Genomic DNA, 55192 nt, shown 5'->3' on the forward strand with positions numbered 1-55192 from the left:
TCCCCGCATTCTCAACTATCTCGGCTATTCGCACCGCCATTCCGGCCGTGTCACCGTCGGCCTCGGTTATTACGAGGAAGCGCTGCGCATCGACCCGAACTACACGCTGGTGCGCGAATATCTCGGCGAAGCGCATCTGCAGATCGGCGATTTGGCCGGCGCCCAGCAGCAGCTGATGGAAATCGAGAAGCGCACCGGCAAGGGATCGCGCGAATACGGCATGCTGTCCGAGCAGATCGACCATTTCATGCGGAGCTGATCAGGCTCCCAAGGCTTCCCGAAGCGGCCGCGAGCAATCGCGGCCGTTTTTATTGTTGCCTCTGTCTCATTAGCCGCCTCGGTTGATGAATCGGGGATGATTTTTGCAAAACCGATTTTTTGGACGTGAAAAACCCGAGAAGATTGCTATATCTTAGCAAATTGCGGTGAAACGGTTCCGTTAGCCCGAGGCTGCCGGACCGTTTTCTTTTTGTACCCATCGACAAGGCTTTCCCCGAAACGCGGGGGTGGCGGCAGGAAAGGTCAGGCATCATGAACAAGGTCCCGATGACAGGCGAGGGGTTCGCGTCATTGAAGGAAGAACTGCGTTGGCGCCAGCAGGAAGAGCGCCCGCGCATCATCGAGGCGATCTCCGAAGCGCGCTCGCATGGCGACCTGTCCGAAAATGCTGAGTATCATGCCGCCAAGGAGGCGCAGAGCCTCAATGAGGGCCGTGTCAACGAGCTCGAGGATCTGATCGCGCGCGCCGAGGTGATCGACGTCACCAAGCTCAGCGGTGACAAGGTCAAGTTCGGCGCCACCGTCGTGCTGGTCGACGAGGACACCGAGGAAAAGAAGACCTACCAGATCGTCGGCGACCAGGAAGCCGACGTGAAGTCCGGCCGCATCTCGATCTCCTCACCGATCGCACGCGCGCTCATCGGCAAGGAAGTCGGCGACGCCATCGAGGTCAATGCGCCCGGTGGTGCCAGGGGGTATGAGATCGTCCAGGTGCAGTTTATCTAGGACCTTTGATGATTCTACTCTGGCGGCCGACTGCAGCGCCGCGCGTCCTCTCGGACGCGCAAAGGACGCTGTAGGTTTTTCAGTTGGCGCATGATCCTTTCCGAAAATCGATACGATTTTCGGGGTCATGCGCGAGCGGTTTTCTGCGCTTCCGGTGCTCACGTACTTTAAGTACGTCCGCTCGTCGCGGGGCGACCCCGAAGAACCACGCTATTCGACTCGCCAGAGCGAATTCTGAAAGGTCCTAGGCCGGCGCTTGTAATCTAAGAATCAGCAGCCTCTCCACTTCCGCCATCACCTCAGCCGGCGTCACACGCCCCTCTGCTGCAGCTAGCAGCGTCGACGCATAAGGCCCGCGCGGGCCGGTCAAACCCGGCTCGGTCGCCAAAAACACCGCGACCGTCGGCAGGCCGAAGGCGCTGGCGAGATGGGTCAATCCCGTATCGGCGCCGATCACCAGCGTTGAGCGGCCGAGGATGGCGGCGATGTCGGCCAGTGGGGACTCTGGCACCACGACCGTGGACGGCACGGCCTTGGCTATGGCTTGAGCCACGGCTTTCTCACGCTCGTTCGACCAGGTGGTGACCGGCGTCATGCCGCGCTCGACCAGCAGGCGGGCGGTTCCGATCCAGTTTTCGACAGGCCATTTCTTGTCTTCGCGGCTGGTGCCGTGCAGCAGGAAGGCGGTTTTTCCGGTGATGGCGGCCAGGCCACCGGGTGGTGGCACGATGCCGGAGTTGAGCGTCGACAGATCGGGCTGATAGCCCAGCGCCAGCCCGAACAGCCGCCGTGTCCGTTCGATGGCGTGCAGGTCGCGTGGCACGCCGTAGGTGACGTCATAAAACAGCGTCGCCGAGGGTTCGCGCGCGCTCGAGCGGTCGAAGCCGGCGATCGGCGCGCCGGCCTGCCTTGCCACCAGGGCCGATTTCAGCAAGCCCTGCGCATCGATGACCAGGTCGTAGCGGCATGCGCGCAAGGTGCGGCGCAGCGCGGCCGCTTCGCGCCAGGTGCCCCCCTTGAACAGCGCCTTGCGCCAGCGCCGGATGGCGACCGTGTGAATCCTGCCGATCGCCGGGTGCAGCGCGACGATGCCGGCGAACGCCTCCTCGACGCACCAGTCGAAGGATACATCCGGCCGGTGGAGGCTGGCATCCTCGACGGCCGGAAAGGTGTGGATGACATCGCCCATCGACGATGTCTTGACGATCAGGACCTTCATGCCTCGGCCGGAAGTTCCAGCAGCCGGTCCGCCGCCGCCGCGACCTGCCTGACTTCCAATGTCTTCAGGCAGTTGAGATGGCCGAGCGGGCAGACTTTCTGGTGGCAAGGCGAACAGGAGAGGTGCAGCCACACCAGTTCGCGCCGTTCCGCCAGCGGTGGCGTATTTTCAGGCGAGGTCGAGCCGTAGACGGCGACGATCGGCGTGCCGACGCCTGCCGCGACATGCATCAGCCCGCTGTCGTTGGACACAGCCAGCCTTGCCGCGGCGATGAGGTCGATGGCGTCCTCCAGCCGCGTCTGGCCGGCGAGGTCGACGACGCCGGGCGCAAGAGCGGCGATCTCTGCGGTGACGTCGCGGTCGTTCTTCGAACCGAACAGGGCGACCTTCAATCCCTTACCCATGAATTCGCGGGCAAGGCCGGCATAGCTTTCGCTCGGCCAGCGCTTGGCCGGGCCGAATTCGGCGCCAGGCATCAGGGCGACGAACTTTCGCGGCGCCAGCCCGAAACGGTCGAGCAAAGTGGCCTGGTTGCCGGCATCCACGGTCAGGTGAGGAGCGCGGAAACTGCCGCCCTTGGCGAGGCTGAAATAGGCCTGCGCGGTGCGCCGTTTCACGGCGTCCGGCAGCGGCACGATGTCGGTCAGCAGGCCATAGCGCATCTCGCGCAGATGGCCGAAACGGCGCGGAATGCGGGCAAAGAACGGGATCAGCGCCGATTTCCAGCTGCCGGGCAGGATGTAGGCCATGTCGTAGCGACCGCGCAGCAGGCGGCCGAAGCGGCGGCGAATGGTGAATTCCAGCGCGCCGGGCTTCAGCGGCAAGTCGATCTGCTGGCGGATTTCGGGCATGCGCTTGACCAGCGGTGCTGCCCAGGCGGGCGCCAGCACGTCGATCGCGGCGTTGGGATGGAGTTCTTTCAGCGCCGAGAACAGGCACTGCGCCATCACCATGTCGCCCACCCAGCGTGGGCCGATCACGAGGATCGTTGGGCTTTCAGCCATTCGACATAGTCTCTGACACCGGTTTCGACTGTCCGGAATTGGCCATTATAACCGGCCGCGCGCAAACGGGACATATCAGCTTGCGTGAAGCTCTGGTAGCTGCCCTTGAGGTGATCGGGGAAGGGGATGAATTCGATCTCGCCCTTGCCCAGCGTGTCGATCACCGTTTCGGCGATGGCGCGGAAGGGTTGGGCGCGGCCGGTGCCGCAGTTGAAGATGCCGCTCGAGCCCCGCTTCCACAGCCATAGATTGACGTCGGCGACATCGCCGACATGGATGAAGTCGCGGCTCTGTTCGCCGGGGCCGAAACCGTCATAAGCGCCGAATAGTTTCGGATTTTCGCCGCGCTCGACCTGGTTGAACAGATGGAAGGCGACGGAGGCCATGGCGCCCTTATGCGCCTCGCGTGGGCCATAGACGTTGAAATAGCGCAGGCCGGCGACCTGCGAATGATCGGTGTCGAAGACGGTGCGCCTGACATAGTCGTCGAACAGTTTCTTCGAATAGGCATAGACGTTGAGCGGCCGCTCGAGCGCCGGTTCTTCGCGAAATTCCGAACCGCCGCCGTAGACGGAAGCCGAGGAGGCGTAGAGGAAGGGCAGGCGCAGTGCCTGGCAGGCATGCAGCAGCCGCTTCGAATAAGCAAAATTCACCTCCATCATGAACTTGCCGTTCCACTCGGTGGTGGTCGAGCAGGCGCCCTGGTGGAACACCGCCTCGACACGACCGAGCGCCCCTGCCTCGATGCGGGCCAGAAAATCGTCCTTGTCGAGATAGTCGGCAATGCCGAGATCGGCGAGATTGGCGATCTTGTGGCCGTCGGTGAGATCGTCGACGACCAGGATGTCGTCATGGCCCTCGGCGTTGAGCGCGGCGACGATGTTGGAGCCGATCATGCCGGCGCCGCCCGTGACGATGATCATGAAGGCCTCTGGTTGCTTGCGATTCCGGTCCTTATAAGGGAGCCCAGCCGGGCTGTCGACAAAGCAAGGCGGTCGTCTCGTCTCTCTTTCAAGCTTGTCTGTTTTGTCCATTTTGTCTATTATGGGCAAAACGGAGTGTCTGATGAAACACTATCCATCGACCGATCTGAAACAGAATCTCGGTGACGTGCTTGCGGCTGCCAGCCAGCAGCCCGTCTCAATCACTCGTCACAACAAGCCGAGATATGTCCTGATGAGCATCGAGGCTTATGAGGCTCGCTTCGGCAGCGACAGCCGGACAGTCTACGCTGCGGGGGATGCACCGCTGGACCATGTGGAGATGCTTGAGGAGTACACTGCGGAATTGGACCGTGATTAAACCCGTCGCCGCGGACGTCTGGCGATATCCATATCTGTGGCATCGCCAACGTGGAGACGGCGAGACCGAAGGCCGCAAGACGAGGCCTGTCGCCTTCGTCGCCGTTCTTCCTGGGAAAGCCGGAGGCACGCCTTTTCATCCTTGCAATCACCTCTACGCAGCCGGGCCGCGATCGCGTAGCCGTTAGCATTCCGGAAATTGAACGTCACCGCGCCGGCCTTGACCCTATCCCCCTTTGGGTCATAGTCGACGAGTACAACCACGATATTCTGGAATCGTCGGCCTATTTCGAACCGGGTGCGCGCATCGGCGCTTTCAGTCCGTCATTCCACAAAAAAGTCATGTCGGCTTTCATTGCGGCTGTTCGCGCAGGCCAATCCAAAGCCATCCCGCGGGCTGACTGAACGGCCTGCAATCGGGCAGGGGTGGATCATAAGGGACAAAAAATGCCGTCGACCGAATTGCTCATTGCGTTTTTCGCCACCACGGCGATCTTCGCCTATATCCCCGGTCCGGCCATGCTCTATGCCGCGGCCCAGACCATGGCGCGCGGGCGCTGGTCGGGACTGACGGCAGCACTTGGCATCCATCTGGGCGGCTATGTCCATGTCTTTGCCGCCGCCGCCGGCCTGTCGGTGCTGTTTCATGCCGTGCCGCCGCTTTACATGGCGGTCAAGCTTGTGGGCGCGCTGTATTTGATCTGGCTCGGCGTCTCGCTGTTTCGCAAGCGCGTAGAGGGCGACGTGGCGTTGCCCGCGATCGAGCGGAAATCGGCGCGTCGCGCGTTTTTCGAGAGCATCACCGTCGAGGTGCTCAATCCCAAGACGGCGATCTTCTTCATGGCGTTCCTGCCACAGTTCATCGACGCCTCGGCGGCGTTTCCAGTCTGGCTGCAATTCGTCGTGCTCGGCACCATCGTCAATTTGATGTTCTCCTCGGCCGACATTGTCTGCGTGTTCCTTGCCGGCCTGGTGATCGGCCGGCTGCGGCGTTCGAGCCGGGCGCAGCGGCTGATGCAGCGGGCCGGCGGGGCCGTGCTGGTCGGGCTCGGCGTTCACGTTGCCCTGCAGAAAAGCTGACCGCTTGGAGTGTGCCGGTCCCGTGCTGCCGTTGCGCTGCGTGGATTTGCGGTATATCGGCAGGCATGACGATCCGGCCCGTAAATTGACAATTTTCAGCACGACACAGATCAGCCTTTCCACACATTGCCAGTAACATGATCAAGCACAATCCGCCTTCGCCCGAACCCCTGCACCGCGCCATTGCGCGCTTTGGCGGCGTCACCGTGTTGGTGGTCGGCGACCTCATCCTCGACCGCTTCGTCAACGGCGTCATCGAGCGGATTTCGCCGGAGGCGCCGATCCCGGTGCTGCACGGGCGCGGCGAAAGCTTGGCGATGGGCGGCGCCGGCAATGTCGTGGCCAACATCGTCTCGCTCGGCGCACGGGCCATTCCGGTCTCGGTGATCGGCACCGACACGGCCGGCGACGGCCTGGTGCGGATGCTTGGCGAGCTTGGCGCCGAGACAGTGGGGCTTTCGCAGCAGCGCGGCCGCATGACCTCCTCGAAGAGCCGCTTCAGCGCGCTCAACCAGCAGGTGCTGCGCTTCGACGAGGAAGAGATCAAGCCGCTGGACGAGGCTGAGCGGGCAGGGCTGCTCCACCATTTCCGTGCGGCACTGACGGGCGCCGACATCGTCATCCTGTCCGATTACGGCAAGGGCATCCTGCTCGACGGCGTCGCCGCCGAACTGATCGCCATCTGCCGCGAGGCCGGCAAGCCGGTGCTGGTCGATCCGAAGGGCCGCGACTATGCGCGCTATGCCGGCGCGACCGCCATCACCCCCAACCGCAAGGAGCTTGGCGAGGCTGTCGGCCATGCGGTGTTCGCCGATGACGAGATCGTGGCGGCGGCGCGGGAGTTGATATCGGCCCACGGTTTCGACTTCGTCGTTGCCACCCGCAGTGAAAAGGGCATGAGCGTGGTAGGCCCCGATGAGGCGCGCCACATCGCCACCCAGGCGCGTGAGGTGTTCGACGTCTCGGGCGCCGGCGATACTGTCATCGCGACCTTTGCGCTGGCGCTCGCGTCGGGTGCCGATCCGGTCGCGGCGGCCTCGATCGCCAATGCCGCCGGCGGCGTCGTGGTCGGCAAGCGCGGCACCGCGCGGCTGACGGTCGAGGAACTCACTGGCGCGCTGTTCCGCTCGCACGGACCGACCGCCCACAAGGACGCCATCCTCGATGCCGCATCGGCCGCGCGCATGGTGGCGGCCTGGAAGGAAGAGGGCCTGAGCGTCGGCTTCACCAATGGCTGCTTCGACATATTGCATGCCGGCCATGTCAGCCTGCTGCACGCGGCGCGCAGCCAGTGCGACCGGCTGGTGCTTGGCTTGAACAGCGATGCCTCGGTGCGGCGGCTGAAAGGCCCGGGCCGTCCGGTCAACGACCAGCATGACCGCGCCTGCGTGCTCGCGGCCCTGGCCTCTGTCGATGCTGTCGTTGTCTTCGAGGAGGACACGCCGCTGGCGCTGATCGAGGCGCTGCTGCCCGACATCCTGGTCAAGGGCGCGGACTATACGATCGACACGGTGGTCGGCGCCGATGTGGTGCAGAAAGCCGGCGGGCGCGTCGTGCTGGTCGATCTCGTCGCCGGCAAGAGCACCACCGGCACCATCGGCAAATTGCGCGCCGGCTCTACAAACTGAGGTTTTGATGTCTGAACTGAACGACTATCTGGTCCGCTCGGCGGCAGCGATCACAGCCATGGTCGAGCGTGACCTGACCGGCGAGATGGAGCGCGCGGCGAGCGCCGTGGTGAGCGCGCTTTCGTCAGGCAAGGCCTTGCTGATCGCCGGCAATGGCGGTTCGGCCAGCGATGCCATCCACATAGCCGGCGAACTGGTCGGCCGCTTCCTCAAGGAGCGCAAGGCCTACAATGTCATCGCGCTGCCGGCCAATGCCGCGGTGCTGACCGCCTGGGGCAATGATTACGGCTTCGACACGGTGTTCTCGCGCCAGGTCGAGGCGCATGGTTCGGCCGGCGGCGTGCTTCTGGCGATCTCGACCAGCGGCAATTCGCCAAGCATTCTCGCCGCCGCCGAACAGGCGCGGATGATGGACATGACGGTGATCGGCCTGACCGGCGACACCGGCGGCAGGCTCAAGCCGCTTTGCGACATCCTGCTCAACGTGCCCTCGACCTCGACGCCGATCATCCAGCAGGGGCATTTGTGCCTCTATCATCATCTCTGCGAAGTGGTCGAAGCGCGCCTGTCGAATGGCTGACAGGAAGGGCACGCCACATCCGCTGACCGAGCCGGGTGTGTGGATCGAGCGGATCGGCGACCGGATTTTCCCGCGGCACGTGCCGGCGCTGTTCCTCGACCGCGACGGCACCATCAACGTCGATACCGACTATCCCAGCGATCCGGTCGAGATCGAACTCAGGCCGCAGATGCTGCCAGCGATCGCGGCCGCCAACCGGGTCGGGATTCCGGTTATCGTGGTCACCAACCAGTCCGGCATTGCGCGCGGCTATTTCGGCTGGAGCGCCTTTGCGGCGGTGAACGGCCGCGTGCTCGAACTGTTGGGCGAGCAGGGCGTGTTCGTCGACATGGTGCTTGCCTGCGCCTACCACGAGGCCGGCGTCGGGCCACTCGCTGTTGCCGATCATCCGATGCGCAAGCCCAATCCGAGCATGCTGATCGAGGCGGGCAAACGCCTTGCTCTCGATCTCGAGCGGTCGCTGATCGTCGGCGACAGACTGGGCGACATGCAGGCGGGACAGCGCGCTGGCCTGGCACAGGGCTGGCTGGTCGACGGCAAGGCGGCGGTTCAACCCGGCTTCGCCATCAGGCCCCTGCGGGACAGCTGTGACCTCGGTGGCCTGCTCGCAGCCATTGAAGCGCACGGCCGGGACAACGGGTCCTGATCCAGGACTGACGGCTCATACGGGATCGTTGCGTTCCGAGGCTTCGTAGAGTTTGGCCTCGGTGGCAAAGGAATAGATCATCACCGACATCGAGTAGACGAAGCCATGCCGGCCGCACAGGAAGTAGCGCTTGGCCAGGTAGAATTTCAGGAAGTTGCCGAACGGCGACAGCACCAGCCGCACCAAGCCCGGCTTCTTGCCCTTCTCGACCAGCGTGACGGCCTTGAGGCCGGAATAGGCGTTGGCGCGGGCAAGATCCTCCTCGACCGATATTTCGCGGCGATGCAGCAGGACGCCCTCTTCGATCGTGCCGGTCTCGCCCGGCACGTGGAAGGCTTCGTGCACCCGCGCGGTGAGATCCATGGTGGCGCCTTCCCGGCGGAAAAGCCGCATCAGCCTGTTGTGCAGCACCCAGCGGTGCGCATAGCCATAGCCCTTCAACCAATCGCGGCGGCGGATGTACCAGCCGCTGATCTTGTCGTCGGCCGCCTGTGTGATCGCCACGATCGACTGCCGCAGCTGGTCGTCGACGCGCTCGTCCGGGTCGATCGAAAGACACCAGAGCTGGGTTGCATGGTTGAGCGAGAATTGCCGCTGACGCGGAAAACCCGGCCAGTCATTGTGCAGCAGCCTAATCGGGTAGCCCTTGGCGATATAGCTTTGCACGCATTCGACGGTGCCGTCGGTCGAGCCGGAATCGACGATGATGATCTCGGCGCAGAAGTCGATGCTTTCCAGGCACGGGCCGATCATATCGGCCTCGTTCACGCAGATGATAAGCGCCGAGACCGGGCTTGAAAATCGAGTCATGGTCCCCTTCCCATGGCGGGCCGCCCCCTCAACGACGCTGCTTTCGCTATCCATTTCTGCGCAATCCCGGGTGCAAAACCGTTGCACACTTTTTCAGGAATTGCTTAAGAAACCAAGCGGGCGGCGAAGTCCGGCAGAGCCGTCCAGCCTTGTACATCAGCGTCTGTCGAATACCAACGCGGCGGCGGTGTGGCGAAGGCCGGGAATTCGGCGGCGCACGGGCGTTCGCCTGGCCTCAGGGACGCTCGAAGGAGACCAGGCCTTCATCCTTGACCCGGCGGATGGTGAGCGCGGTGCGCACCGTATCGACATTCGGCGTCGAGGTCAGCTCCTCGATGACGAAGGTCTGGAAGGCGCCGAGGTCGCTTGCCACGCAGTGCAGCAGGAAATCGGATTCGCCCGAGACCATCCAGGCGTCGCGCACGATCGGCCAGCCGCGTGTGCGCTCGGCGAAGGTGCGCAGCTCCGCATCGGCCTGATGATGCAGCCCGACCAGGCAGAAGGCGACGACATCGAGGCCGAGTGCCGGCGCATTGAGCAGCGCGCGGTAGCCACGGATGATGCCGGCTTCCTCCAGCCGCTTGACCCTGCGCAGGCAGGGCGGGGCCGAAATGCCGACGCGGTTCGACAGCTCGACATTGGTCATGCGCCCATCCGCCTGCAACTCGCGCAGGATCTTCCAGTCGATGGCGTCGAGGTCGGCTTTCAGGGGCATGGCTGTCTCAGCTCGGCGCAAGAATCTTTCACGATTTTGTAATTAAACGACTTTTGTGTTGGCGCCAGCCCTCATCAACGCGATTTTTGAACGGTAACGAAAGCGGCGATCGTGCGAATAACCGCTTGGGCCGAAGCTTTCCGGGGACGACGGCCCGTTCGTCTTGCTGGCGTGATTGGCAACCCTTACATTAACCGCGACATTTCACGCTATTCCCCAAGGCACACCCGATTGTCTGCCCCGCAGAGGTTCTAGATGACCACCAAGCACGCGCCCGTTCTCATCATCGGTTCCGGTCCGGCCGGCTATACGGCGGCGGTCTATGCCGCACGCGCCATGCTGAAGCCGATGCTGGTCGCCGGCCTGCAGCAGGGCGGCCAGCTGATGATCACCACCGATGTCGAGAACTATCCCGGCTTCGCCGACCCGATCCAGGGACCGTGGCTGATGGAACAGATGCTCAAGCAGGCCGAGCATGTCGGCACCGACATCATCAACGACATTATTACCGAGGTCGATCTCAACGTGCGGCCGTTCCGCGCCAAGGGCGATTCCGGCACCACCTACACCGCCGACGCGCTGATCATCGCCACCGGCGCGCAAGCCAAGTGGCTGGGCATTCCAACCGAGCAGGATTTCATGGGTTTCGGTGTTTCGGCCTGCGCCACCTGCGACGGCTTCTTCTACCGCGGCAAGGATGTCGCGGTGGTCGGCGGCGGCAATTCGGCGGTTGAGGAGGCGCTCTATCTGTCGAACCTCGCCAAGAGCGTCACGGTCATCCACAGGCGCAGCGACTTCCGCGCCGAGCGCATCCTGCGCGAGCGGCTGCTGAAGAAGGACAATGTCCGCGTCATCTGGGACACGGTGGTCGACGAGATCACCGGCCGCCCGGGCAAGGCGCCGCTGCCGCCTTCGGTCGAAGGGCTGAAGCTGAAGCATGCGGTGACCGGCGCCGAGACGCATCTCAAGGTCGACGGCGTGTTCGTGGCGATCGGCCACGCACCGGCGGTCGAGCTGTTCGCCGGCAAGCTGAAGCAGAAGCCGAACGGCTACCTGTGGACGGCGCCGGATTCGACCCGCACCGATGTGCCCGGCGTGTTCGCTGCCGGCGACGTGACCGACGATATCTACCGCCAGGCGGTGACGGCGGCGGGGCTCGGCTGCATGGCCGCACTGGAAGCGGAAAAGTATCTGGCCGGTATCGAGGTGCATCGCGAAGCAGCGGAATAGGCCGCTTGCAAAACTGTTAAAAAAACGGCTTAGAAACGCCGTGTAAAAGCCTGATTTTTCATTCAGACGCCAAACAGAACGAGGGGAATCATGGCGTTGGACTGGGACAAGCTACGCGTGTTTCACGCTGCGGCGGAAGCGGGGTCGTTTACGCACGCGGCCGAGACATTGCATCTGTCGCAATCGGCGATATCGCGGCAGGTCAGCGCGCTCGAGCATGATGTCGGCGTGCCGCTGTTCAACCGCCATGCGCGCGGCCTGGTGCTGACCGAACAGGGCGAGATGCTGTTCCGTACGGCGCATGACGTGCTGATGAAGCTCGAGACCATCAAGTCGCGCCTGACGGAAACCAAGGACCGGCCCTCCGGCGTGCTTCGCGTGACGACGACCGTCGGCCTCGGCGCCGGCTGGCTGACCGAACGGGTGCAGGAGTTCATCGAGCTCTATCCCGAGATCAGCCTGCAGCTGATCCTCGCCAATGAGGAACTCGACCTCACCATGCGCCAGGCCGACTGCGCCATCCGGCTGCGCCAGCCGCAGCAGCCGGACCTGATCCAGCGCCGCCTGTTCACCGTGCATTTCCACCTCTACGCGGCACCCGCCTATGTCGCCAAGCACGGCAAGCCGGCCTCGGTCTCGGAGTTGAGAAACCATCGCATCGTCACCTTCGGCCTGCCGGTGCCGTCGCATCTGTCGGAGTTGAACTGGCTGGAGACGGTCGGCGATTTTGAAGGCGGTCAGCGCGTGCCGTCGCTGCAGATCAACGACATTCTGTCGATCAAGCGCGCGGTGCAGGGCGGTGCCGGCATCGCCATGCTGCCCGACTATGTGATCAACAAGGATTCCGGTCTGGTGCAGCTTTTGCCGGAAACCGAGGTGCCGTCCTTCGACACCTATTTCGCCTATCCCGACGCGATGAAGAACCAGGCCAAGCTGCACGTGTTCCGCGACTTCATCATCGCGAAAGCGCGCAGTTGGTCATTTTAGCCCTAGCGGACGATCGGTAGCACTGGTGGCTTATTCACCTCGCCAGGGCGTCAGGCGCGGCAGCCAGCCGGGGACGTTGCGGCGATAGGTTTCATAGTCTGCGCCGTAGCGGCGGGCAAGCGTCGGTTCCTCGTAGAACCTGACGAAGGAGCCCATGACGGCAGCGCCGATGACGGCATAGGCGACAAGCGTCCAGCTCGAGAACAGCAGCGCCTGGCCGAGGATGATCGACAGCACGGCGACATACATCGGGTTGCGGACATGGCGGTAGATGCCGCCGATCACGAGCTTCTCTGTCGGCGCGACGGGGGCAGGCGTGCCCAGCCCCTCGAGCGCGAAGCGGGCGAAGGCATGCAGCAGCACGGCGGCCGCGGCGACGATGAGGACGCCGCCGGCAAGGACAAAGCCCGGCACGGTGGACCACGGCAAGCCCCAGCGATCGCTGAGCAGCCAGGGAACAAGCCCGGCAACCACACCGGGCGCTGCGATCAGGAAAATGCCGCTGCCGGCAATCGCTGAAAAAGGACGCATTGGCTGTTTCCTGCCTGGTTGCCTTAGAATTGAACGGCCGCTGCCTGATTCCAGGTCATCAGGTGTTTTTCGGATTTTTGGAGCAAAATCGGCCGGGAATGACGTTTTCATGACGACAAAGGCCCGGCAGTGCGCTCCGTTTTGACGATTCTGCTGGTCCTATTGGCTTCCGGAATGGGTTAGACCACAGCCTGCGTCTTTTTGCATGCGTGTGTTGCAAAATAGATGCTTGTTTCTTGGGCATGAAGAGCAGATATGTAGATCATCTCCTGGGCGCGTTCTCCTCCCATTAGCGCCCTCGAGTGTTCCCCTCTGGAGGTTAGCCTTAACAGGCACTTCCAATCAAACTCAGCCGGATCTTCGTTGATCCGGCTTTTTTGTTGCCCGACCCCTGCTGCGATGGCCGGAGATTTCATCAGAATTGCCGCGTAACAGTGTCATGTAACCTCTGGTAACATGACAACGATGCGTTCCGCTGCTATGTAGAGCATAGGACGCGGTGTGGTTCGGACGGGAGATGGGGGCATCACTCGGACGGCCCGGGCTCAGGCGGCTACCGCGTCCGAACCTATTTCCGCCGAAAGCGCGGCCACTGCACATGCGGCGGACCAGCCGTTTCCCCTCCCAAGAAAACGGTCCGCAAACAAAACGGCGTCCGGCCCTCCGGGCGTCGTTTTTCGTTTTTGTCCCCTCGAACCGGGGTTCGAGGGGACGCTACATCAGAATGGAAATCAGGCGGCCTTGCCGTTGGCGTTCATTGCTTCGTCGGCGAGGCGGCCGGTGAGTTCGGCCATATGGTCGAAGGCGGCGCGGTAACTGGCGACACCTGCCGTCGCCGAGCGCAGCTCGATGATCAGGTCGCCGATCTCGGCTTGCGGCATCGTCGCCTCGACGACATCCCAGCCCGGCCAGTCGGGCCGCGCGTCATAGCCGAGGATCTGGCCACGCCGCTGCGGGATCAGCGCGATGATCTTCGAGGTGGCGTCCGACGGCGTCACGATCTCGACCTTCATCACCGGCTCCAGCAGCACCGGCGAGCAGGCGGCCATGCCTTCCTTCATCGCCAGCTTGGCCGCCATCTGGAAGGCCATGTCGGAGGAATCGACCGCATGGTAGGAGCCGTCCGACAGGTTGACGGCGACGTCGACGACGGGGAAGCCGAGCGGACCGGACTTCAGATAGTCGCGCACGCCGGTTTCGACCGACTGGATGTAGGTCTTCGGCACGACGCCGCCGGTAATGGTATCGGTGAACTGGAAGCCGGTGCCGCGCGGCAGCGGCTTGATCTCGATCACCACATCGCCGAACTGGCCATGGCCGCCCGACTGCTTCTTATGGCGGCCGCGCTGCTGCGCCGGTTTGCGGATCGTCTCGCGATAGGGCACGGCCGGCGCGTGACCTTCGACGGGGATCTGGTTCTTGCCCTCTAGCCGCTCGCGCACGACGCGCAGATGCATCTCGCCATGGCCGGACAGCACCGTCTCGGCCGAGTCCTGGTTGTGGCGCAGGCTGAGCGAGGGATCCTCCTCGGCCAGCCGCTGGATGGCGGCCGACATCTTGACCTCGTCCTTGCGTTCCTTCGGTCGCAGCGCGAAGGCGAAGACCGGCTGCGGCGGCTCGAACGCGAACAGCTGTTTGGTGCCGCCCTTGGCCGAGGTCAGCGTCTGGCCGGTCTTGACCTCGTCCAGCTTGCCCAGCGCCACGGTATCGCCCGCCTTGGCGGCGGTGAGCTTGAACTGGTCTTTGCCGAGCATCTTGTAGATGCCGGAAACCTTGGCGGTGTCGCCGCCAGGCAGCCAGAGTTCCGAGCCATCGGCGACCTGGCCGGACAGGATGCGCGACACCGACAGTTTGCCGCCATGCGGCGTGTGGATGGTCTTCATCACCTGGACCACGGTGGCGCCGCCGTCCGGGGCGCCGAGCCGCTTGCGGGTCGCCTCGATGTCGGGTGCGTCGTGGCGGATCGCCTTCAGGAGGCGCAGCACGCCGTTGCCCTTCTCGGCGGTGCCGATCAGCACCGGCGTCACGACGCCTTCGCGCAGATCGGCGGCGAGGTCGTCGAAGATCGCGTCCTTCGGCGGCTCGATCTCCTCGAGCAATTGTTCCATCAGCTGGTCGTCATGGTCGGCCAGGGTTTCCAGCATGGAGAAGCGCGCTTCCAGTTCGCGCGCCTTGTCGTCGCCCGGTATCTGGGCCACCTCGCTTTCGGCATATTCGCGGTAGATATAGGCGCGCTCCAGCGCCAGATCGATCGAGCCGATGACGACGCCGTCCTTGCGCAGCGGTATCTGGCGCAGCAGGAGCGGCACAGAGCTTGCCGGCTGCAGCATCTTCAGCGTGTCGCGCACGCCGGCGATTGCCTTGTCGACCTTGTTGAGGAACAGGAGGCGCGGCACGCCGAGATCGTCGAGCTTGCGCATGATGAGCTGCAGGGCAGGGATCTTCTTTTCGTCGGCCTCGGCGACGACCACCGCGAGGTCGCAGGCGGCCAGCACCGGTTCGGCCTCGAAGGAGAATTCGATCGAGCCGGGACAATCGACGAAGGTGATCTGCTCGCCCATGAAATCGGTGGTGGCGACCGTCGCCTCGACGCTCATGGCGTGGGCGCGCGCTTCCGGCGAATGATCCGAGACGGTGTTGCCTGATGAAACGGGATTTTGTCGGGGGATGGCGCCCGTACGGGCCAATATGGCTTCGAGAAGTGTCGTCTTACCGCTTGCAAAGGGACCGACTATGGCAATGCATTTCGGTCCCGTGCGTCGTCCTCCGGCGCGAGTACCCATGGCTGACCTCCACTCAGGCGTTTCCCTAGGGACCGACTGGCTTGCATGGTTCAGGCGTGGTCAATCGGTCCTGAGCGGCGGCCGGCCTGTTCGACCGTCGCGGGCGGGGTTCTTTTTCATGTCGCCACCTGCCCTGATGCATCGTCCCACTTGTTTGCCGGCAGGGCAAGGAAAATAGAAATCCGCTGCCGTGCTGCGGCCTCAGGCGCTCAGCGCCATGGGTTCGGCATTGATGGCGCGCAAGGGGACCACCTTGTCGCGCGGCGCCGGCTTGCCGAAGAAATAGCCCTGGAAACGGTTGCAGCCGGCCGCCTTGGCCAGCGCGAATTCTTCCTGCGTCTCGACGCCTTCCGCCACGATGGTGACGTCCTGGATGCGGGCGATCTGCGCCAGCGCCGAGACGAAGATCTGCGCCACCTGGTCGTGGGCAAGGCTGCGTATGTAGGAGCGGTCGATCTTGATGCTGTCGATGGGCAAGGTTTTCAGATAGTTGAAGCCGCAATGGCCGGTGCCGAAATCGTCGAGCGCGATGTGGAAGCCGAGACCGCGTAGCGCTTCGAGACGCCGCAGAATTTCCGGCGTGGCGGCGGTCGCCACCGTCTCGGTGATCTCGATGATGAATTGCGCTGCCGAGCGGCCGCTTTCCCTGAGCACGCGGTCACACATGGTGACGATCTCGTCGCGCTTCAGCTGCTCGCCGGAAACGTTGATCGAGATGCGGCGCCCGGGGAAATGGCCGATATCGACGCAAGCCCGCTTGAACACCCATTCGCCCAGCATGTCGATCAGCGTCGAGCGTTCGGCGATGGGAATGAACTCGGCCGGCGAGATCAACCCTCGCACCGGATGACGCCAGCGGATCAGGCCTTCGAACGCACAGGCGGAGCCGTCCGGGTTGACGATCGGCTGGTAGTGCAGCTCGAGTTCGCCGAGATAGACCGCGGCGCGCAATTCCCGCTCGACCAGCCGGCGATAGCGCTTGTCGGACAGCATCTCTTCGTCGAACACGGTGACGCGGCCCCGGCCAGCCGCCTTGCTTTCATAGAGCGCCAGGTCGGCAACCAGCATCAGTTCCGCCGTGTTGGAGGCATGGGCCGGCGCCAGCGCCACGCCGACCGAGATGGAGAGCGGAATGGTCTTGCCTTCATGCGATTTGCCGGCCCGCATCGTATCGAGCAATTGCCTGATATCCTTGTTGATGGCGGCGAGGTCGGCATGCGGAATGATGACGCCGAATTCGTCGCCGCCCAGCCGCCCGACCATGCCGCCGGCAAAGATGCGTTCCGATGTCTTGACCAGGTGCACCAGAGCGAGGTCGCCGAACTGATGCCCGAACGTGTCGTTGAGCTGCTTGAAGTGATCGACGTCGATCAACAGCAAGGTCGCCTCGCGCCGGTCGCGCATCGTGCCCAGGCTGTCGCCCAGCGCTTCGAGGAAATAACGCCTTGTCATCGCCCCGGTCATGGCGTCCCTGGTCAGGAAATGATGTTTTTCCGCCTCGGCCGCCGCCGCCGAGCGCAAGCGATGGACGACGCTGCTGCGCATGTACATCAGCGCCAGCAAGGCAAGGCCGGTGGCCAGCATCGAGACGGCGAAGGGGCTGCCCGAGGGCAGGTTGCGCGAGATGTCGAAAGCGCCGAGTGCGGCCGCGCCGATGCTGAGCACAAGCAGGGCCTGGATGCCGCGATAGATCCGGCCGCTATGGTCCTTGATCGTCGCCAGTATGCTCATCTCATCGCCCCCTGCAATGCAGGCACAGGGCTACTGGCGAGCCGTTAAGAAGACATTGAATTCGCCGTTGTTTCGCGCTGTGTCGCCATGCGGCAAAGGTTCATGGTTAAGGAGAAAAACCGCTTCTTCGCCAAGGCAGCGGAAACCGTCGGTTGCGCCTGACATGATATCGGCCGAGAATGCATTTTGCCTCGACGAGGGGCCTTCACCACCAGTTTCAGGGTCAGACGATGAAGATCATTGCTTGCGGCAGCGTGCCGACCATCATAGCGCCGGAAAAATACTTCACCGGCCGGGTCCTGCAGACGCCGATCATCGAGGCGGAGGCGCCGGCGCGGCTGAGAGCGACGCTGGTCAGCTTCGAACCGGGCGCGCGCACCCACTGGCACACGCATCCGCTCGGCCAGACGCTCTACGTCACCTCGGGCGCCGGGCTTGCCCAGACATGGGACGGCCCGGTCCGGGAGATCAGGGCCGGCGACGTGATCTGGTTCGCGCCCGGCGAGAAGCACTGGCATGGTGCCGGGCCGAAAACGGCGATGACGCACATCGCCATGCAGGAGGCGCTCGACGGCGTCCATGCCGACTGGCTGGAAGCGGTTTCCGGCGAGCAGTATGGCAGCTGAGCCTGGTCGCCTGCAGAAATCATCATGTCAAAGAACCGCCTGCCGCTCGTCGCCGCCGTCTATCTCGGCTCGTTCGTCGCCTTGCTCGACGTCAGTATCGTCAATGTCGCGCTGCCGACCCTCCAGCAGGCGTTGCACACCGATTTCGGCGGCCTGCAATGGGTGGTCGACGCCTATACGCTCTGCCTCTCGGCCTTCATGCTGTCGTCGGGGCTGATCGGCGACCGCTATGGCCGCAAGCGCTCGTGGCTGGCCGGCGTCGGCATCTTCGTTGCCGGCTCGCTGATCTGCGCCATCGCGCCAAATTTGCCGGCCTTGGTGGCCGGCCGGGTGGTGCAAGGCATTGCCGGCTCGCTGCTCATTCCGGGCGCGCTGTCGATCCTGACGCAGGCTTTCCCGGATCCGCGCGAGCGGGCCGGCGTCATCGGTGGCTGGGCCTCGTTCGCCGCCGTTTCTCTGGTCGTCGGCCCGGTGCTGGGCGGCATTCTAGTGCAGACGGTCGGCTGGCAGAGCATCTTCCTGATCAACCTGCCGCTCGGCCTTTTCACCATCGTGCTGGGAGCTGCCTCGATCGAGGAGACGGCGCATCCCGAACATGCCCATCTCGACCTTGTCGGCCTGGCGCTCTCGATCCTGTGGCTCGGCGCGCTGACCTTCGGCCTGATCTCGGCCGGCGAGAGCGGCTGGGGCGATGCCTGGACCATCACGGCCATCATTGCCGGTGTCGTTGGCCTGGCGGTCTTCCTTGGCTTCGAGGCGCGCACGCCACGGCCCATGCTGCCGCTCGGCCTGTTCCGCGATGTGCGCTTTGCCGTCGCCAATGTCGCCTCGTTCGCGCTCGGCTTCACCTCCTACACCAGCGTCTTCTTCTTCTCGATGTTCCTGCAGCAGGTGCAGGGCTGGTCGCCGACGCAGACCGGCCTGCGCATGGCACCGGCCTTCCTTGTCCAGATCGTGGTGTCGCCATGGATCGGCAGGCTGAGCGCACGCTACGGCCATTCGCTTTTGATGACGGCGGGCTATGTGCTGATCGGCCTCTCCATGCTCGGCATGTGCTGGGCCGGGCCGTCGACGCCATACGCGGTGCTGTGCGTATTGTTCGCCATCAACGGCCTCGGCAACTCGCTGGCGATCCCAACCGGCAGTGCTGCGGCCATGTCCTACGCGCCGCGCGAGCGTTCCGGCATGGTGTCGGCGGTCATCAACGCCACCCGCCAGGGCGGATTGGCCATCGGCATCGCGCTGCTCGGCGCGCTGATGAGCATGCGGGCGACCAGCCTGCTGACCGGATATCTCAGCGACGCCGGTGTCGCCAATGCCGAAGCAGTCGCCCGGTCCGCTATCTCACGGCATGATTTCACCACCGACGCGGCCGTGGGCACGAGTGGCGTGCACGACCTTTTCACGATTGCCTATGCCGGCGGCTTCCATGCCGCGATGCTGGCGGCCGCGATCGGCGCATTCCTCACCGCCGCATTGCTGATCACCGTGCTGGCGCCAGCCGAGGCGCGGTCCGCCAGGCAGGCCAAGCAGCAGGCGTGAGCTGATTCAAGGGCAACAAAAAAACCCGGCGGTGACGCCGGGTTCTTTGTCTTAGGCTGAGCTGATCAGGTTAGCGAGGCCGTAAAACGCTGGATGCGCGTGCAGGCTTCCTCCAGCAGCGCGTCCGAGGTGGCGTAGGAGATGCGGAAGTTGGGGCCGAGACCGAAGGCCGAGCCGAACACCACCGCCACACCTTCCGCCTCGAGCAGTTCCGAGCAGAAGGCTTCGTCGGTGTCGATGACCTTGCCGGCCTTGGTCTTCTTGCCGATCAGCTGGGCGCAGGACGGATAGACATAGAAGGCGCCTTCCGGCGACGGGCACGTGATGCCGCGCGCCTGGTTGAGCATCGAGACGACAAGGTCACGCCGGCCCTGGAAGATCGCCTTGTTCCTGGCGATGAAATCCTGCGGGCCGTTGAGCGCCTCGACCGAGGCCCATTGCGCGATGGTGCAGGCGCCCGAAGTCTGCTGGCCCTGGATCATGTCCATCGCCTTGATCAGCTGGACCGGACCGGCGGCATAGCCGATGCGCCAGCCGGTCATGGCATAGGCTTTCGAGACGCCATTCATGGTCAGCGTGCGCTCGTAGAGCTTGGGCTCGACCTCGGCGATGGTCTTGAAGACGAAATCGCCATAGGTCAGGTGCTCGTACATGTCGTCGGTCAGCGTCCAGACATGCGAATGCTTCAACAGCACGTCGGCCAGCGCGCGCAGCTCGGCTTGCGTGTAGGCCGCACCCGACGGGTTGGACGGCGAGTTCATCAACAGCCATTTGGTCTTCGGCGTGATCGCCTTCTCCAGTACTTCAGCCGTCAGCTTGAAACCATTGTCGATCGAGGTGTCGGCATAGACCGACGTGCCGCCGCAGATCGCCACCATCTCGGGATAGCTGACCCAGTAGGGGCGGGGGATGATGACCTCGTCACCGGGGTTCAGCGTCGCCATGAAGGCGTTGAACAGGATCTGCTTGCCGCCGGTGCCGACGATGGTCTGCTCCGGTTTGTAGTCGAGATTGTTCTCGCGCTTGAACTTTTTCGCGATCGCCTCGCGCAGCGGCACGATGCCGGACACCGGCGGATACTTGGTCTCGCCACGGCGGATCGCCTCGATCGCCGCATTCTTGATGTTGTCGGGCGTGTCGAAATCCGGCTCGCCGGCGCCGAGGCCGATAATGTCACGGCCGGCATTTTTCAGCTCGCGGGCTTTCTGCGTCACCGCGATGGTGGCGGAAGGCTTTACGCGGGAAAGGGTGTCGGCAAGAAAGGCCATGACCTCTGTCTCTCCTTGAGAAGATCGGCGCGGCCAGGAGCGGCCGCGGCGCTTCTCATGTCGCATGATTTCGCCCAGTGCAAGCATTGTCGGCTGATCCAGGCCTCAAGGAGCCGTGATTGCAACCTGTGAGCGGCAACAAAAAATTCATTAACGGGCGGTAAGGGCTTGAGTGGCAGGATCGCAATCCATTCCGCCAATTCGCGGAGCGAGGGACCCTTGTCGCGCAGCATCGGGCTTGCCCATATCATCCGTCATGATGACGGCACCTCGTCAGGTGTCTGGGGTATCTACACGCTGCAAAGTGCCTTCCAGCCGATCTTCGCCTTCAAGGAGGGCAAGCTGTCGGTTGCCGCCTTCGAAGGGCTGATCCGGCCATTCCGTGACGGCGAGCCGCAATCGCCGATGACCTTTTTCTCGACCTGTCCGGCCGCCGACCGCCTGCATATCGAGGCGCTGACCAGGACGCTGCATCTGCTCAATGCCGGCGCCTGCCTGCCGCAGGAGGCGTCGATCTTCGTCAATTTCGACCCGTCGGTGTTCACCGAGCGATCGATCGCCGACAATGCCTTGCGTGAAATGCGGCTGGTGCTGCACGAGGCCGGCATCGATCCGGGCCGCGTCGTGTGCGAGGTGACTGAGCAGCGATCGGCATCGCAGGAGGCCCTGCATGGCTTCGTCGCCGCGCTCAGGGCCAACGGCTTCCGCATCGCGGTGGATGACTATGGCTCCGACGATTCCGACATCAACCGCATCAAGGAGTTGAAGCCAGACATCGTCAAGTTCGACGCCACCTGGATCACGCAGCTGATGGAGTCCGGCGCCGGCTTCGCTCTTTTAACCACCATGGTGAAAAGCTTCGAGGAACAGGGCATCCGCACGGTGTTCGAGGGCATCGAGGAGGGATGGCAACTGGAGCTCGCCGAGAAATCCGGCGCTTCGATGGTCCAGGGCTTCGTGCTGGCGCGGCCGGAACTGGCGCCGACCAGCTTTCGCGTTTTCGGCAAAAGCAGTCCGGATCCGGTTGCCGCTGCAAGTGATGCGTCCACTGCCCCCGGCGTCGCGCCGCGTACAGGGCGGCCGGCAAAAGCCTTCGGGCGCAGGGTCGCGCCATGAGGTTCGAGCGGCGACGCACTGTCGGCGACGCGATCTTCGCCGACGAAATCGGTATCGAATATGGCGTCTTTGGCGACTTCCGCCTGCGCAGCGCCTACCAGCCGATCTTTGCGCCGTTTGGGCGTTCGCTGCACGCGGTGGCGGTCGAGGGGTTGATCGAACCGCACCGTGCCGGCCGGGCAGGGTCGCCGCGGGCGTTCTTCGAAAGCGTCGCCGCGCCGGACCGGCTGTTTGTCGAGACCATGTGCCGGATGCTGCATCTTCGGAATTTCCACAATATCGGCGTCGACGGGCTCGATCTGTTCTTCAACTACAATCCGATGGTCAACGACCATTCCGGGCGGGCGCTGGCCGAAATCCGGCTGATGAGCCGGCATCTCGGCGAGCTCGGCCTCGCCCCCGGCATGCTGGTCTGCGAAATCACCGAACAGGCGGCGGATGACGCGCTTCTCGCCCGGCTGGTGCGGGAAATGCGGCGGGACGGCATCCGCATCGCCATCGACGATTTCGGCACCGGCCATTCGACCGAGGAACGGGTGAGCCTGCTCAACCCCGACATCGTCAAGATCGATGGCGGCTGGTTTGGAGAGTTCTGCCGCCACGCCGCCGCCGAACGCTTCTTCCGCCCGCTGGTCTCCAGCCTGCACGACCGCGGCGCCAAGGTGCTGGTCGAAGGCATCGAGCAACCCGTCCATCTGCGCGTCGCCCTCGACGGCGGCGTCGACCTGCTGCAGGGTTTTCTTCTCGCCCGCCCGGCGCTGGCCGGCACCATCTTCAACGAAGAGCCGCTGTCAGTCGACGCGCTGCTGGGCAGGGAAAACAATGTCGTGCCGCTGTTCGGGTAGGGCATGCCGGTATTCAGGTGATGCCGGCCTGCGAACGGCGGTTTCCTGCGCTTCCGGTACTCACGTACGAAAAGTACGCTCCGTTCCGGTTCTCGAAAACCACCGTTCTCGGCTCGGCCTGACCTGAATCTCGACATGCCCTGAGCGAGCGCTTTCACATATCAGCGCCGCTGATAATCTCGCCAAAACAAATCATTGGTTGAGGGCACGGCGGCTGCGATAATCGCCTGGTCGAGGCAGCGCTCCGGGGACCGTCCATGATACTGTACAGCATGATCGACAGCGGCAATTGCTACAAGCCGCGCCTGCTGATGGCCAAGCTTGGCCTCGCCTTCACCACGATCGAGGTGAGTTCGCATACCGGCGACACGCGCAAAGCCGACTTTGTCGCCAAGAACCCGAACGCCATGGTGCCGCTGCTCGAACTCGACGACGGCCGCCGGCTGGCCGAATCCAACGCCATCCTGCTCTATCTCGCCGAAGGCACGCGCTTCCTGCCGGCGGACAGATATGAGCGCGGGCTCGCCTATCAATGGCTGTTCTTCGAGCAGTACAGCCACGAGCCCTATATCGCCGTGCGCAAGGCGCTGCTGACCTTTCCCGAACGCGCCAGGGATGCGACGCCCGAGCGGTTGGCGATGACGCTGGAGCGCGGCCACAAGGCGCTCGGCGTGATGAACAGATATCTGGAGAGCAACGCCTTCTTCGCCGGCGCTGCCTTCAGCATCGCCGACATCGCGCTCTATGCCTACACGCATACGGCCGAGCAAGGCGGCTTCCAGCTCGATGCCTATCCGGCTGTTATGGCCTGGCTTGGCCGCGTGGAGGCGGATCCAGGGCATGTGCCGATTGGGTGGGTGGGATAGCCACCTAAGGGAAAGCTATTTCAAAAGATGGTCGTAGTCGGCATGAGTGCCGATCCAGAACCAGATCACATCTTCATTGTTGCGTATGGCAACAGCACGGTAGTTTTCGTCAACTCGCGCCGACCAATAGCGACCGACCTGTTTGAAGTGCAAAGACGGATGAAAGGGATCAGTACGCAGTCTGGCAAAACGCCTGTCCGCCTTTGCTCTGATCGATGATGGCAGTTTTTCATAGGCCTCCCAGAATGATGGAGAGGCGACGTGGTTCACAGAGGCCGCGTCCGGCCAGCGCGATGGTCAGCCAGTGCCTGTTCGGCAAGCTTGTCCAAACGGCCCGCCTTCGCGTCGGCCTCCATCTGCCGATCCCACATGTCCGCTTGAAGCGCCTCGAACCAGGCTGCAAACGCCTTCAGTTCCTCGGGGCTTAGTTCGGCGACGGATTTTTCGATTTGTTCGAGTTTGGTCATGGCCGAATGGTACCACTATTGGGCTAAAAGTACCACCGGTGGGACTATAGCGTCGGTAGCGGCGCCTAACCCCAGACAAACAAAAAGGCGGGATAAATCCCGCCTTCCCATCCTCGGTAGCCTGATCGGGAGCGTCCGGTCCGGGCTGGCAGCTATCTGCTGATCCAGTCTGTCGGGTCTTTCCGCTCCGGCGCGCTTCTCGCGCGACCGTCAGTACATCCGTGACTTGCCGCGCGCCCCGGGCTCTCGCCCGGCGCGCGCCATTCGCAAAATCAGGCTGCCTTGCTCAGAGACCCAGCGGACGACTTGCCAGTGCGGCGGTCCTGCTCGATCTCGAAGTTGATCTTCTGGCCTTCGACCAGGGTCGACAGTCCAGCGCGCTCGACAGCCGAGATGTGGACGAAAACGTCCGCGCCGCCGGCGTCAGGCTGGATGAAACCGAAGCCCTTGGTGGCGTTGAACCACTTGACCGTTCCAGTTGCCATTTTAGATAGTCCTTCAACATTTGCTTTAGTTTGACCAGACCAAGTCCAGCCGGTGTGCATCGAGATTTTGGAGATAGACGTCAGCAAACGCGAAGATCGCGAGGCCCGGATCGATCGGCCGAAATATCAATGGGGCTGATATAGGCTGCTTTCGTTCCAAAAACAAGACTGCGTAAAAAAGCCGTGATCAAAGGGTTGCCCAATGATTGCCCCAATCTGGTAAAAGCCTCGCAACGGGGTCGGAGGCCGAGGCCGGTCGGTCCGCAGGGGAGGAGACCATGAAAACCATAGTGCTTGCCGCCTGCCTGACGCTGGTGGCCGCCGAGGCGCAGGCGATCTCGCGCTACGACCCGACACATATGAGCTGCGGCAAGGTGCAGTCGACGATCGCGCGGCAAGGCGCGGTCATCCTGCGCTACCAGTCGAAGCGCGTGGCAGGGCTGCCGCTCTATGACCGCTACGTGCAGAGCCAGCAATTCTGCACCATGGGCGAGGTGAGGACGCGCGCCTATGTGCCGAGCGCCGACACCAAGTCCTGCCCGGTCTACAACTGCAAGCGGCCGGACAATGACCGGCATTTCCGCCGGCGGTTCTTCCACAACAACTAACGGAGCAGGCTCATCAAGCGGAGCCGGAAGCCTTCGCTCAGTCGAACAACTGCGCCTCTGGGGACGAAATTGCTTTCAATCTTGGATGTGTTCCATGAGCATGGACACGAACCGGGTCACTTTTTGCGGGCGAAAGCGCGCCGCCGGATAGACGACGTGAATGCCGCCGGAGGGCAGCGTCCAGTTCGGGAGCATATGGACGAGACGGCCCTGGGATAGATAATCGATGACCAGGTAGTCCGGCAGAACCGCCAGTCCGCCGCCGGCTAGCGTCGCTTCCAGGACGGCCGGGGTCGAGTTGATCGAGAACGTCTCGCGCATGGTGATGGTGCGCCGCTCGAAATCGCCTCGGCTGAAGCTCCAGGTGAACGGCTTGCGAAGGACGGAATTGGCAACAAGCGGCAAGGAAGAAAGGTCTTCCGGTTCGTCTACCTTGACCCCGGCGGCGAAATCCCGCGATGCGACCAGGATTTGCCGGAAGGTGCCGATGCGTCGCGCCTGCTGGCTGGAGTCTTCCAGCCAGCCGACCCGGATGGACAGGTCTATCTTGTTGCCGATCAAATCAATTATCGCATCGGAAATGAACAGTTCGACGCCGCAGGCCGGAAATTTCTGCCGAAAGCGGGCGGCGATCGGGGCCAGCACGATCGCGCCATAGTCATTGGAGGCAGAAACGCGCAGCACGCCAGCCACTTCGGTGTTGCCCTCGCCAACCTCGGCGACGGCCTCTTCAACGTCCCGCAGGATCAGAACGCAACGTGCATGCAAAAGACGGCCTGCTTCGGTCGGCTCGAGCCTCCGCGTCGTGCGCACGAGAAGCGTGGTCTGCAGTTCGGCTTCAAGGCGGGCGACCTGTTGGCTGACGACGGCTTTCGTGATGCCAAGCCGCTCGGCTGCCCGGGTAAACGAGCCTGCGTCGATGACCGTAGCAAAATAGGCGAGGCGGTTGAGGTTGATTGGTTCCACGGGACGCTGTCAGTTTGATTGTAAGTTTACAGCATACAGTCTGTATTATTACATGAGATTTATCAATTAATCCAGGGGCGTTACCTCTGCGCTGTTCTCTCCATCGGGGGCGCAATCGTGGCTTGCGCTCTTCCCTCTCGGACAGCTGGCCACGCCACGCGGCCTGACCCTATTTCCAGTCAAAGGAGCTATTCCATGTTCACGAGGAGACAGATCATGAAGACCTCATTGGCCCTCGGCGCAACGGCCCTCGGCGCAACCGCCGTATTCGCCCCCGCCGAGCGCGGCCAGGCCGCCGGCACCACGCTTGGCTGGAAACATTTCCCGGCGGGTCCGAACGGCTTCTTCCGCGCGCCTGTGCTGGTGTCCGGGCCAAGCGAGGCCCTGCTGATCGACGGCGGCTTCACCTATCCGGACGGCAAGGCGCTCGCCGAGGCCATCAAGGCCACCGGCAAGAAGCTGACGACCATCTATGTCAGCCAGTCCGATCCCGATTACTACTTCAGCCTGAAGCCGGTGCGGGAAGCCTTCCCGGAGGCAAAAGTGATTGCTGCCTCCGCCACGCTCGAAGCCATCAAAGGCAGTGTGGAGAAAAAGCTCGCGGTCTGGGGCCCGCAATTGAAGGAAAACGGCCCCCAGGCGCTGTCCGACATCGTTCTGCCCGAAGCATTCGACGGCCCAACGCTTAGTGTCGACGGCGAGACGATCGAGATCGTCAATGCGGAAGAAGGACTCGCAAACCGCCGCTACCTGTTCGTGCCGTCGCTCAACGCCGTCTTCGGCGGGGTGATGATCTTCGCGGGCGTTCATGTCTGGACCGCCGACACGCAGACCAGGGAAAGCCGTGCCGCCTGGGTCAAGACACTGGAGGCGATTGCCGCCCGCAAGCCCGCCGTGGTGGTGCCTGGCCATATGGACCCCGATGCCGCGACCGGTCCTTCGGCCGTGGAATTCACCAAGTCCTATCTTCTCACCTTCGAGCAAGAACTGAGCAAGGCGACTGACAGCGCCGCGCTAAAGGCCGCCATGGAGGCCCGCTTCCCAGGCCTCGGTATGGGCGTCGCCCTCGATATCGGATCCAAGGCCGCCAAGGGCGAGATGAAGTGGGGCTGACATAGCGACGAACCTCGACCTGATCCGCAGGACCTAGGAGGGAGCCTCCGAGGAGAACGGCCGCAATCTTCTGGCCGTTCTTTCCCCTGACGTCGAATGGTCGGCGGTTCAGAACCCGAAGGACACCTGCGCTGGCGGCGGGGGGCCGACGCGCACGCCTTCCATGGCCAGCATCTTCTCCTTGGTGACGGAGCCGCCAGGCGCCGAGAAGCCGCCGATCTTGCCGCCGGCCGCCAGGATGCGGTGGCAGGGGATGACCAGCGGCACGGGGTTGGCGCCGAGGGCCGCACCGGTTTCACGCGGCAGGCCGGCATGGCCGGCGCGCTTGGCTAGTTCGCCATAGGTGGTGGTCTCGCCATAGCTGAGTTTTCGCGCCGCGTCGTAGATGGCGAGGCGGAAATCATCGATGCCGTCGAGATCGACCGGGACGCCGGAGAAATCGACGTCCTCGCCCGCGGCGTAAGCCTTGATCGAGGCGATGAGGTCGACCACCCATGGCGGCTGCACTGTCGAGGCGGAAACGCCGGCATGGCGCTTCAACCGCCGTTCCACCGATTCACGGCTGCGTTCGGGCAGGCAGAGCCGGATCAGGCCCTTTTCGCTCCAGGCAATGCCCATGAAACCGATCACTGTTTCTAACACTGCGTGGCCGGCTGTGATCGACGATGTCGTTTCCATGATGCGCTCCTTTCCGCAAAGCGGCGGAATCCGGGATTCCGTCTGGTACATATCAGGAACAATATGGCAGTTCGGCCCGAGTCCCGCCACCCGAAAACCACCAGATGGCCCCGATTGCTACCCTGGAATCGCTGGTGTAAGGGATTTCTTAACACCCCGATGAACCGGACCCGAACGCGGCTTGCCAGCAAAACAAACCCTTATCGCGATCGGCGTGATCGTGGCGGCGGCCGGTCTCAGCGGCTGCACCTCGACCTCGCAGATGAAGGCAGCACCTGCCCTGACCGAAACCGCGACCGTTGCCGGCAGCGATGCCGGCTTCACCATACCGCTGCCGGAGACGGTTTCGGTGCTGCCGCAATCCTCGGGCATCGCTCCCGTTCAAACCGCCGAACTGACGCCTGGCCCGGCCGCAGCGCCACCGCTTGATCCAACCGCCCAACCGGCCGCGGCAACCGCCGCCTTTGCCGGCGCGACGCCGACGGCTCCGGCCGTGCCCGCCATCATGATCGCCAGCCCCAGTGCCTGGCAGGCGCCGCCGCCCTCCAAGGCAGGCCAGCCGGTGAAGGCAGCTCAGCCCGTGATCAAGTCCGCCGAGACCTATACGACAGCCGGCCTCATCGTGCCGGCGGTCGCTGGCAGCGGCCAGAAACTGCCTGGCGTGCAGCAAGTGGCCTATGTCGTGCCGCAGAACCCGGCTGCCCTGGTGCAGTTCCCGTCCGCGCCGCTCAGCCCTGCCGCTCCGGAAGAGCACACTGGCATGCGCGGTGACGTCGACCGGCTGATCGTCAAATACGCCGCCCTCTACCAGGTGCCGGTCGATCTGGTGCGCCATGTCGTCAACCGCGAGAGCACCTTCAATCCCAAGGCCTACAACAATGGCCATTGGGGGCTGATGCAGATCAAGCACGCGACGGCGCGCGGCATGGGCTATGACGGGCCGGCCAAGGGCCTGTTCGACGCCGAGACCAATTTGAAATACGCCGTCAAATACCTGCGTGGCGCCTGGCTGGTGGCGGGCGGCAACGCCAAGAAGGCCGACTGGCTCTACCAGACCGGCTATTATTTCGACGCCAAGCGCAAGGGCCTGCTCGAGGCGACCGGGCTGGGTGTCGACCGCAAGCGGCACCGTCTGCAGCCCGACGCCTGAGCGCGATGCCTGAACCGCGCCCGCCGGCCCTGAACGACATCCGGCTGCGCAAGATCCTCGACGAGACGCTCGTTGCGCCGCACTGGCCGGAAGGCTTTGCCATGCGTTGCTTCGAGCCCGGCGACGCCCCACCCCTTCATGCGCTGCTGAGCGAGGTGTTCGACGACGGCACCGACGGCCCGTTCGACGAGTGGTGGCCGCGCATCTCAGGCGACGCAGAATTCGACCCGGCGCTGTGTTTCCTCGTCATCGACGCCAAGGGCCGGTTGGCGGCAGCGGCGCTGTGCTGGACAAGAGCTTTCGTCAAAGACCTCGCCGTTCATCCCGAGGCACGCGGCAAGGGCATCGGCGAGGCGCTGATGTGGCATGCCTTCGCCAGTTTTCGCGACCGCGGTGCCGCCCATGTCGACCTGAAGACCAACACGGTCGAAAACGCCGCCGCCGTGCGGCTCTACGAGCGGGTCGGCATGTTCGAGGTGGACTGGTACAGCTGAGCAGCGGCTAGTGCTCAGATGTCCGGCGCATTGCCGATCTTCTTTTGAGCTCCAGCGCCCAGGCGCGGCCCTCGTCGCCGCCCCACAGCAGCCAGGCGATGTGGCCGGCCGAAGGGTTGTCCTCATTGCCGTAATTCTTGCCGCGCTTGTCGACCTCGTGACGGGCAAAATAGCTGACCATGCGGCGGATGGTGGACGGTGCGAGTTTTTCGCGGTTCATCAATTCTGTGGCGCGCGCCACACCGATCTCGGTGCCGCCACGGCCGAACTTTCTGCGCAGCCGCAAGCCCTTGGCGGCGTTGTCGGCCACCACTTGCGGGCAGCGCAGGTCGACCTCGTCATCGTTCATTACTCTTCCCCGTACCCACCGGCTTTAACCCGGGGTGAGAATGCTGGGAAGCCGCGGAGGTTCCCGCAACAATCGCTGCGTGGCATCCGCAAGAATGTCGGGAACCGGTCTTCGCCAAACGTCCTTGGGTCGCAGAGCAACAGCGCCGGGACGCCGGCGACGACTTAAGGGAGCCGATCATGATCACCTTTCCCAACGAATCCGCCAAATACCGCACCGCCCGCGAAAAGCTCTTGAAGAAGGAAATCGAGCTGCGGCGCGCCATGGAAGCCGTGGCCGAGGCGCGGCGCGCTTTGCCGCCGGGCGGTCTGATCCGCCAGGACTACGTCTTCGATGCGCTCGATGCCGACGGCAAGCCGGCGAAGACAAAACTGTCGGAGCTGTTCGCGCCGGATAAGAATTCGCTCGTCCTCTACCAGATGATGTTTCCGCGCCATCCCCAGGAAACGCGCGACGTGGCGACCGGTGGCGGTACGGCCAAGCTCGCCCGGCCGGACCAGCCATGCCCGTCCTGCACGGCGCTGCTCGACCAGTTCGACGGCGCCGTCGGCCATCTCGAAGCCGCCGGCTTCAATTTTGCGGTGGTGGCCAAGACCCCTTTGGCAAACCTGGTCACGCTCGGGCGGGATCGTGGCTGGAAGAACATGCGGCTGCTGTCGTCGGCCGGCAACAGCTTCAAGCGCGACTACAATGCCGAGGACGCCGACGGCGCGCAGATCCCGCTGCTGTCGGTGTTCCATCGCGATGGTGATGGGATCAGGCATTTCTGGTCCTCCGAACTCGGCTTCGCGCCGACCGACCCCGGCCAGGACCCGCGCGCCATCGGCACCTGCGAGATCCTGTGGAACCTGATGGATTTCACGCCGGAGGGCCGGCCGGACTGGCATGAGCAGCTGCAGTATGGGGCGGGGTGTTGCCATTAGAGGGTGGTGCGGCAATCGCACCTGACAGACGCTGGTGCCGCCCCTCACTTCGTCATCCACGGGCGGAGCAAGGAGCGGAGCGACGCAGCGCAGACCCGAGGATCCATGCCGGGACTCTGGAGCGTTGCAACGGTGCAGAATTCTGCTCCGCTGTGCCTCTCATTGATGTCGCGGCATGGATCCCAGGTCTCCGCGACGCCGCTTCGCGGCTGCTACGCCCTAGGATGACGAAGTCGTGTGTACTTCGGGCAGATCTGGCAAACCCGCTGCCGCAAGGTGGCTCTGTGCCCACGCCTGCCGTGGTAGACTGCGCCAGTCAAATCGAGGGAGAACCCATGCCCAAGATCAACCTATCCACCGTGCCCGTTCGCAAGGGCTCCGGCTACCCCGCACCCTTCGACGCCCCTTGCGCCACCCGCACGCGCCAGCGCCTGGGCGATGCCGGCGGCCTCCGCGATTTCGGCGTCAATTTGATGGCGCTGCCGCCCGGCGGCTGGTCGAGCCAGCGCCACTGGCACAGCCATGAGGACGAGCTCGTCTATGTGCTGGAGGGCGAGTTGACGCTGGTCGAGGATGGCGGCGAGACGCTGCTCAAGGCCGGCGACTGCGCCACCTTCGCCAAGAACAGCGGCAATGGCCATCACATGATCAACCGGTCGTCGGTCACGGCCCGCTATCTGGAAGTCGGCTCGCGCAATCCGGACGATGTCATCACCTGCTCCGACATCGACATGATGAGCCCGAGTTCGGATGGGCGGTTTTTGCATAAGGACGGCATGCCGTATCCGGGGCAGGGGTGAAGCCAATCGCACAGGGCGGCGCCAGCCCCCTCTCCGTCCGCTTCGCGGCCACCTCTCCCCCACGTTGTGGGGGCGAGGAACCCAAGCCTTTTCGGTGCCGCGACCTCGGTGATTGGCGTTTCCTCGCCCCCATGAAATGGGGGAGAGGTGGCCGCGAAGCGGACGGAGAGGGGGAGCGCCCTATGCGATTGTCTGCGGCGGTAGCCGCTGGACCATGCCTCCCCGCTGGCGTTCACCAGCCGGCAGGATAAGCTCCCGGCCAACCCAGGGAGCACCACCATGAAAAAACAAATCATCGAAGTACCCGTCATGTCGGACAAGGTGCGCTCACTCGGTCTGCCCTGTTCGACGGCGGTGAAGGCCAACGGCTTCGTGTTCATCTCGGCGACGCCGCCGGTGGACATGGTGACCGGCGAGATGGTGCGCGGCGACATCGAGGTGCAGACCGAGGCGTCGCTGAAGGCGCTGAAACATTGCCTGGAGGCGGCCGGCACCTCGCTGGAAAACGTGGTGATGGTGCGCATCTACGCCGTCAATTCCGGCTTCTACAATGCGATTAACCGGGTCTATGCCAAGTATTTTTCGACCAACCCGCCGGCGCGCAGCTTCGTGCCGGTGGCGTCCTGGCCGATGGAATTCGATATCGAGATCGAATGCGTGGCGGTGGCGTGAGCGCGCATCGCCAAGGGGCCGACCATTCCAGCGGAGGCTTTCAATTTACAGAAGGCGCATGCTAGCTTCTTCCCGGGAGATTACTTTTTAAATACTTTATGGGGCGGGGATGAGCGAATTGCGGACTGCATTGTCGCGGCTTTTCACACTATTGGGCTTTGGACTGCTGGCCGTGATGTCGTCAGCGACCCACCAGTCCGCGGCTGCTGAATGTGCCGATATTCCCGTCGCCGTGGTCGGCCCCATGACAGGAGATTGGGCGGTTTACGGCGACGAAATGCGCCGTGGTGCCCAACTCGCAACGGACGACATCAATGCCAAGGGCGGCATAGGAGGATGCAAGCTGGCGCTCACCGTGCTTGATGATCAGGGCAAGCCCGATGCCGCCGTCGCCATGGCCAAGACATTGGCGAAAGACAGAATTCGTTTCGTCGTCGGCCACTACAATTCAGGGGCGTCGATCCCGGCGGCGCAAATCTACGCCAAGAACAACACGCTGATGGTCAGCCCGGCATCGACAAATCCCACGCTCACCGAATTCAAACTTTGGAACGTTGCCCGGACAGCAGGGCGCGACGATGTTCAGGGGACGTTTGCCGGTGAGTATATGGCGGGTCATTTTCCAGCGCGGAATCTGGCTGTTGTCAGCGACGGCACGCCCTATGGCGACGGTCTGGCGGACAAAGCCAGGAAGGCACTGCGCGCAAAGCGGCACCCTGAAAAGCTGGCCACCAAAATCCCATACGATCAAGCCGACTTTGCCGACCTCATCCGCAAAATGAGGGCCGCGAAGATCGAGACTGTCTTCTTTGCCGGGTTGGCGGGCCAGCTGGGGCCTCTCATTCGGCAAACCGACGAGGCTGGTCTGCACGTGCAGTTCATCTCGGGCGACGGAGCCATGGTCAAGGATCTGACCGTCCTGGCCGGGCCAGCCATCGAAAACACCCTGATCGTGTTTTCACCCGAGGACCGGACCAATCCCGCGGCTGCGAACGTCGTCGCACGTTTCCGCTCCCAGGGCTTCGAGCCCGAGGCCTATACGCTGAAGTCCTATGCCGCGGTCCAGGTGATCGCCGGGGGTATCGGGATGGCAGGTGTCCAGGCGCCAAGACTTGTCGCCGCCGCCATACGGTCAGGCAAGCCGATCTCGACCGTGTTGGGCGATCTGACGTTCGATGCCAAAGGCGACCGGCGTGAACCGGACGTCATGATGTATGTCTGGACGAAGCAGGCGAGCGGTGCGTTTTCGCTGGAGCCGATGAAATAGAGGCAAGCCTCGAAGTTGGAGCTGCCTTGGGCGTCGCTGAAGGCCGGCGCGCAGCTTCGTGCCGGTGGCGTCCTGGTCGATGGAGTTTAATATCGAGATCGAATGTGTGGCGGTAGCGTGAGTTTTCCTTCTCTCGTCGCAACCTCAAGGAGATCGTCATGACCAAGGAAATCGTCGAAGTGCCGGTGCTGTCGGCGGCGGTGCGTGCGCTCGGCGTGCCGTTGTCGCTGGTGACCAAGGCCGCCGGGCTGGTCTTCGTCTCCGGCACGCCACCGCTCGATCTTGCGACCGGCAGACTGGTCAAGGGCGACATCGAGGTGCAGACCGAGGCGTCGCTCAAGGCGCTGAAACACTGTCTGGAAGCGGCCGGCACCTCCTTGGACAATGTGGTGATGGTGCGCATCTACGCCGTCAATGCCGGCTTCTACGGCGCCATCAACCGGGTCTATGCGCGGTACTTCCCGGAAAACGCGCCATCGCGAACGTTTGTGCCGGTGGCGTCTTGGCCGATGGAGTTTGATATAGAGATTGAGTGCGTGGCGGTGGGGTGAGAGGCGATCGGGAATTCCCCCTGTCTTCTCGGGAAGTGCTTGCTCTATCACAAACAAAATGCACTTCGCTGTATGCTCCCAGCCAATTAAGCGGCAGGCGCCGCCTCATTGGGTGCGTCTGTCGTCTCTGGAATCGGTGGCGCTAGATCTTCCGTAGGACGCCTCGTCTTTTTCTGCCATTGGATGAGCTGCCACGTGTGGGCTCTGGCACTGTCTAGTGGGCTCCTTGCTGCTATCACCTGTAGCGCGTCGGCTGCTCGGTGCATAATTTCAATAGCGATATTGGTTGGGTTTGAGACATTCAGGTAGTCGGTGAGGCCTTCACGTATTCGCCTCAACTCCTCACCCCGATGGGTCGTAAGCACTCGAACGTATTCCTCTACCGGCAATTTCGCTAATTGTGCAGCAATATCTGAACCGAACCCAGCCTGTTCAAGCCTAGGAAAAGCTCGTCATTGGAGAGGTCAGGTTTTACGTCCTCTTTAACCTTCTTCACCTTTGCTAGGATGTCTTCAGGAAGTTCCATGCCAAAGCGGAAGAGGCGGTCAAGGTCAAACGCACTAACATCGCCGTCGTGAGCCTTCTGATAAATATCGAAAATCTTACTTGCGTCTTCATGCCTTCCAATCTGGCCAAATAGGTTTATGAGCTGGGACGTTGTACCTAATGAATAAAACTCCGCGTTGGCCTTAAAACACTCCATCAGCTCGGCGACTAGCTCCTCTCCGTTGTCATCAAAGGAGTTTCGAAATGAATCCCATGCTTTTTCTAGCTTGGCATTCGCCTCAGCCGATTGCTCAATTTTGTTAAGCTCAGCGGCATAGACGGCCACGACATCCGCATCGAAATATCCGTTAATAATTCCATCGATAAGGACTAGGTCGAAGTCATCCGTGTGGGTGTAGCCATATTGCCTTAGCCTCGGCTCCCACTTCTCTCTAAGTCGAACAACCTCCTCGTTTGGGGGCTGGGTCGCGAAAGAATACTCACCTATCGCCTTTACGAAGCTAAGGGGCGGCGCCACCTCGGGCTGGTAATAACACCATCCGAACAGCACCAGCGATTTCGTGACTGCTTTCAATACGCCCGGCTTATAATCCTTCAGCATCGGAGCGATGTCGCTCACAATGCCAAGGATCTTCCGGATGACGCGTATATTATCAATCCCTAGAAGGATGGTTTGCTCGCGAAGGTCATCCTTTAAAGTTTGAGTTCCTCCTTGGTGTTCGAGCGCGGTGGCTGCACTTTCGCTGGGCGAAGGAATGAAGCGCAAGTTCAAGTCGACCACCTTTTCGAGAAACCCCTCGAATTCAGACCGATCCTCTAGCTGCTCGTCGTTCAGCAGGAGGGCAATCTTACATTTGCGCTCCTCCTTCAGCAGTGAAATCAAGCCCAGGATATCCGCGCTACGCAGCCGCTCTCCCTTGCGTTCAAGGTCGTCGATACAGATAAGGCGATTGCGAATCAGCATCGTCATCAGCGCTGTGCCTGCGGCATAGTAACCATCGCCGAAGATGCCACCGAACTTTCCAGCCGCCTTCTTCGCGAGGCTCAAACCGTCTTCGAAGGCCGCGCTGAGGTTGCTGGGGTCGAACGGCTCCCCAATGCGATCCCGCTTGATTGTTTGTGTTCCAATCTGCCGCTGCACTTCCTCAATACTATTCAGGCCAAATAAGGACACGTAAGCATATTTTTCAAGCGCGATGCCGTCCTTCACCTTTGCGGCCTTCTTGAGCTCGTCGTCCCATGTATACGTCTTGCCGGTCCCCCAATTGCCTCTGACGCAAAGCACGCTTGGGCCGCTGCTTTTCAAAAATTCAGCGATTTTCTGCCGCACCAGTTTTGTTGACATGTCAGCGACCCTCAGACTCAAGTTATCAGCGTAACTAGAATCTTGCCTGTGTCACTTCCTTGTTGATTTAGCGCAGCGATTTAAACGTTAGTACAACTGGCGGCGGCGCGAGGACGTGTCACGATCGTAGGGGTGATGTTTCGAGAGCTGATTTCGCAATCAAAGTCGGCGAACTTCGACCCAATAGTAAATGGTTGTGCTAGCGGGACTTCTTTATGTATTTCTAGATATTGATGCGCTGGTTGTCTGATAAAATTTACGGATCTAATAATAATGCGATCAACTCAACCGATAAAGCACCATTTCTTGCCAGTTTTCTACCTGAGGCGCTGGGTGCAACCTGATGGTCGGCTGATCGAGTTCAGCAAACCTTTCGGCAATAAGGTTAAGCCTAAACGAGTTCACCCGGAGGGCACTGGTTACATATCTAGGCTTTACGCCATTCAAGGTCTGCCTGACGAAGTGGCACACGAGATGGAGCGCGAGTTTCTATCTCCGATAGACAGCAAGGCTGCTGATGCGCTCAAGACCATGCTCGACGGTGGAGAATTCTCGGTTGTACAACGCCTCGCCTGGTCGGGTTTTGTTGCCACGCTTTTGTCGCGAATGCCCTCAGATATTAGAACACTACACGAAGCCATCAGAGAGCTCGTTTCGACGATCGCTCCAGGCTTTGAAAATCTCTTTCAGACGCTTAAGCCTGAAAATGAGGCCCGATCTTTCGAACAAATGACCGAAGAGTTGCAGTCGTCCGCTGCGCAACGCGTCATCAAGCATGCAACGAACCTGATGTCGAACCGGCGCTTGATATCTGGTTTAGCTGCCATGGAATGGTCAGTGTTGACATTGGATAGGGCTAGAGCGGTTCGCGTTTTGTCTGAATCGGGATTCCCAAGACTGAGCAAATCAGATTCGATGTTCTGACCGTTGGAGGTCGGGACAGATGGCCAAGCCTTATTCGATGGATTTGCGGGAACGGGCGTTGGCTCGCCTTGAAGAAGGCGAGACGAGCCGAGAGGTGGCCGCGGCACTGAAGGTGGCAGTTTCGAGCGTGATCAAGTGGGCGGCGCGCAAGCGTCGGCTGGGCAGTGCGGCACCCGGCAAGATGGGCGGTCATCGACCCTATCTGATTGACGGGGAGCATCGTGCCTTCGTCCTGAGCGAGGTCGAGCGGGATGCCAACATAACGCTTCATGAATTGACGGCCGCACTGGCTGACCGGGGTCTCATCATCCACCCTGCCAGCGTCGGTCGCTTCCTGCATCGCGAGGGCAAGAGTTTTAAAAAAAACCGTTCTGCCGGCTGAGCAACTCAAGCCAAAGCTGATGCGTCGGCGGACGCAATGGATGCGCTATCAGACCCGCATTGACCCAACGCGCCTGGTCTTCCTGGATGAAACGTGGGTCAAGACCAACATGGCGCCGTTGCGCGGCTGGGGTGTGCGCGGCAAGCGGCTGATGGCTCACGCGCCATATGGTCATTGGAAGACGATGACCTTCATCGCCGCACTGCGGCATGATCGGGTAGAGGCGCCTTGGGTCATTGACGGACCCATCAATGCGCAGGCCTTCCGTGTCTATGTCGAAACCGAACTCATCAAGACCCTGAAGCCGGGTGACATCGTCATTCTCGACAATCTCGGATCTCACAAGGGCCAAGCCGTCCGCGACATCGTCAGGGCCGCCGGTGCGCGGCTCTTCTTCCTGCCGCCTTACAGTCCAGATCTCAATCCAATCGAGAAGCTCTTCGCCAAGCTCAAGCACTGCATGCGACGTGCCGCCAAGCGAAGCATCCAGGCCGTACACAGCGCCATCGCCAGCACCCTCGACGTCGTCACCTCAAATGAATGTAACAACTACATCGAAAGCGCCGGATACAAGTCAACCTAAATGCGAACCGCTCTAGCAACGAATTCCTCACTTCGGATCGACCAGTAATCCATACAAACGTCTTAGGCCGTACAGATTCTCATCTTGTTGTACCTATTGGGCCGCGAAGACTGTTTGTTGCGGTCAGCGATCGACCACTGATCGAAAAAATTAAGAGCGTTGGGGAAGACAAGTTGGTTAGCGCCACAAACGCTGCTGTTGTCGGCGCTGCGGACAAGTTCGTTTACGGCCGCTCCGATACCCAACTTCGTTTCGTCCAAAATCGTATGGGAGGAGCTCCGGTCCTTTCGCTCATCGAGCGGATGAGAGTGTTGCAGAAGTCGCATTCCGATGACGTTTTAAACATTTTACGTGAGCTGCCAATTTCTGCTCAAGATGGACTTGAGTAGCGCTGCCCCTCATCCGCCTGCCGGCACCTTCTCCCCGTTGAACGGGGAGAAGAGAGCTGATTGCCTTACGCAAAATACTCCTGCAGCGGCCGAACCTCCAGGCTCCCCGCCTTCAACGCCGCGATCGCTTCCGCCACCGCCGCCGCACCCGACAGCGTCGTGTAATACGGCACCTTCTGCATCAGCGTCGCCCTGCGCAGCGACTTCGAGTCCGACACCGCCTTCTGGCCGTCCGTCGTGTTGAACACAATCTGGACCTGGCGGTTGCGGATGGCGTCTTCGATGTGGGGGCGGCCTTCGAGCACCTTGTTTATTTTCTCGGCGACGACGCCGTTTTCGGCGAGGAAGCGCTGCGTGCCCGAGGTGGCCAGCACCTTGAAGCCGAGGCCGGCGAGGCGTTTCACCGCCGGCAAGATGCCTTTCTTGTCCTCGTCGCGCACCGAGACGAACAGCGTGCCGGAGCGCGGCAGGTCGACGCCGGCGCCGAGCTGGCTCTTGGCGAAGGCGAGGGCAAAATCGCGGTCGAGGCCCATGACCTCGCCGGTCGAGCGCATTTCCGGGCCGAGCAGGATGTCGACGCCGGGGAAGCGGGCGAAGGGGAAGACGGCTTCCTTGACCGCGATGTGGCCGGGGTTGCGCGGGTCGGGCATGGCGCCGTAATGGGCGAAGGCGTCTTCCAGCGTCTCGCCGGCCATGATGCGGGCGGCGATTTTCGCGATCGGCCGGCCGATGGTCTTGGCGACGAAGGGCACGGTGCGGGACGCGCGCGGGTTGACCTCCAGCACATAGACCGTGCCGTCCTTGATCGCATACTGCACGTTCATCAGGCCACCGACATTGAGCGCGCGGGCGAGCGCCGCCGTCTGGCGCTCCAGCTCGTCGACCAGTTCGGAAGGCAGCGAGTGAACGGGGAGCGAGCAGGCGCTGTCGCCCGAATGGATGCCTGCCTCTTCGATGTGCTCCAGAATGCCGGAGACGAAGGTCGCCTTGCCGTCGCAGAGGCAGTCGACATCAACCTCGATGGCGCCCGAGAGATAGGTGTCGAACAAAAGCGGGTTCTTGCCCAGAAGCGTGTTGATCTGGCCGGTCTTGTCGTTGGGGTATTTCTGCTTGATGTCCTCCGGCACCAGGCCGGGCACGGTGTCGAGCAGGTAGGATTGCAGCATGCTCTCGTCATGGATGATCTGCATGGCGCGGCCGCCGAGCACATAGGACGGGCGCACCACCAAGGGGAAACCGAGTTCGCCGGCGACGAGGCGGGCCTGCTCGACCGAATAGGCAATGCCGTTCTTCGGCTGGCTGAGGTTGAGCTTGTGCAGCAGCTTCTGGAAACGGTCGCGGTCCTCGGCGAGATCGATCATGTCGGGCGAGGTGCCGAGGATCGGGATGCCGGCCTTCTCCAGCGCATCCGCCAGCTTCAGCGGCGTCTGGCCGCCGAACTGGACGATGACGCCGACCAGTTCGCCCGAGGCCTTTTCAGCACGCAGGATCTCCAGCACGTCTTCGGCCGTCAGCGGCTCGAAATAGAGCCGGTCCGAGGTGTCGTAGTCGGTCGACACCGTCTCCGGGTTGCAGTTGATCATGATCGCTTCATAGCCGGCGTCGCGCAGGGCAAACGCGGCATGGCAGCAGCAATAGTCGAACTCGATGCCCTGGCCGATGCGGTTCGGCCCGCCGCCGAGGATGACCACCTTCTTGCGCGACGAGACCTGCGCCTCGTTGGCGAGGCTGCCTGCGAACGGCACTTCATAGGTCGAGTACATGTAGGCGGTGGGCGAGGCGAACTCGGCCGCACAGGTGTCGATGCGCTTGTAGACCGGATGAACGTCGAGTTTTTCACGGATTTTCGCGATCACCTCGGCGTCGGTCTTGGTCAGCGAGGCCAGCCGGGCGTCGGAGAAGCCCATGGCTTTCAGCATGCGCAGATTGACGGCGTCCTGCGGAATGCCGTGCTCGCGGATGCGGGCTTCCATGGCCAGGATGCCGGCGATCTGCTCGAGGAACCACGGGTCGATCTTGCACATGGCGTGCACGTCTTCCAGCGAGGTGCCCATGCGGATCGCCTGCGCCACCATGCGCAGCCGGTCGGGCGTCGGCGTGCCGAGCGCGGCGCGGATGGCATTGCGGTCGTCGGCATGATTGGCCGCGACGGCGCCGTGGCCGAGGCCGGGGATCTCGATTTCGTCGAGGCCGGTCAGGCCGGTTTCCAGACCACGCAGCGCCTTCTGCAGCGATTCCTGGAAGGTGCGGCCGATGGCCATGACTTCGCCGACCGACTTCATGGCCGTCGTCAGCACCGGCTCGGCGCCGGGGAATTTCTCGAAGGCGAAGCGCGGAATCTTTGTGACGACGTAGTCGATCGACGGCTCGAACGAGGCAGGCGTCGCGCCGCCGGTGATGTCGTTCTCCAGCTCGTCCAGCGTGTAGCCGACGGCGAGTTTGGCCGCGATCTTGGCGATCGGGAAACCCGTCGCCTTGGAGGCAAGGGCGGAGGAGCGCGAGACGCGCGGGTTCATTTCGATGACGACGAGGCGGCCATCGGCCGGGTTGACGGCGAACTGCACGTTGGAGCCGCCGGTCTCGACGCCGATCTCGCGCAGCACCGCGATCGAGGCGTTGCGCATCATCTGATACTCTTTGTCCGTCAGCGTGAGGGCAGGGGCGACGGTGATGCTATCGCCCGTATGCACGCCCATCGGGTCGATGTTCTCGATCGAACAGACGATGATGCAATTGTCCGCCTTGTCGCGGACGACCTCCATCTCATATTCCTTCCAGCCGAGCACGCTTTCCTCGATCAGCACTTCGGTGGTCGGCGAGGCGTCGAGGCCGGACTGGACGATGTCGTAGAATTCGGCCCTGTTGTAGGCGATGCCGCCGCCGGTGCCGCCCATGGTGAAGGACGGGCGGATGATGGCGGGCAGGCCGACATGGTCGAGCGCCTGCGCGGCGATCGCCATGCCATGGCTGATATAGCGCTGCTTGCGGTCGCCTTCGCCGAGGTTCCAGCGGGTTTCCAGCGCATCGAGCGCAGTATCGAGATCGTCCGGCTTCTCGGCCTTGAGCGCGGCGCGCTCCGCCTCATGCGTCTTGCGGTCGGCGTTCTTGACGTCGGTGGCGTTGGCCAGCATCGACTTCGGCGTTTCCAGGCCGATCTTGCTCATCGCCTCGCGAAACAGCGCGCGGTCCTCGGCCTTGTCGATGGCCGTGGCGTCGGCGCCGATCATCTCGACATTGTAACGCTCGAGCACACCCATGCGGCGCAGCGACAGAGCGGTGTTGAGCGCGGTCTGGCCGCCCATGGTCGGCAGCAGCGCGTCGGGCCGCTCCTTGGCAATGATCTTGGCGACGACTTCAGGGGTGATCGGCTCGATATAGGTGGCGTCGGCCAGTTCCGGGTCGGTCATGATGGTGGCCGGGTTGGAATTGACCAGGATGACGCGGAAGCCTTCCTCCTTCAACGCCTTGCAGGCCTGGGTGCCGGAATAGTCGAACTCGCAGGCCTGGCCAATGACGATGGGGCCGGCCCCGATGATCAGGATCGACTTGATGTCAGTGCGTCTTGGCATGTCATAGGTCCGTTCGGCGGGCGGCTTGCACAAAAAACCGGGACGGGAAGACCCGGCCGGTTGTGCTCGCGATTCTGGTATCAGGCTAGGTGGGCCTTATAGGGAAGAGTTTTGGCGGATGTAACCCCGAAAATGAGGGATTAGGCAGTAGGGGAGTAGGGGAGTAAGGCACAGTAGGGGGAGGCTCTGGCGCCCTTAAAACATATTGCCCTATTGCCGTACTGCCTTACTGCCCTGCCTCCTAGTGCCCAAACGCCACCGTGTCGGTGATCTCGAAGCGTTCGGAGACGCCGATGCGGATCATGCTCAGGCTGCCCTCGCGGGTGAAGCGGAAATCGCTTTTGGCGTCCGAGCCGGCCGGCACGCCGGCGTCGAAGGAGATGAGGCGCGTGCCGCCATCGGGCCAGGTCACGGTGATGTCGGCCTTGTCGGCGCCCTTGCGCACGATGGCCGCCGCGCAGCTCGTCATCGGCTGGCCGACATAGCGGGCGCAGGGGATTTCGACGGCACCGCCCGAGGCGAGGGAGGTCGGCTGCGGCGGCAGTTCGGCGACGGTCTGGGTGTCGAGGGCGGCCGCGGCGCCGTCAGGACGCGGGGTGGGAACGGGGACCGATCCCGCCGCCGAGCCGCTATCGGCGGCCGTGCCGGCATCGGGTGCCGCGGCCGCATCCTGGGCGAGGGCGGGGATTTCCCCGGTCGGCGGGGTTTCGCTCGCCGCCAGCGCCAGGCCGTAGGCATCCTGCATGGCGATGTCGGCGGCGGAATTCATCGGGGCTTCGGGCGTGACGGGATGGGCCACGCCGCCGAGCCGCGCCGTCAGGTCGGGCTGTGCCGCCGGCGGCGACATCGCCGCATCGGGCGCCGTGCCTGCGTCCGCCTGGTCGAGGGGCACCGTCGCCGGATTGACGGGAACGAGGTAGCGCGCCGGGGCCCAGCCGCTGGCTTTGGGATTGTCAGACTCGACCTTGCACCAGGGGTGCCCGTCAATGTCGTTGCAGCCGAGGTTCTTGACGCTGGCGCCGGCAGCCAGACGTGTCTCGGTCTTGCCGATCGCCGATGGCTTGGCGCGGACATTGAGCAGGTCGTCAGGCGCAAGGCCGGTGACGATGGAGATGAAGGGCGCCTCTTCGGCATGGGCAGGGACAACAGCCGTAAGCGCCGCCAGCAGGGACGGAGCGGCAATCAGCGCGTACAGGGTTGTTCGGAGCGTAACTGTGCGCCTCATCATTTGGCCGCGCTGATACTCAAGACACCATGCCGCGGCGAGATCGGGCGCCGCATGCCCGGCCGGTTTTATAAGGGACGACGCGCTGCCATGTAAGCCCGAAAATTCAAGCGGACCATGGTGGCGGACCATGGTGCTGGGCGGGCGGGAGAAACCCTGCTGCTTCTTTCGAAGCCCCAGCTGATCCCCTCGCCAGGTCAATCCTCCCGGCCTGGCTGAGGGCATTTCGTGTCTAGTCCCAGTGACTGTGCTGAGCAAGGTTACGGGTCAGGCTCGCGGATCTGGCCGGGCAGGGATGCTCACGGCATGAAACCGGTCCTGAGCGCGTGAGCCCATTCCGGCCTTCCCGCCTGTTCGGCCTGTCGTGCCGCCGCCTCGTGGTCATAGTCGACCGCGATCGCCTCAAAACGGTCGGGCCGGCCATCGCCGCCCAAGGCGACGATGCCGTAGCGCGCATGCGGCGAACCCTGTTCGGAAACATGCGCCGGCGGGGTGGAATCGTCATAGGCGGGGCAGCCGATGCTGCCAGGGTTGAAGATCACCGGACCGTCGGGGATGCGGACCAGCTCCGCACGATGGCTGTGGCCGCACAGCGCGATGCGGCAGGCCGGGTCGAGCGCCTTCAGCCGCCGCCGGATCGCCGCCAGCGGCGCGCGCACCAGCTGGCCGTCGACGATTGCGTCGAGCAGATATTTTTCATCGTGGTCGGGGCGGGCGTGAAAGGCGACGATGCCCGGCGCGATCTCCAGCGTCAGCGGCTGGGCGAAAAGCACCGCCCGCTGCGCCTCGGTCAGCCGCTCCTGCGCATAGATGTCGGAAGCCCACATGGTCTCGTCCGCCGGGTCGGCGGCGACGCGGCGGTCATGGTTGCCGCGCACCGTCGGCAGGTTCAGCGCCTCCAGACGCTCAAACGTCTCGCGCGGCCAGAGAGGCCCGGAAACGCTGTCGCCGAGATTGACCGTGAGGTCGGCACCGCCACGCCGCGCCAAGTCCTCCAGCACGGCGTCCAGCGCCAGGACATTGCCATGGATATCGGCGAGGACGGCTATGCGCATTTTTAGGGGCTCCGTGGATTGGCGAACGACTGATCGGAAGGGCAAACCTATCAGGACTTGGGTTCCTCGCCCCCGCAAAGCGGGGGAGAGGTGGCCGCGAAGCGGTCGGAGAGGGGGCTTCGTAGGGCGGATGCCTTGCAGAACTTGATCACCGTCTCGGCAGCCCCCCTCTCCGTCTCGGCTTCGCCGAGCCACCTCTCCCCCACTCCCGTGGGGGCGAGGAACCCAAGTCCTGCGAAGTCAGGCCGACACTTCGAGGTCGTGCCCACCAACCGCCGGCAGGGCGGGGTCGTCGACGGCCGCCGCTATAACGCTGTCGAGCAGGCCGGGGAAGCGGGCGTCGAGGTCGGCGCGGCGCAGCGTGATCATGCGGTTGGTGCCCACCACTTCAGCGCGGGTGACGCCGGCCTCGCGCAGCTTGGCGAGGTGGTAGCTGAGATTGGTCTTGGAGCCGAGATCGAGGAACTGGCTGCAGTTCAGCGCCACGCCTTCCTTGCTGGCGAGGTAGCGCACGATGGCGAGCCGCGTCGGATCGCCGAGCACGCCAAGCACGATCGGCAGGCTGATCTGGTCCGTATTGGGATGGGGTAACGTCATGGCTCGAACCTAAGCACAGTTCGGGCCGATTTCAACGCATCCCTCCCGCTCTGCCGGTACACACTGCCTCTCCTCATATGATCCGTGCTGACACAGGGCTGTCAGCAGGCTTCAGCTATTTTGCCCTGGCTTCATTGACATCATGCCCTGTTATGTCCAATTGTTCAATAACTTTTGAACTAAGGACATCAGCCATGGACAAGCGCCTCTTCTGGCTTGCGCTCGGATCGTTCACGATCTCGACCGAGGGCTTCGTCATCTCCAGCCTTCTTCCTGACATCGCCAGGGATGCCGGCATTTCCATTCCACTCGCCGGCACGCTGATCACCGCCTTTGCGCTCGCCTATGCGGTCGGCACGCCGATCCTGGCGACGCTGACCGGCGAATGGGACCGGCGCCGCGTCATCCTGTGGACGCTGGTGTTCTTCGTCATCGGCAACATTGCCGCCGCCTTGAGCTCCTCCTTCGAAGTGCTGTTGATCGCGCGCATCATCATGGCGCTGTCGTCGGGCCTGTTTGCCGCGACCGCCCAAGGCACGGCGGTGGCGCTGGTCGATGACCATCACCGGGCACGCGCCATCGCCGTCGTCGTCGGCGGCACCACGGTGGCCGTCGCCGTCGGTGCGCCGCTCGGCGCGCTGGTCGCGGCCGTCGCCGGCTGGCGCGGCACCTTCTATGCCATTGCCGGGCTCGGCGCGCTCGCCGGCGCCATCCTGTGGTACCGGCTGCCGCGCGGCATCGTCGGCACCAGGCTGCCGCTGAAGCGTAGGCTGGCCGCTGCCATGCGGCCCGGCGTGATGCCGATCCTGGTGACGACATTGCTGGCGCTGACCGGCGCCTTCACCGTCTTTGCCTATGTCGCGCCACTGGCGATCGAGGGAGGCGGTCTCAGCCAGATCGCGCTGCCCGGCATGCTGCTCGCCTTCGGCGTCGGCGCCGTCATCGGCAACATTGCCGGCGGCCAGGCGGCCGACCGGTTTGGCGCCACCCGCACCGTCGGCTGGTCGCTGACGCTGAGTGCGGCCATGCTGGTGATGCTGTCCGTCATCCCGGCCTTCCTGCCGCAGCACATTGCCGGGCCGGCGCTGATGGCGATGATGGTGCCGTGGGGCATCGTCGGCTGGGCTTTCCCGCCGGCGCAGGCCAGCCGCATCATCAAGCTGGCGCCCGATGCCGCCCCGATCGTGCTGTCGCTGAATGGATCGGCACTCTATCTCGGCGTGGCGCTGGGCGCGGTGGTCGGCGGTGGCGTGCTGCGCTATGGCGCGCCGGCCGATCTCGGCCTGGTCGCGGCTGCCTTCCCATTGATCGGGCTGGTAATCGTGCTGGCTGGTCGGATGCTGGCGCGGCCGGTCGCGATGCCGGCCGAATGAAAACTTCCTGCAGATCTGACTGGCGGTCGCTCTTTCAGCCTGGAAGAGCGACCGCCGGCGACTCATAGTCCAGTGCGGCGACTTCATCCAGCATGGCGCGAAGGTCGGCAGCCCGTTGCTTGCCGACCATGGCCTCGAAGCGCTGCTGGGCAGTGCTCCATAATTTCGTTGCCTCCTCGAGCTTGGCGAGGCCTTGGCGTGTCAGCCGCAGCCGCTTGACGCGGCGATCGTCCTTGTCGGCGAAGGCTTCGACATAGCCATCGCGGATCAGCGGCTTCAGCGTGTGGCCGAGAGCCGACAGATCCATGACCATCACCTCGGCTATGGTGCCCATCGCCGGCTCGTTGCTGACGTGGATCTGGTAAAGCAAGCCGTATTGCGTGCCCTTCAGGCCCGAAGGCGAGATCACATCGTCATAGAAGCGGCCGAGCTTGCGCGCAGCACGCCGCAACGTTGCATTGTTGCAAGGGCTAAATCCCGGCATCGCGGTCTTGGTCATCACGGTTCCTCGCCGGCAACGGCGTCTGCCGGCCTGCCGCAGAAATAGTTTCTGTCGCCTCCGTTGACAAGATAGTGGCATATACCTACTTCCCTGAAAGTGGCATATGCCACTAATTGGAAATCAGGCGGCGGGACCAGGGACATCGGCCCGTCTCGCCGGGCAGCAACAGAAGGAACAGGACAATGAGTGGACAGACAAACAAGGGCACGGCGGTCGTCACCGGCGCGTCATCGGGCATCGGTGCGGTCTATGCGGACCGACTGGCGGGGCAGGGCTATGATCTGGTGCTGGTGGCGCGGCGTGCAGACCGGCTCGAGGAACTGGCCGAGAAGCTGCGCTACGCCTACGATCGCAAGGTCAGCGTCATCAGCGCCGATCTCTCCGACGACAATGATGTGCGCCGCGTCGAGCAGGCGATATCGGCCGACGACAGCGTGACGCTGCTGGTCAACAATGCTGGCCTTGGCGGCCAGCAGGTGGTGGCAACGGCCGACGCCGACGCGGCCGAGCGCATGATCAAGGTCAATGTCATCGCCTTGACCCGTTTGACCCGTGCCGTGCTGCCGGGGCTTTTGGCACGCAACCGCGGCGCCATCGTCAACATCGCCTCGGTGCTTGCCTATGAGACCTCGTTTGGCGGCATCTACAGCGGCACCAAGGCCTATGTCGTCAACTTCACCGAAGCGCTCCACCGCGAGGTCGCGGGCAGCAATGTGAAGGTGCAGGTGGTGCTGCCGGGCGCGACCCGGACCGATTTCTGGGAGCTTGCCGGCAGCGATATCGACCAGCTTCCGAAGGAGATCATCATGACCGCCGACGACATGGTCGATGCGGCGCTTGTCGGCCTGGCCAGGGGCGAAGCCGTCACCGTGCCCGCACTTGCCGATGCCGGCAAGCTGGACACGTTCCTCGGCGCCCGCCAGGCCTTCTACGGCAGCCTGCACGCCGACAAGCCGGCGGCGCGCTACGCGGCTTGAGGCTATCCATGCCTGGGTTCCTCGCCCCCACGAATGTGGGGGAGAGGTGGCTCGGCGAAGCCGAGACGGGACTGGCGCAATCCTGTCCGTGAACGGGCTTCAAGATTCCTTCCAGCCGCCGGCGCCAGCCCCCCTCTCCGACCGCTTCGCGGCCACCTCTCCCCCGCTCTCGCGGGGGCGAGGAACCCAAGTCTTGCTAGGACGGCGCCTCACGCCGACCGCCACATCGGAACGATCGACGCCGCCAGCACCAGCGCCAGCACGATGTTCAGCGCGCGCCATTGCCATTCGGTCTTGAGCAGCCGGGCCAGCACCATGCCGGCCAGGCACCAGACGGACAGCGAGATGGCGGCGGTGAGGCCGAAGGTCGAGCCGAGCAGCAGAGCGAGTTGTCCCGGGCCGTCGGCCAGGGCAGCGAAGGAGGCCGCCGCGCCCAGTCCCATCGCCCAGCCCTTGGGGTTCATCCACTGGATGCCGGCGCCGCCAAGAAAACTGTTCGGCTTGGCCATCGTCACGTCGAGATTGGGCGGGCCGGCGCGGCCGATCTTGAGCGCCAGCCACAGGAGATAGAGCGAGCCGGCGATCTTCATGGCAAGCTGCAGCGACGGCACCGCAAGCAGCAGGCCGGCGAGCCCGGCGGCGGCCGCCCCCGTCACGGTGGCGAGGCCGGCGGCACTGCCGATCATCAGCGGAACCGAACGGCGGAAGCCGAATTGCGCGCCCGAGGCGGTCGACAAGGTCGTGGCGATGCCCGGCGTTGCGGTGGCCACGAAGGCAAACAGGATGAGCGGCAGGATGGGCTGGAGCATGAGGCGTCCTTTGTCGGAGGCTCCATGGTAGGCTTGGCTGGGCATCAGTAAATGCAATGTTTGCGATGCTTAGCATTAGCATCTATAATGCCAGCATGATCCGCAACCTCGACACGGCGCTCGTGCGCACTTTCGTCACCGTCGCCGACAAGGCCAGCATGACAGCGGCGGCCAATGCGCTGCATCTGACACAGGGCGCCGTCAGCCAGCAGGTCAAAAGGTTGGAGGAGGTGCTTGGCTGCAGCCTGTTCGAGCGCGACCGGCGCGGCCTGCGCCTGACGCGGTCCGGTGAGCGGCTGTTCGACAAGGCCAAGCGCCTGCTCAGCCTCAATGACGAAATCTGGGCCGAGATGGCGGGAAGTGCTGTCGCCGGCCAGGTGCGGCTCGGCGTGCCCTACGATCTGGTGGGAACCTTGCTGGCGCCGGTGCTGAAGGCCTATGCCGAGACCTATCCGCAGGTCGAGATCTCGCTGGTCTGTGCGTCGTCACCGGAACTGGCGGCAGCGCTGGCGGCCGGCACTATCGACCTTGCGGTGATCGAGGAGAGGGTCGGCCCGACATCAGGCGAATGCCTGGCCGTCGACCGGCTGGTCTGGGTCGGCGCCAGAGGCGGCACTGCCCGCGCAAAACGGCCGCTGCCGGTGTCGATCGTCGCCGACACCTGCGCCTTTCGCCCGGTCGTGCTCTCGGCGCTCAACGAGCATGGGCTGGAATGGCGCACGGTGTTCGAGAACGGCAACATCGACGCGACGACGGCGACGGTGCGGTCCGACCTCGCGGTCACCACCTGGCTGGCGTCCACGGTCCCGGCCGATCTCGACATCTTGCCCTTTGAGTCCGGCCTGCCGCCGCTGCCGAATTTTGCCATCAATCTGCATTTGCCACGGCATGGTGTTGGGCCTGCCGCGCAGGAATTCGCGCGGCATATACGCGACGGGCTGGCGCGGCGAGCGCAAGCGGCTTGAGTGGCTCCAGAGCTCGGGTTCCTCGCCCCCACGAATGTGGGGGAGAGGTGGCTCGGCGAAGCCGAGACGGAGAGGGGGATTGGCGCTGCGGTGCCAAGTTCTCATAAGCATCCGCCCTACGAAGCCCCCGCTCCGGCCGCTTCGCGGCCACTCTCCCCCGCTCTGGCGGGGGCGAGGAACCCAGGTCTTGCAAAGCTACTTCCAGTTCCTGCGCCGCTCGAGTTCGGCGTTCGACGACTTCCCCCGTGACAAACGAGCCGACCTCGATTTCGCCAGCGCGTTCGTAGGTCGCTATGATGACGCCGGTGCTCGACGTCTGCGACTTCACAAGCTTGAAGGCGGCCGGCATGGCGTCATCGCCGAACAGCGCTTGCCCTTGCCCAGCAGCAGCGGGAAGATCATCAGCCGGATCTCGTCGATCAGCCCGTTTGCAAGCAAGGTCTGGATCAGATGGCCCGATCCCTGGATGAGCAGGTCGGGTCCATCCTCCTGGCTGAGGCGGCGCAGCGCCGCGACGATATCTTCCCCAAGCCATTGCGTGTTCTGCCAGGCGAGGGTGTCAGGCCGGTGCGTCGCTACATATTTGGTCGCGGGGTTGAAGGCATCGGCGATCGGATCTTTCTGAAACGGCCAGTAGGCGGCGAAGATGTCGTAGGTTCTGCGGCCGAGCAGCAGGGCGAAGGGTTTGGAGAAGAGTTCTTCCATGGCCGCGCCACCCACCTCGTCAAAGTAATGGAAGGTCCAGCCGCCGAACATGAAGCCGCCGACCGGGTCCTCTTCCGGCCCGCCGGGTGCCTGCATGACGCCGTCGAGGCTGACGAAGGTGGCGGCGATGATCTTTCTCATTGGTCTCTCCCTTGCTCCATTCACGCTGTCGCGGCCGGACTGTGGCCCAAGGACGGCCGGCCCGCACCCATCCCGACAGGGCCCGCGAAATTCTGGACAAATTGGCGCATCGATGCGTCATCTGCCGGGTTTGGCGCGGACGTCTTTCGTCGAGAACCAGACGTCGCCGAAGATGGCCGTGGCGGTGCGGTCCGGCGCCTTGTCGCTCGTCAGCCAGATCGAGCGGCTGCGCGTGGCCTGCTCCGGTGTCGGAATCTTCGCCGCAAGATCCGCGACCGAGGCACCGAAGCACGGAATGAACCAGGAGCGCATGAAGGGATTGCAGGCCAAGCCCTTCTCGGTGCGGGTCACCAGCACAGCAAGCGGGACGCGCTCGGCCGGGCGCCAGGGGAAGATCATGCGGCCGTCGGGGCGCAACGCTTTCAGCCATCCGGCCGGCGGCGCGACGACGCCGGCGTTGACATAGATGATGTTGGATGGCGGCAGGGGTGTGGTCACGGCATCGCCGTGGACGACAGTCGCATTGCCATAGGCTTCGAGATTCTTGCGCGCCAGCTCGGCCAGTCTGTCGTCGAGTTCGAGGGCGGTGACGGTGCCGCCAGGTGAAACCAGCCTGGCCAGCACGGCGGAGTAGTAGCCGGTGCCGGCGCCGATATGCGTGACGGCCTCGCCGGGTTTCGGCGCCAGTTTTCCGATCCACATGGCGTGCAGGAACGGCTCGCCATTGTTGATGCCCTTGTCGGCGTCGAGCGCCACCAGGACGTTCTGGTAGACATGGGCCGGGTCGGCGCTCGGCGTGGTGATCTTGTCGCCGCTGGCGACGATCGTCCACGGTCCCGGGCCGAGAAAGGCTTCGCGCGGCACGCTGGCGAACACCTCTTCCAGGCGTGGATCCGATGAGGCGGCATTGGCCGCCATCAGCCGCGCGTAGAATCTCCTGATGTCTTCAATGTTGCTCATGATGCCTGGAAAGATAGCGCCATTTGGCGGTTTGTCGCGCCATCCGGCGAAACCTCAACCGACCCCGAACATCGTGTCGTAGAGCAGTTTGAAATTGAGCACGAGGATGATCGCCGCGACCACCCAGGCAAGGGCTGCGACGCCGCGCGGAATGGCGAGGTTGCCCATCTTCTTCTTGTCGGAGACGAACTGCACCAGCGGCACCACCGCGAAGGGCAGCTGCATCGACAGGATCACCTGGCTGAACACCAGCAGCTGGCCAGTGCCTTTCTCGCCATAAAGTGCAGTGACGACCACCACCGGGACGATGGCGAGGCCGCGCGTCAGAAGCCGCCGTGCCCAGTTGGGAATGCGCAGGCGCAGGAAGCCTTCCATGACGATCTGGCCGGCGAGCGTCGCGGTCACCGTCGAGTTCAGGCCCGAGGCGAGCAGCGCCACGGCGAACAGGATGGAGGCGATGCCGAGGCCCAGCAGCGGCGACAAGAGCTCGAAGGCCTGGCCGATCTCGGCGACGTCCTGGTGGCCGGTGTCGTGGAAGGCGACGGCCGAGACGATCAGGATGGCGGCGTTGACGAACAAAGCCAGCATCAGGGCGATGGTGGAGTCCGTCGTTGCCCATTTGATGGCGTCGCGCTTGCCCTTTTCGGTGCGCTCATAGGCACGGGTCTGCACGATCGAGGAGTGCAAATAGAGATTATGCGGCATGACCGTGGCGCCGATGATGCCGATGGCGATGTAAAGCATTGCCGGATTGGTGACGATCTCCGACGACGGCACGAACATCGCATGCAGGATCGTGCCGGCCGGTGGGGCGGCGACGAAGATCTGGATGGCAAAGCAGCTGAAGATGATGATCAAAAGCGCGATGACGAAGGCTTCGAGATAACGGAACCCCTTGTTCATTAACAGCAGCACGAGGAAGGCGTCGAGCGCGGTGAGCATGGCGCCGCCGACCAGCGGAATGCCGAACAGAAGCTGCAAGGCGATCGCCGTGCCGATGACTTCGGCGAGGTCACAGGCGATGATGGCGAGTTCGCAGGCGATCCACAGCACGAAATTGACCGGGCGGGGGTAGTAGGCGCGGCAGGCCTGGGCGAGGTCGCGGCCGGTGGCGATGCCAAGCCGGGCGGCCAGCGCCTGCAGGAGGATCGCCATCAGGTTGGACAGCATGATGATGAACAAAAGCGTGTAGCCGAACTGGGCGCCGCCAGCGAGGTCGGTCGCCCAGTTGCCCGGGTCCATATAACCGACCGAAACCATGTAGCCTGGCCCCATGAAGGCGAAGAGGCGACGGAACCAGGCGCCGGAGCTCGGCACGGCGATGGTGGAATTGACTTCGCGCAGGCTGGGCTGATCGTCCTCGTCCAGTCCGGCGAACCGCCATGAGGAACGGGGGGCTGTGGCTTCTGCGTCTGACATGAAAAGGCTTCCGCGACTTATGGGGGATATCGGCAAGCTATGCCATGGCTCAACATTATGCAATAGGCTATATTTCATTGTTTGTGCTTTTTGTCGGCGCTCGGCCAGGTTTGCGAAGCGGCGAAGTGGAAACGCCGGTTGCGCCTGTGGGGGAATGCAAATAAACGGCCTGAAGAATCAGAGCCCGTGCTATAAAAGCGCCGACGGCCAAACTCCCGAGGAGGAGCGCGCATTGGCGCTGAAGAACAGACCGGTCCCGCGTGAGCCACTGCCCGACGCCGATGTCCACTCGGAAGGGTTCCGGCAGCAGCGCCAAGCGCGCCGCAGCGCGCTGGTCGAGGATTATGTCGAGCTGATCGCCGATTTGATCGAGGACGGCAACGAGGCGCGCCAGGTCGACATCGCCGCGCGGCTCGGCGTTGCCCAGCCGACGGTGGCCAAGATGCTGACACGGCTGTGCGCCGACGGGCTGGTGTCGAGAAAACCCTATCGCGGTGTGTTCCTGACCGAGGCCGGCCGCAAGGTCGCGGAGGAGAGCCGCATCCGCCACCAGACGGTGGAAGCCTTCCTGCGCTCGCTCGGCGTCAGCGCCGAGACGGCGCGCATCGATGCCGAGGGCATCGAGCACCATGTCAGCGCCGAGACGCTGGAAGCGTTCCGCAAGGCGATGACGGCGCCGCGCTAGAGCATTTCACCGTTTCATTGAAACGGCGAACTGCTCTAACTCTTTGTTTTTGCAATTCCGGACGGAAAACCGCTCACACTTTTCCTGGAATTTCTCTAAGGCGCCCAGCCGTTGTCCGGAGAGGTGGAACCGCCGCACCTTACGCACGTTGCTCCTGACAGTGCGCGATTGTCGCGCCAAGGGAGGAAGCAATGGGCGTCGAACAGGCACCGACCGCGAAAGGCAAGCAGGCGGCCAAGGGATTGAAACAGGCGGCGGCGAAGGACGAGCGCAAGACCGAGGCCGAAACCGGGCGCCCGCTGGAAAAGGGCGCCGCGCGTTTCGAGGAACGTTCGAAAAGCTCCGACGGCAAGAGCGCCGGGGCCAAGCAGAAAAGCTGAGGCCGCGCCGTGGTCAGCGGCAGGCGGAAGCTGTCTGTTCAGCGGCCGGTTGTCCTCCGCTATGGCTCCGGGCGTTCGAGCCCTTTGAAAGGTCCACGGGACCTTTCAACTTGCCTGCGAACCGTTCTCTCACTCACGGACATCCTGCACCCAGCTTCTGGGGTGGCCGTCGACGCGGAACTGGAAGATGAAATAGGGTGGGATGCAGGTGCCTTCGCCGGGCTTGTCCTGGGGCAGGTCATCGTAGCCGGCGGTGCAGATATAGTCCTCGCGGCAGGGATGCGCCTTGTCGCAGGCGCGCAGGCCGGCGGTTTTGGTGAATTCCCGGGTGCAGAATTTGTGGTCCTTGCCGGACGCGATGCAGTCGTTGAAGCCGGTCTTGGCGAGACGGCCGCATGTCGCCTCGTCGGGAAGCTTGTCGCAGGTCGCCTTGCGCAGCATGCCGCCGGGAAAGCCGCCGGTCTTCTGATCGGGGTTGTCGTAGCGCTGGCGCGCGGCGCCATAGCCGGCGAGCTTGACCACCGGCTTCTTGTCGCGTGCCGGGTCGATGGCGCAGGCCTTGGCGGTGGCCGGTGACAGGCGGCAATACTGATCGTTGCCCCATGTCGACATTTTGATCTCGCCGAATTCGACCGGGTCGCCGACCGCGGTGCCCTTCTCGCTGACGCAAGTGCCGAAGCCCGGATGGATGGCGCTTTCGTGGACGCCGGCGCAGCGCAGGCCAGAGCCGCAGGTCCAGTCCTTGAAGCTTGCGTCCTCGCCGCGATAGCAGATCGAGCCCCAGCCATTGTAGAGGTCGGTGCCCTTCAGCGCTTCGGCATATTTCTGGTCCGGACGCGCGGCGAAACCTTTGGTGAAATCCGGATGGCCACCGGCAGCGAATTGCTCGACGATAGCGCGGCGGCGCGGCAGGTCGGCGAAGAACACCGCCGATCCCGGCACGAAGACGGCGTTGCGGCGCGGTTCGCTCGCCGGGTCGGCGCCAGTATAGTGGAAGCCGGCAATGCCATGCGTCTGGTGGCAGCCGGTGCAACTCATCTCGTTCAGCCGCAAATTGAAGCCGGCCACCGACTTGATGGTGGCGAGCGTGTTGCCCCTGGCGACGTAATCCTTCAGCGCCTTGTCGATATCGGCGTCGTCGACCAGCCCATAGGCGATGTTGTTCTGCGAGCGGCTCAAGCCTCCTGGTGCGACGGATACGGCGCTCTTCGCCAGGAATTTTTCGTCGATGAGCAGCCGGCCATGGTCGAGGTCGTAGATGTTGCGGTCGGTAAGCAGCCATTTGGCGAAGGACGGTCTGTCGGCCAGCACCGTCGCCCGGTCGATCTGGTTCTCCATCCTCGATTCATAGAAGCTTGAGGTCGCCGGACTCCATTTGAAGATTTTCAGCAGATATTCGGCGTGGCCGCCGAAATCGCGCCGCGTCGAGGCCGAGAGCCGCAGCACCTGCATGTTGAGCTCGAGCCGCATGATCTGCGAGGAATTGAGCATCGCGCCGGACAGCGGCCCTTCGTCGGAACGCAGCCAGGCGGCCAACTGCTCGGGCGGCAGGTCCTTTTGGCCTGCTGCAAGCCAGCGCTGGGCGACGTCGGCGCAGGATACGTCGGTGGCGCTCGGCAGATCCTTCGAGGCGCGCGCCTGTGCCCGCACGGGCTTGGCGTTGA

56 protein-coding genes and 2 pseudogenes (2 of these 58 running past the window's edge) are annotated in these 55192 nt (G+C 63.3%); 32 read left to right on the forward strand and 26 right to left on the reverse strand.

What is annotated here, in order from left to right:
- Positions 1-259 carry the final stretch of a tetratricopeptide repeat protein gene (locus tag AC0V8S_RS13000; RefSeq protein WP_027055114.1) on the forward strand. It extends 281 nt beyond the left edge of the window, so 259 of the gene's 540 nt are visible here — the last part of the coding sequence; its start codon lies beyond the left edge, outside the window; its stop codon occupies positions 257-259.
- A 272-nt stretch (positions 260-531) separates the two neighbouring features.
- Complete coding sequence (gene greA / locus AC0V8S_RS13005) at positions 532-1005, forward strand: transcription elongation factor GreA (RefSeq protein WP_008877613.1); 474 nt, start codon at positions 532-534, stop codon at positions 1003-1005.
- 244 nt (positions 1006-1249) lie between these two features.
- On the opposite strand, the gene waaC is transcribed toward greA, so the two are convergent.
- The 3 genes from waaC to rfaD are packed head-to-tail and all read right to left on the reverse strand — an operon-like array spanning position 1250 to position 4151.
- Positions 1250-2224 (reverse strand): lipopolysaccharide heptosyltransferase I, encoded by a 975-nt coding sequence (gene waaC / locus AC0V8S_RS13010; RefSeq protein WP_475437906.1) that lies wholly within the window; start codon positions 2222-2224, stop codon positions 1250-1252.
- Entirely contained in the window at positions 2221-3228 is a 1008-nt protein-coding gene (gene waaF / locus AC0V8S_RS13015) for a lipopolysaccharide heptosyltransferase II (RefSeq protein ID WP_475437907.1), read from the reverse strand. Before waaF ends, waaC begins: the two co-directional genes overlap by 4 nt.
- Entirely contained in the window at positions 3201-4151 is a 951-nt protein-coding gene (gene rfaD / locus AC0V8S_RS13020) for an ADP-glyceromanno-heptose 6-epimerase (RefSeq protein WP_475437908.1), read from the reverse strand. The genes waaF and rfaD overlap by 28 nt, the downstream gene beginning before the upstream one ends.
- 142 nt (positions 4152-4293) lie before the next feature.
- On the opposite strand from rfaD, the gene AC0V8S_RS13025 reads away from it, so the two are divergent.
- The 6 genes from AC0V8S_RS13025 (at position 4294) to gmhB (ending at position 8463) form a co-directional block, all read left to right on the forward strand.
- Positions 4294-4530, forward strand: a complete 237-nt coding sequence (locus AC0V8S_RS13025) for a type II toxin-antitoxin system Phd/YefM family antitoxin (protein WP_475437909.1) — start codon at positions 4294-4296, stop codon at positions 4528-4530.
- A 50-nt stretch (positions 4531-4580) separates the two neighbouring features.
- Positions 4581-4934, forward strand: coding sequence for a hypothetical protein (locus AC0V8S_RS13030; protein WP_475437910.1), 354 nt, complete (start codon positions 4581-4583; stop codon positions 4932-4934).
- 42 nt (positions 4935-4976) lie between these two features.
- On the forward strand, positions 4977-5609 hold the full coding sequence (locus AC0V8S_RS13035) for a LysE family translocator (protein ID WP_172349016.1): 633 nt from the start codon (positions 4977-4979) through the stop codon (positions 5607-5609).
- 137 nt (positions 5610-5746) lie between these two features.
- Positions 5747-7237, forward strand: a complete 1491-nt coding sequence (gene rfaE1 / locus AC0V8S_RS13040) for a D-glycero-beta-D-manno-heptose-7-phosphate kinase (protein ID WP_475437911.1) — start codon at positions 5747-5749, stop codon at positions 7235-7237.
- Positions 7238-7244: 7 nt separating this feature from the next.
- Complete coding sequence (locus AC0V8S_RS13045; RefSeq protein ID WP_475437912.1) at positions 7245-7817, forward strand: D-sedoheptulose-7-phosphate isomerase; 573 nt, start codon at positions 7245-7247, stop codon at positions 7815-7817.
- On the forward strand, positions 7810-8463 hold the full coding sequence (gmhB, locus tag AC0V8S_RS13050; protein WP_475437913.1) for a D-glycero-beta-D-manno-heptose 1,7-bisphosphate 7-phosphatase: 654 nt from the start codon (positions 7810-7812) through the stop codon (positions 8461-8463). Before AC0V8S_RS13045 ends, gmhB begins: the two co-directional genes overlap by 8 nt.
- Positions 8464-8478: 15 nt before the next feature.
- On the opposite strand, the gene AC0V8S_RS13055 is transcribed toward gmhB, so the two are convergent.
- Positions 8479-9273 carry a glycosyltransferase family 2 protein gene (locus AC0V8S_RS13055; protein ID WP_475437914.1) on the reverse strand — a complete coding sequence of 265 codons (795 nt, stop codon included), beginning with the start codon at positions 9271-9273 and terminating at the stop codon, positions 8479-8481.
- A gap of 235 nt (positions 9274-9508) precedes the next feature.
- Entirely contained in the window at positions 9509-9988 is a 480-nt protein-coding gene (locus tag AC0V8S_RS13060) for an Lrp/AsnC family transcriptional regulator (RefSeq protein ID WP_019860544.1), read from the reverse strand.
- Between the two features lie 255 nt (positions 9989-10243).
- Between AC0V8S_RS13060 and trxB the strand changes: the two genes are divergently transcribed.
- Entirely contained in the window at positions 10244-11218 is a 975-nt protein-coding gene (gene trxB / locus AC0V8S_RS13065) for a thioredoxin-disulfide reductase (RefSeq protein WP_095201790.1), read from the forward strand.
- Between the two features lie 90 nt (positions 11219-11308).
- Positions 11309-12205 (forward strand): LysR family transcriptional regulator, encoded by an 897-nt coding sequence (locus AC0V8S_RS13070; protein ID WP_095201789.1) that lies wholly within the window; start codon positions 11309-11311, stop codon positions 12203-12205.
- Between the two features lie 30 nt (positions 12206-12235).
- On the opposite strand, the gene AC0V8S_RS13075 is transcribed toward AC0V8S_RS13070, so the two are convergent.
- The 3 genes from AC0V8S_RS13075 to AC0V8S_RS13085 all read right to left on the reverse strand — a co-directional run bounded on the left by AC0V8S_RS13075 (position 12236) and on the right by AC0V8S_RS13085 (position 17250).
- Positions 12236-12736 carry a methyltransferase family protein gene (locus AC0V8S_RS13075; protein ID WP_475437915.1) on the reverse strand — a complete coding sequence of 167 codons (501 nt, stop codon included), beginning with the start codon at positions 12734-12736 and terminating at the stop codon, positions 12236-12238.
- Positions 12737-13467: 731 nt separating this feature from the next.
- Positions 13468-15519: an elongation factor G gene (locus AC0V8S_RS13080; protein ID WP_475437916.1), complete on the reverse strand. Its 2052-nt coding sequence runs from the start codon at positions 15517-15519 to the stop codon at positions 13468-13470.
- A gap of 201 nt (positions 15520-15720) precedes the next feature.
- Positions 15721-17250: a putative bifunctional diguanylate cyclase/phosphodiesterase gene (locus AC0V8S_RS13085; RefSeq protein WP_475437917.1), complete on the reverse strand. Its 1530-nt coding sequence runs from the start codon at positions 17248-17250 to the stop codon at positions 15721-15723.
- A gap of 230 nt (positions 17251-17480) precedes the next feature.
- Between AC0V8S_RS13085 and AC0V8S_RS13090 the strand changes: the two genes are divergently transcribed.
- Entirely contained in the window at positions 17481-17876 is a 396-nt protein-coding gene (locus AC0V8S_RS13090; RefSeq protein WP_475437918.1) for a (R)-mandelonitrile lyase, read from the forward strand.
- 24 nt (positions 17877-17900) lie between these two features.
- The gene (locus AC0V8S_RS13095; protein ID WP_475437919.1) at positions 17901-19418 is read left to right on the forward strand and encodes an MFS transporter; all 1518 of its coding nucleotides are present in this window, start codon (positions 17901-17903) and stop codon (positions 19416-19418) included.
- Positions 19419-19483: 65 nt separating this feature from the next.
- Here the strand turns inward: AC0V8S_RS13095 and AC0V8S_RS13100 are convergent, their stop codons facing one another.
- Positions 19484-20686 carry a pyridoxal phosphate-dependent aminotransferase gene (locus AC0V8S_RS13100; protein WP_475437920.1) on the reverse strand — a complete coding sequence of 401 codons (1203 nt, stop codon included), beginning with the start codon at positions 20684-20686 and terminating at the stop codon, positions 19484-19486.
- A 219-nt stretch (positions 20687-20905) separates the two neighbouring features.
- On the opposite strand from AC0V8S_RS13100, the gene AC0V8S_RS13105 reads away from it, so the two are divergent.
- The 3 genes from AC0V8S_RS13105 to AC0V8S_RS13115 all read left to right on the forward strand — a co-directional run bounded on the left by AC0V8S_RS13105 (position 20906) and on the right by AC0V8S_RS13115 (position 23513).
- Positions 20906-21802 (forward strand): EAL domain-containing protein, encoded by an 897-nt coding sequence (locus tag AC0V8S_RS13105; RefSeq protein WP_475437921.1) that lies wholly within the window; start codon positions 20906-20908, stop codon positions 21800-21802.
- Positions 21799-22647 carry an EAL domain-containing protein gene (locus AC0V8S_RS13110; RefSeq protein ID WP_475437922.1) on the forward strand — a complete coding sequence of 283 codons (849 nt, stop codon included), beginning with the start codon at positions 21799-21801 and terminating at the stop codon, positions 22645-22647. Before AC0V8S_RS13105 ends, AC0V8S_RS13110 begins: the two co-directional genes overlap by 4 nt.
- A 257-nt stretch (positions 22648-22904) precedes the next feature.
- Positions 22905-23513 (forward strand): glutathione S-transferase family protein, encoded by a 609-nt coding sequence (locus tag AC0V8S_RS13115; protein ID WP_475437923.1) that lies wholly within the window; start codon positions 22905-22907, stop codon positions 23511-23513.
- Positions 23514-23528: 15 nt separating this feature from the next.
- On the opposite strand, the gene AC0V8S_RS13120 is transcribed toward AC0V8S_RS13115, so the two are convergent.
- The 3 genes from AC0V8S_RS13120 to AC0V8S_RS13130 form a co-directional block, all read right to left on the reverse strand.
- Positions 23529-23783 carry a type II toxin-antitoxin system RelE family toxin gene (locus tag AC0V8S_RS13120; protein ID WP_475437924.1) on the reverse strand — a complete coding sequence of 85 codons (255 nt, stop codon included), beginning with the start codon at positions 23781-23783 and terminating at the stop codon, positions 23529-23531.
- A complete protein-coding gene (locus AC0V8S_RS13125; RefSeq protein ID WP_095201778.1) occupies positions 23780-23980 on the reverse strand; it encodes a hypothetical protein in 201 nt (66 codons plus the stop codon). Before AC0V8S_RS13125 ends, AC0V8S_RS13120 begins: the two co-directional genes overlap by 4 nt.
- Positions 23981-24252: 272 nt before the next feature.
- Complete coding sequence (locus AC0V8S_RS13130) at positions 24253-24465, reverse strand: cold-shock protein (protein ID WP_010910991.1); 213 nt, start codon at positions 24463-24465, stop codon at positions 24253-24255.
- Positions 24466-24743: 278 nt separating this feature from the next.
- Between AC0V8S_RS13130 and AC0V8S_RS13135 the strand changes: the two genes are divergently transcribed.
- Positions 24744-25073 carry a hypothetical protein gene (locus tag AC0V8S_RS13135; RefSeq protein WP_475437925.1) on the forward strand — a complete coding sequence of 110 codons (330 nt, stop codon included), beginning with the start codon at positions 24744-24746 and terminating at the stop codon, positions 25071-25073.
- Between the two features lie 75 nt (positions 25074-25148).
- On the opposite strand, the gene AC0V8S_RS13140 is transcribed toward AC0V8S_RS13135, so the two are convergent.
- Positions 25149-26039 carry a LysR family transcriptional regulator gene (locus tag AC0V8S_RS13140; RefSeq protein ID WP_475437926.1) on the reverse strand — a complete coding sequence of 297 codons (891 nt, stop codon included), beginning with the start codon at positions 26037-26039 and terminating at the stop codon, positions 25149-25151.
- Between the two features lie 195 nt (positions 26040-26234).
- On the opposite strand from AC0V8S_RS13140, the gene AC0V8S_RS13145 reads away from it, so the two are divergent.
- Positions 26235-27152 carry an MBL fold metallo-hydrolase gene (locus AC0V8S_RS13145; RefSeq protein WP_475437927.1) on the forward strand — a complete coding sequence of 306 codons (918 nt, stop codon included), beginning with the start codon at positions 26235-26237 and terminating at the stop codon, positions 27150-27152.
- A 108-nt stretch (positions 27153-27260) separates the two neighbouring features.
- Here the strand turns inward: AC0V8S_RS13145 and AC0V8S_RS13150 are convergent, their stop codons facing one another.
- Positions 27261-27830: a methylated-DNA--[protein]-cysteine S-methyltransferase gene (locus AC0V8S_RS13150; protein ID WP_475437928.1), complete on the reverse strand. Its 570-nt coding sequence runs from the start codon at positions 27828-27830 to the stop codon at positions 27261-27263.
- A 181-nt stretch (positions 27831-28011) separates the two neighbouring features.
- Between AC0V8S_RS13150 and AC0V8S_RS13155 the strand changes: the two genes are divergently transcribed.
- On the forward strand, positions 28012-28980 hold the full coding sequence (locus AC0V8S_RS13155) for a transglycosylase SLT domain-containing protein (RefSeq protein WP_475437929.1): 969 nt from the start codon (positions 28012-28014) through the stop codon (positions 28978-28980).
- 5 nt (positions 28981-28985) lie between these two features.
- Entirely contained in the window at positions 28986-29474 is a 489-nt protein-coding gene (locus AC0V8S_RS13160; RefSeq protein ID WP_475437930.1) for a GNAT family N-acetyltransferase, read from the forward strand.
- A 14-nt stretch (positions 29475-29488) separates the two neighbouring features.
- Here AC0V8S_RS13160 and AC0V8S_RS13165 read toward each other — a convergent pair.
- A pseudogene (locus AC0V8S_RS13165) lies at positions 29489-29823 on the reverse strand (hypothetical protein).
- A gap of 179 nt (positions 29824-30002) precedes the next feature.
- Between AC0V8S_RS13165 and AC0V8S_RS13170 the strand changes: the two are divergent.
- The 5 genes from AC0V8S_RS13170 (at position 30003) to AC0V8S_RS13190 (ending at position 34036) form a co-directional block, all read left to right on the forward strand.
- Entirely contained in the window at positions 30003-30746 is a 744-nt protein-coding gene (locus AC0V8S_RS13170) for a DUF899 family protein (protein ID WP_475437931.1), read from the forward strand.
- A 335-nt stretch (positions 30747-31081) separates the two neighbouring features.
- The gene (locus AC0V8S_RS13175; RefSeq protein WP_475437932.1) at positions 31082-31546 is read left to right on the forward strand and encodes a cupin domain-containing protein; all 465 of its coding nucleotides are present in this window, start codon (positions 31082-31084) and stop codon (positions 31544-31546) included.
- 279 nt (positions 31547-31825) lie between these two features.
- Complete coding sequence (locus tag AC0V8S_RS13180; RefSeq protein WP_475437933.1) at positions 31826-32218, forward strand: RidA family protein; 393 nt, start codon at positions 31826-31828, stop codon at positions 32216-32218.
- 277 nt (positions 32219-32495) lie between these two features.
- Positions 32496-33485 (forward strand): branched-chain amino acid ABC transporter substrate-binding protein, encoded by a 990-nt coding sequence (locus tag AC0V8S_RS13185; RefSeq protein WP_475438614.1) that lies wholly within the window; start codon positions 32496-32498, stop codon positions 33483-33485.
- A gap of 158 nt (positions 33486-33643) precedes the next feature.
- The gene (locus AC0V8S_RS13190) at positions 33644-34036 is read left to right on the forward strand and encodes a RidA family protein (RefSeq protein ID WP_475437934.1); all 393 of its coding nucleotides are present in this window, start codon (positions 33644-33646) and stop codon (positions 34034-34036) included.
- A 394-nt stretch (positions 34037-34430) separates the two neighbouring features.
- On the opposite strand, the gene AC0V8S_RS13195 is transcribed toward AC0V8S_RS13190, so the two are convergent.
- Positions 34431-35888, reverse strand: a complete 1458-nt coding sequence (locus AC0V8S_RS13195) for a hypothetical protein (protein ID WP_475437935.1) — start codon at positions 35886-35888, stop codon at positions 34431-34433.
- A 306-nt stretch (positions 35889-36194) separates the two neighbouring features.
- Here AC0V8S_RS13195 and AC0V8S_RS13200 point away from each other — a divergent pair, with 306 nt between their 5' ends.
- The 3 genes from AC0V8S_RS13200 (at position 36195) to AC0V8S_RS13210 (ending at position 38166) form a co-directional block, all read left to right on the forward strand.
- Complete coding sequence (locus AC0V8S_RS13200; protein WP_475437936.1) at positions 36195-36812, forward strand: DUF4238 domain-containing protein; 618 nt, start codon at positions 36195-36197, stop codon at positions 36810-36812.
- A 19-nt stretch (positions 36813-36831) separates the two neighbouring features.
- Positions 36832-37777, forward strand: a protein-coding gene (locus tag AC0V8S_RS13205; protein ID WP_183458765.1) for an IS630 family transposase whose coding sequence is annotated in 2 segments (ribosomal slippage) — positions 36832-37170 and positions 37172-37777 — 945 coding nt in all. Because the reading frame shifts where the segments join, the coding sequence is not laid out codon by codon here.
- A gap of 47 nt (positions 37778-37824) precedes the next feature.
- Positions 37825-38166 (forward strand): hypothetical protein, encoded by a 342-nt coding sequence (locus tag AC0V8S_RS13210; protein WP_475438615.1) that lies wholly within the window; start codon positions 37825-37827, stop codon positions 38164-38166.
- Positions 38167-38231: 65 nt separating this feature from the next.
- On the opposite strand, the gene carB is transcribed toward AC0V8S_RS13210, so the two are convergent.
- The 4 genes from carB to AC0V8S_RS13230 all read right to left on the reverse strand — a co-directional run bounded on the left by carB (position 38232) and on the right by AC0V8S_RS13230 (position 44612).
- A complete protein-coding gene (gene carB, locus AC0V8S_RS13215; RefSeq protein WP_475437937.1) occupies positions 38232-41735 on the reverse strand; it encodes a carbamoyl-phosphate synthase large subunit in 3504 nt (1167 codons plus the stop codon).
- A 241-nt stretch (positions 41736-41976) separates the two neighbouring features.
- Entirely contained in the window at positions 41977-42963 is a 987-nt protein-coding gene (locus AC0V8S_RS13220; protein WP_475437938.1) for an SH3 domain-containing protein, read from the reverse strand.
- Between the two features lie 296 nt (positions 42964-43259).
- Positions 43260-44015, reverse strand: coding sequence for a metallophosphoesterase family protein (locus AC0V8S_RS13225; RefSeq protein ID WP_475437939.1), 756 nt, complete (start codon positions 44013-44015; stop codon positions 43260-43262).
- 240 nt (positions 44016-44255) lie between these two features.
- Entirely contained in the window at positions 44256-44612 is a 357-nt protein-coding gene (locus AC0V8S_RS13230; RefSeq protein ID WP_475437940.1) for an ArsR/SmtB family transcription factor, read from the reverse strand.
- Positions 44613-44806: 194 nt separating this feature from the next.
- On the opposite strand from AC0V8S_RS13230, the gene AC0V8S_RS13235 reads away from it, so the two are divergent.
- Positions 44807-45985: an MFS transporter gene (locus AC0V8S_RS13235; RefSeq protein WP_475437941.1), complete on the forward strand. Its 1179-nt coding sequence runs from the start codon at positions 44807-44809 to the stop codon at positions 45983-45985.
- A 34-nt stretch (positions 45986-46019) separates the two neighbouring features.
- Here AC0V8S_RS13235 and AC0V8S_RS13240 read toward each other — a convergent pair whose 3' ends face one another.
- Positions 46020-46484 carry a MarR family winged helix-turn-helix transcriptional regulator gene (locus AC0V8S_RS13240; protein WP_475437942.1) on the reverse strand — a complete coding sequence of 155 codons (465 nt, stop codon included), beginning with the start codon at positions 46482-46484 and terminating at the stop codon, positions 46020-46022.
- 185 nt (positions 46485-46669) lie between these two features.
- Between AC0V8S_RS13240 and AC0V8S_RS13245 the strand changes: the two genes are divergently transcribed.
- Positions 46670-47464, forward strand: coding sequence for an SDR family NAD(P)-dependent oxidoreductase (locus AC0V8S_RS13245; protein WP_475437943.1), 795 nt, complete (start codon positions 46670-46672; stop codon positions 47462-47464).
- A 209-nt stretch (positions 47465-47673) separates the two neighbouring features.
- Here AC0V8S_RS13245 and AC0V8S_RS13250 read toward each other — a convergent pair whose 3' ends face one another.
- Positions 47674-48273: a LysE family translocator gene (locus tag AC0V8S_RS13250; protein WP_475437944.1), complete on the reverse strand. Its 600-nt coding sequence runs from the start codon at positions 48271-48273 to the stop codon at positions 47674-47676.
- A gap of 56 nt (positions 48274-48329) precedes the next feature.
- On the opposite strand from AC0V8S_RS13250, the gene AC0V8S_RS13255 reads away from it, so the two are divergent.
- Entirely contained in the window at positions 48330-49238 is a 909-nt protein-coding gene (locus AC0V8S_RS13255; RefSeq protein WP_183462236.1) for a LysR family transcriptional regulator, read from the forward strand.
- A gap of 195 nt (positions 49239-49433) precedes the next feature.
- Here the strand turns inward: AC0V8S_RS13255 and AC0V8S_RS13260 are convergent.
- From AC0V8S_RS13260 to AC0V8S_RS13270, 3 genes and pseudogenes are all read right to left on the reverse strand, one after another.
- Positions 49434-50084 (reverse strand): annotated as a pseudogene (locus tag AC0V8S_RS13260) (dihydrofolate reductase family protein).
- 117 nt (positions 50085-50201) lie between these two features.
- Complete coding sequence (locus AC0V8S_RS13265) at positions 50202-51044, reverse strand: protein-L-isoaspartate O-methyltransferase family protein (RefSeq protein ID WP_475437945.1); 843 nt, start codon at positions 51042-51044, stop codon at positions 50202-50204.
- A gap of 54 nt (positions 51045-51098) precedes the next feature.
- Positions 51099-52463 carry an Nramp family divalent metal transporter gene (locus AC0V8S_RS13270; protein WP_475437946.1) on the reverse strand — a complete coding sequence of 455 codons (1365 nt, stop codon included), beginning with the start codon at positions 52461-52463 and terminating at the stop codon, positions 51099-51101.
- A 232-nt stretch (positions 52464-52695) separates the two neighbouring features.
- Between AC0V8S_RS13270 and mntR the strand changes: the two genes are divergently transcribed.
- Positions 52696-53148 carry a manganese-binding transcriptional regulator MntR gene (mntR, locus tag AC0V8S_RS13275; protein WP_027044183.1) on the forward strand — a complete coding sequence of 151 codons (453 nt, stop codon included), beginning with the start codon at positions 52696-52698 and terminating at the stop codon, positions 53146-53148.
- Positions 53149-53339: 191 nt separating this feature from the next.
- Positions 53340-53528 (forward strand): hypothetical protein, encoded by a 189-nt coding sequence (locus AC0V8S_RS13280; protein WP_096449109.1) that lies wholly within the window; start codon positions 53340-53342, stop codon positions 53526-53528.
- A gap of 129 nt (positions 53529-53657) precedes the next feature.
- Here the strand turns inward: AC0V8S_RS13280 and AC0V8S_RS13285 are convergent, their stop codons facing one another.
- On the reverse strand, positions 53658-55192 hold the 3' portion of the coding sequence (locus AC0V8S_RS13285; protein WP_475437947.1) for a hypothetical protein. It continues 535 nt past the right edge of the window; the window shows 1535 of its 2070 coding nt (coding positions 536-2070); its start codon lies beyond the right edge, outside the window; its stop codon occupies positions 53658-53660.

The organism is Mesorhizobium oxytropidicola (genome assembly GCF_056174625.1).

Coding starts and splice junctions, on each gene's coding strand:
- greA (WP_008877613.1), top strand. CDS start 532: ATGAACAAGGTCCCGATGACAGGCGAGGGGTTCGCGTCATTGAAGGAA.
- waaC (WP_475437906.1), bottom strand. CDS start 2,224: ATGAAGGTCCTGATCGTCAAGACATCGTCGATGGGCGATGTCATCCAC.
- waaF (WP_475437907.1), bottom strand. CDS start 3,228: ATGGCTGAAAGCCCAACGATCCTCGTGATCGGCCCACGCTGGGTGGGC.
- rfaD (WP_475437908.1), bottom strand. CDS start 4,151: ATGATCATCGTCACGGGCGGCGCCGGCATGATCGGCTCCAACATCGTC.
- AC0V8S_RS13025 (WP_475437909.1), top strand. CDS start 4,294: ATGAAACACTATCCATCGACCGATCTGAAACAGAATCTCGGTGACGTG.
- AC0V8S_RS13035 (WP_172349016.1), top strand. CDS start 4,977: ATGCCGTCGACCGAATTGCTCATTGCGTTTTTCGCCACCACGGCGATC.
- rfaE1 (WP_475437911.1), top strand. CDS start 5,747: ATGATCAAGCACAATCCGCCTTCGCCCGAACCCCTGCACCGCGCCATT.
- AC0V8S_RS13045 (WP_475437912.1), top strand. CDS start 7,245: ATGTCTGAACTGAACGACTATCTGGTCCGCTCGGCGGCAGCGATCACA.
- gmhB (WP_475437913.1), top strand. CDS start 7,810: ATGGCTGACAGGAAGGGCACGCCACATCCGCTGACCGAGCCGGGTGTG.
- AC0V8S_RS13055 (WP_475437914.1), bottom strand. CDS start 9,273: ATGACTCGATTTTCAAGCCCGGTCTCGGCGCTTATCATCTGCGTGAAC.
- AC0V8S_RS13060 (WP_019860544.1), bottom strand. CDS start 9,988: ATGCCCCTGAAAGCCGACCTCGACGCCATCGACTGGAAGATCCTGCGC.
- trxB (WP_095201790.1), top strand. CDS start 10,244: ATGACCACCAAGCACGCGCCCGTTCTCATCATCGGTTCCGGTCCGGCC.
- AC0V8S_RS13070 (WP_095201789.1), top strand. CDS start 11,309: ATGGCGTTGGACTGGGACAAGCTACGCGTGTTTCACGCTGCGGCGGAA.
- AC0V8S_RS13075 (WP_475437915.1), bottom strand. CDS start 12,736: ATGCGTCCTTTTTCAGCGATTGCCGGCAGCGGCATTTTCCTGATCGCA.
- AC0V8S_RS13080 (WP_475437916.1), bottom strand. CDS start 15,519: ATGGGTACTCGCGCCGGAGGACGACGCACGGGACCGAAATGCATTGCC.
- AC0V8S_RS13085 (WP_475437917.1), bottom strand. CDS start 17,250: ATGAGCATACTGGCGACGATCAAGGACCATAGCGGCCGGATCTATCGC.
- AC0V8S_RS13090 (WP_475437918.1), top strand. CDS start 17,481: ATGAAGATCATTGCTTGCGGCAGCGTGCCGACCATCATAGCGCCGGAA.
- AC0V8S_RS13095 (WP_475437919.1), top strand. CDS start 17,901: ATGTCAAAGAACCGCCTGCCGCTCGTCGCCGCCGTCTATCTCGGCTCG.
- AC0V8S_RS13100 (WP_475437920.1), bottom strand. CDS start 20,686: ATGGCCTTTCTTGCCGACACCCTTTCCCGCGTAAAGCCTTCCGCCACC.
- AC0V8S_RS13110 (WP_475437922.1), top strand. CDS start 21,799: ATGAGGTTCGAGCGGCGACGCACTGTCGGCGACGCGATCTTCGCCGAC.
- AC0V8S_RS13115 (WP_475437923.1), top strand. CDS start 22,905: ATGATACTGTACAGCATGATCGACAGCGGCAATTGCTACAAGCCGCGC.
- AC0V8S_RS13125 (WP_095201778.1), bottom strand. CDS start 23,980: ATGACCAAACTCGAACAAATCGAAAAATCCGTCGCCGAACTAAGCCCC.
- AC0V8S_RS13130 (WP_010910991.1), bottom strand. CDS start 24,465: ATGGCAACTGGAACGGTCAAGTGGTTCAACGCCACCAAGGGCTTCGGT.
- AC0V8S_RS13135 (WP_475437925.1), top strand. CDS start 24,744: ATGAAAACCATAGTGCTTGCCGCCTGCCTGACGCTGGTGGCCGCCGAG.
- AC0V8S_RS13145 (WP_475437927.1), top strand. CDS start 26,235: ATGTTCACGAGGAGACAGATCATGAAGACCTCATTGGCCCTCGGCGCA.
- AC0V8S_RS13150 (WP_475437928.1), bottom strand. CDS start 27,830: ATGGAAACGACATCGTCGATCACAGCCGGCCACGCAGTGTTAGAAACA.
- AC0V8S_RS13160 (WP_475437930.1), top strand. CDS start 28,986: ATGCCTGAACCGCGCCCGCCGGCCCTGAACGACATCCGGCTGCGCAAG.
- AC0V8S_RS13170 (WP_475437931.1), top strand. CDS start 30,003: ATGATCACCTTTCCCAACGAATCCGCCAAATACCGCACCGCCCGCGAA.
- AC0V8S_RS13175 (WP_475437932.1), top strand. CDS start 31,082: ATGCCCAAGATCAACCTATCCACCGTGCCCGTTCGCAAGGGCTCCGGC.
- AC0V8S_RS13180 (WP_475437933.1), top strand. CDS start 31,826: ATGAAAAAACAAATCATCGAAGTACCCGTCATGTCGGACAAGGTGCGC.
- AC0V8S_RS13185 (WP_475438614.1), top strand. CDS start 32,496: ATGCGCCGTGGTGCCCAACTCGCAACGGACGACATCAATGCCAAGGGC.
- AC0V8S_RS13190 (WP_475437934.1), top strand. CDS start 33,644: ATGACCAAGGAAATCGTCGAAGTGCCGGTGCTGTCGGCGGCGGTGCGT.
- AC0V8S_RS13195 (WP_475437935.1), bottom strand. CDS start 35,888: ATGTCAACAAAACTGGTGCGGCAGAAAATCGCTGAATTTTTGAAAAGC.
- carB (WP_475437937.1), bottom strand. CDS start 41,735: ATGCCAAGACGCACTGACATCAAGTCGATCCTGATCATCGGGGCCGGC.
- AC0V8S_RS13220 (WP_475437938.1), bottom strand. CDS start 42,963: ATGATGAGGCGCACAGTTACGCTCCGAACAACCCTGTACGCGCTGATT.
- AC0V8S_RS13225 (WP_475437939.1), bottom strand. CDS start 44,015: ATGCGCATAGCCGTCCTCGCCGATATCCATGGCAATGTCCTGGCGCTG.
- AC0V8S_RS13230 (WP_475437940.1), bottom strand. CDS start 44,612: ATGACGTTACCCCATCCCAATACGGACCAGATCAGCCTGCCGATCGTG.
- AC0V8S_RS13235 (WP_475437941.1), top strand. CDS start 44,807: ATGGACAAGCGCCTCTTCTGGCTTGCGCTCGGATCGTTCACGATCTCG.
- AC0V8S_RS13240 (WP_475437942.1), bottom strand. CDS start 46,484: ATGACCAAGACCGCGATGCCGGGATTTAGCCCTTGCAACAATGCAACG.
- AC0V8S_RS13245 (WP_475437943.1), top strand. CDS start 46,670: ATGAGTGGACAGACAAACAAGGGCACGGCGGTCGTCACCGGCGCGTCA.
- AC0V8S_RS13250 (WP_475437944.1), bottom strand. CDS start 48,273: ATGCTCCAGCCCATCCTGCCGCTCATCCTGTTTGCCTTCGTGGCCACC.
- AC0V8S_RS13255 (WP_183462236.1), top strand. CDS start 48,330: ATGTTTGCGATGCTTAGCATTAGCATCTATAATGCCAGCATGATCCGC.
- AC0V8S_RS13265 (WP_475437945.1), bottom strand. CDS start 51,044: ATGAGCAACATTGAAGACATCAGGAGATTCTACGCGCGGCTGATGGCG.
- AC0V8S_RS13270 (WP_475437946.1), bottom strand. CDS start 52,463: ATGTCAGACGCAGAAGCCACAGCCCCCCGTTCCTCATGGCGGTTCGCC.
- AC0V8S_RS13280 (WP_096449109.1), top strand. CDS start 53,340: ATGGGCGTCGAACAGGCACCGACCGCGAAAGGCAAGCAGGCGGCCAAG.